The 54,456-nt window shown below is 73.6% G+C and carries 53 protein-coding genes, 1 pseudogene and 1 riboswitch; of the genes and pseudogenes, 29 read left to right on the plus strand and 25 right to left on the minus strand.

Translation table 11 applies throughout. From position 1 onward, the window contains the following. Positions 1-129 (minus strand): annotated as a pseudogene (locus tag ACFQ8C_RS15545) (NADP-dependent oxidoreductase); the annotation flags it as partial. A gap of 25 nt (positions 130-154) precedes the next feature. Continuing rightward, positions 155-1,477, minus strand: coding sequence for a helix-turn-helix domain-containing protein (locus tag ACFQ8C_RS15550; RefSeq protein ID WP_383456968.1), 1,323 nt, complete (start codon positions 1,475-1,477; stop codon positions 155-157). Between the two features lie 120 nt (positions 1,478-1,597). On the opposite strand from ACFQ8C_RS15550, the gene ACFQ8C_RS15555 reads away from it, so the two are divergent. After that, the gene (locus tag ACFQ8C_RS15555; RefSeq protein ID WP_383456971.1) at positions 1,598-3,169 is read left to right on the plus strand and encodes a DUF6350 family protein; all 1,572 of its coding nucleotides are present in this window, start codon (positions 1,598-1,600) and stop codon (positions 3,167-3,169) included. Between the two features lie 17 nt (positions 3,170-3,186). On the opposite strand, the gene ACFQ8C_RS15560 is transcribed toward ACFQ8C_RS15555, so the two are convergent. Beyond that, positions 3,187-4,059, minus strand: a complete 873-nt coding sequence (locus ACFQ8C_RS15560; RefSeq protein WP_383456974.1) for a hypothetical protein — start codon at positions 4,057-4,059, stop codon at positions 3,187-3,189. Between the two features lie 218 nt (positions 4,060-4,277). Here ACFQ8C_RS15560 and purN point away from each other — a divergent pair, with 218 nt between their 5' ends. The 3 genes from purN to ACFQ8C_RS15575 all read left to right on the plus strand — a co-directional run bounded on the left by purN (position 4,278) and on the right by ACFQ8C_RS15575 (position 7,986). Then, positions 4,278-4,907, plus strand: a complete 630-nt coding sequence (purN, locus tag ACFQ8C_RS15565; protein ID WP_383456977.1) for a phosphoribosylglycinamide formyltransferase — start codon at positions 4,278-4,280, stop codon at positions 4,905-4,907. Continuing rightward, positions 4,888-6,447 (plus strand): bifunctional phosphoribosylaminoimidazolecarboxamide formyltransferase/IMP cyclohydrolase, encoded by a 1,560-nt coding sequence (purH, locus tag ACFQ8C_RS15570; RefSeq protein ID WP_383456979.1) that lies wholly within the window; start codon positions 4,888-4,890, stop codon positions 6,445-6,447. Before purN ends, purH begins: the two co-directional genes overlap by 20 nt. 99 nt (positions 6,448-6,546) lie before the next feature. Continuing rightward, positions 6,547-7,986: a DUF2079 domain-containing protein gene (locus ACFQ8C_RS15575; protein ID WP_383456982.1), complete on the plus strand. Its 1,440-nt coding sequence runs from the start codon at positions 6,547-6,549 to the stop codon at positions 7,984-7,986. A gap of 69 nt (positions 7,987-8,055) precedes the next feature. On the opposite strand, the gene ACFQ8C_RS15580 is transcribed toward ACFQ8C_RS15575, so the two are convergent. Further along, complete coding sequence (locus ACFQ8C_RS15580) at positions 8,056-8,688, minus strand: hypothetical protein (protein WP_383456985.1); 633 nt, start codon at positions 8,686-8,688, stop codon at positions 8,056-8,058. 295 nt (positions 8,689-8,983) lie between these two features. On the opposite strand from ACFQ8C_RS15580, the gene ACFQ8C_RS15585 reads away from it, so the two are divergent. The 4 genes from ACFQ8C_RS15585 (at position 8,984) to ACFQ8C_RS15600 (ending at position 12,802) form a co-directional block, all read left to right on the plus strand. Continuing rightward, entirely contained in the window at positions 8,984-9,844 is an 861-nt protein-coding gene (locus tag ACFQ8C_RS15585; protein WP_383456988.1) for a bifunctional methylenetetrahydrofolate dehydrogenase/methenyltetrahydrofolate cyclohydrolase, read from the plus strand. A 1-nt stretch (position 9,845) separates the two neighbouring features. Continuing rightward, the gene (locus ACFQ8C_RS15590) at positions 9,846-10,331 is read left to right on the plus strand and encodes a DUF3017 domain-containing protein (protein WP_383456990.1); all 486 of its coding nucleotides are present in this window, start codon (positions 9,846-9,848) and stop codon (positions 10,329-10,331) included. A 236-nt stretch (positions 10,332-10,567) separates the two neighbouring features. Next, positions 10,568-11,641 (plus strand): DUF2690 domain-containing protein, encoded by a 1,074-nt coding sequence (locus tag ACFQ8C_RS15595; protein WP_383456993.1) that lies wholly within the window; start codon positions 10,568-10,570, stop codon positions 11,639-11,641. A gap of 171 nt (positions 11,642-11,812) precedes the next feature. Continuing rightward, positions 11,813-12,802, plus strand: coding sequence for a malate dehydrogenase (locus ACFQ8C_RS15600; protein WP_383456996.1), 990 nt, complete (start codon positions 11,813-11,815; stop codon positions 12,800-12,802). 64 nt (positions 12,803-12,866) lie between these two features. Here the strand turns inward: ACFQ8C_RS15600 and ACFQ8C_RS15605 are convergent, their stop codons facing one another. After that, complete coding sequence (locus tag ACFQ8C_RS15605) at positions 12,867-13,373, minus strand: carboxymuconolactone decarboxylase family protein (protein WP_383456998.1); 507 nt, start codon at positions 13,371-13,373, stop codon at positions 12,867-12,869. A gap of 46 nt (positions 13,374-13,419) precedes the next feature. Between ACFQ8C_RS15605 and ACFQ8C_RS15610 the strand changes: the two genes are divergently transcribed. From ACFQ8C_RS15610 to ACFQ8C_RS15620, 3 genes are all read left to right on the plus strand, one after another. Next, the gene (locus ACFQ8C_RS15610; RefSeq protein WP_383457001.1) at positions 13,420-15,057 is read left to right on the plus strand and encodes a PLP-dependent aminotransferase family protein; all 1,638 of its coding nucleotides are present in this window, start codon (positions 13,420-13,422) and stop codon (positions 15,055-15,057) included. 35 nt (positions 15,058-15,092) lie between these two features. Then, the gene (gene sigJ / locus ACFQ8C_RS15615; RefSeq protein ID WP_383457004.1) at positions 15,093-16,070 is read left to right on the plus strand and encodes an RNA polymerase sigma factor SigJ; all 978 of its coding nucleotides are present in this window, start codon (positions 15,093-15,095) and stop codon (positions 16,068-16,070) included. A gap of 87 nt (positions 16,071-16,157) precedes the next feature. After that, on the plus strand, positions 16,158-16,916 hold the full coding sequence (locus tag ACFQ8C_RS15620; protein ID WP_383457006.1) for an SDR family oxidoreductase: 759 nt from the start codon (positions 16,158-16,160) through the stop codon (positions 16,914-16,916). Between the two features lie 3 nt (positions 16,917-16,919). On the opposite strand, the gene ACFQ8C_RS15625 is transcribed toward ACFQ8C_RS15620, so the two are convergent. Next, entirely contained in the window at positions 16,920-17,792 is an 873-nt protein-coding gene (locus tag ACFQ8C_RS15625; RefSeq protein WP_383457095.1) for a hypothetical protein, read from the minus strand. A gap of 151 nt (positions 17,793-17,943) precedes the next feature. Here ACFQ8C_RS15625 and ACFQ8C_RS15630 point away from each other — a divergent pair, with 151 nt between their 5' ends. Next, positions 17,944-18,246: a hypothetical protein gene (locus ACFQ8C_RS15630; protein ID WP_383457009.1), complete on the plus strand. Its 303-nt coding sequence runs from the start codon at positions 17,944-17,946 to the stop codon at positions 18,244-18,246. An 18-nt stretch (positions 18,247-18,264) separates the two neighbouring features. Next, entirely contained in the window at positions 18,265-19,446 is a 1,182-nt protein-coding gene (locus ACFQ8C_RS15635; protein ID WP_383457012.1) for a glutathionylspermidine synthase family protein, read from the plus strand. A gap of 18 nt (positions 19,447-19,464) precedes the next feature. Here ACFQ8C_RS15635 and ACFQ8C_RS15640 read toward each other — a convergent pair whose 3' ends face one another. Both ACFQ8C_RS15640 and rocD read right to left on the minus strand, forming a co-directional pair. Then, complete coding sequence (locus tag ACFQ8C_RS15640) at positions 19,465-20,160, minus strand: polysaccharide deacetylase family protein (RefSeq protein WP_383457015.1); 696 nt, start codon at positions 20,158-20,160, stop codon at positions 19,465-19,467. 104 nt (positions 20,161-20,264) lie between these two features. Then, on the minus strand, positions 20,265-21,470 hold the full coding sequence (gene rocD / locus ACFQ8C_RS15645; protein ID WP_383457018.1) for an ornithine--oxo-acid transaminase: 1,206 nt from the start codon (positions 21,468-21,470) through the stop codon (positions 20,265-20,267). 105 nt (positions 21,471-21,575) lie between these two features. Then, positions 21,576-21,666, plus strand: a riboswitch (ZMP/ZTP riboswitch). Positions 21,667-21,729: 63 nt separating this feature from the next. Between rocD and glyA the strand changes: the two genes are divergently transcribed. Next, the gene (gene glyA / locus ACFQ8C_RS15650) at positions 21,730-23,007 is read left to right on the plus strand and encodes a serine hydroxymethyltransferase (RefSeq protein WP_383457022.1); all 1,278 of its coding nucleotides are present in this window, start codon (positions 21,730-21,732) and stop codon (positions 23,005-23,007) included. A gap of 15 nt (positions 23,008-23,022) precedes the next feature. On the opposite strand, the gene ACFQ8C_RS15655 is transcribed toward glyA, so the two are convergent. Both ACFQ8C_RS15655 and ACFQ8C_RS15660 read right to left on the minus strand, forming a co-directional pair. Continuing rightward, a complete protein-coding gene (locus tag ACFQ8C_RS15655) occupies positions 23,023-23,835 on the minus strand; it encodes a hypothetical protein (RefSeq protein ID WP_383457023.1) in 813 nt (270 codons plus the stop codon). Then, the gene (locus ACFQ8C_RS15660; protein WP_383457026.1) at positions 23,828-24,430 is read right to left on the minus strand and encodes an RNA polymerase sigma factor; all 603 of its coding nucleotides are present in this window, start codon (positions 24,428-24,430) and stop codon (positions 23,828-23,830) included. Before ACFQ8C_RS15660 ends, ACFQ8C_RS15655 begins: the two co-directional genes overlap by 8 nt. A gap of 56 nt (positions 24,431-24,486) precedes the next feature. On the opposite strand from ACFQ8C_RS15660, the gene trpS reads away from it, so the two are divergent. Further along, a complete protein-coding gene (gene trpS, locus ACFQ8C_RS15665; protein ID WP_383457029.1) occupies positions 24,487-25,503 on the plus strand; it encodes a tryptophan--tRNA ligase in 1,017 nt (338 codons plus the stop codon). 138 nt (positions 25,504-25,641) lie between these two features. Continuing rightward, positions 25,642-26,223: a 2'-5' RNA ligase family protein gene (locus ACFQ8C_RS15670; protein ID WP_383457030.1), complete on the plus strand. Its 582-nt coding sequence runs from the start codon at positions 25,642-25,644 to the stop codon at positions 26,221-26,223. 55 nt (positions 26,224-26,278) lie between these two features. Here the strand turns inward: ACFQ8C_RS15670 and ACFQ8C_RS15675 are convergent, their stop codons facing one another. After that, the gene (locus tag ACFQ8C_RS15675; RefSeq protein ID WP_383457033.1) at positions 26,279-27,025 is read right to left on the minus strand and encodes a decaprenylphospho-beta-D-erythro-pentofuranosid-2-ulose 2-reductase; all 747 of its coding nucleotides are present in this window, start codon (positions 27,023-27,025) and stop codon (positions 26,279-26,281) included. A 14-nt stretch (positions 27,026-27,039) separates the two neighbouring features. Continuing rightward, complete coding sequence (locus tag ACFQ8C_RS15680; RefSeq protein ID WP_383457035.1) at positions 27,040-28,320, minus strand: FAD-binding protein; 1,281 nt, start codon at positions 28,318-28,320, stop codon at positions 27,040-27,042. 105 nt (positions 28,321-28,425) lie between these two features. On the opposite strand from ACFQ8C_RS15680, the gene ACFQ8C_RS15685 reads away from it, so the two are divergent. Continuing rightward, positions 28,426-29,361 (plus strand): YihY/virulence factor BrkB family protein, encoded by a 936-nt coding sequence (locus ACFQ8C_RS15685; protein WP_383457037.1) that lies wholly within the window; start codon positions 28,426-28,428, stop codon positions 29,359-29,361. On the opposite strand, the gene ACFQ8C_RS15690 is transcribed toward ACFQ8C_RS15685, so the two are convergent. Beyond that, positions 29,270-30,604 carry a D-alanyl-D-alanine carboxypeptidase family protein gene (locus ACFQ8C_RS15690; RefSeq protein WP_383457039.1) on the minus strand — a complete coding sequence of 445 codons (1,335 nt, stop codon included), beginning with the start codon at positions 30,602-30,604 and terminating at the stop codon, positions 29,270-29,272. The two genes, ACFQ8C_RS15685 and ACFQ8C_RS15690, sit on opposite strands and share 92 nt — an antisense overlap. Positions 30,605-30,713: 109 nt before the next feature. Here ACFQ8C_RS15690 and ACFQ8C_RS15695 point away from each other — a divergent pair, with 109 nt between their 5' ends. The 3 genes from ACFQ8C_RS15695 (at position 30,714) to ACFQ8C_RS15705 (ending at position 34,139) form a co-directional block, all read left to right on the plus strand. Next, positions 30,714-30,959 carry an SCO4848 family membrane protein gene (locus ACFQ8C_RS15695; RefSeq protein ID WP_383457041.1) on the plus strand — a complete coding sequence of 82 codons (246 nt, stop codon included), beginning with the start codon at positions 30,714-30,716 and terminating at the stop codon, positions 30,957-30,959. Positions 30,960-30,981: 22 nt separating this feature from the next. After that, complete coding sequence (locus ACFQ8C_RS15700; RefSeq protein ID WP_383457098.1) at positions 30,982-32,391, plus strand: metallophosphoesterase; 1,410 nt, start codon at positions 30,982-30,984, stop codon at positions 32,389-32,391. 194 nt (positions 32,392-32,585) lie between these two features. Then, entirely contained in the window at positions 32,586-34,139 is a 1,554-nt protein-coding gene (locus tag ACFQ8C_RS15705) for an ABC transporter substrate-binding protein (RefSeq protein WP_383457042.1), read from the plus strand. Here the strand turns inward: ACFQ8C_RS15705 and ACFQ8C_RS15710 are convergent. The 3 genes from ACFQ8C_RS15710 to ACFQ8C_RS15720 are packed head-to-tail and all read right to left on the minus strand — an operon-like array spanning position 34,136 to position 35,870. Then, positions 34,136-34,933 (minus strand): TetR/AcrR family transcriptional regulator, encoded by a 798-nt coding sequence (locus ACFQ8C_RS15710; protein ID WP_383457045.1) that lies wholly within the window; start codon positions 34,931-34,933, stop codon positions 34,136-34,138. The two genes, ACFQ8C_RS15705 and ACFQ8C_RS15710, sit on opposite strands and share 4 nt — an antisense overlap. A gap of 10 nt (positions 34,934-34,943) precedes the next feature. Continuing rightward, positions 34,944-35,414, minus strand: coding sequence for a thiol-disulfide oxidoreductase DCC family protein (locus ACFQ8C_RS15715; protein ID WP_383457102.1), 471 nt, complete (start codon positions 35,412-35,414; stop codon positions 34,944-34,946). Between the two features lie 21 nt (positions 35,415-35,435). Continuing rightward, entirely contained in the window at positions 35,436-35,870 is a 435-nt protein-coding gene (locus ACFQ8C_RS15720; protein WP_383457048.1) for a hypothetical protein, read from the minus strand. Positions 35,871-35,995: 125 nt separating this feature from the next. Between ACFQ8C_RS15720 and ACFQ8C_RS15725 the strand changes: the two genes are divergently transcribed. Next, positions 35,996-36,778 (plus strand): alpha/beta fold hydrolase, encoded by a 783-nt coding sequence (locus ACFQ8C_RS15725; RefSeq protein ID WP_383457051.1) that lies wholly within the window; start codon positions 35,996-35,998, stop codon positions 36,776-36,778. 173 nt (positions 36,779-36,951) lie between these two features. Here the strand turns inward: ACFQ8C_RS15725 and ACFQ8C_RS15730 are convergent, their stop codons facing one another. Beyond that, on the minus strand, positions 36,952-38,163 hold the full coding sequence (locus ACFQ8C_RS15730) for an MFS transporter (protein ID WP_383457054.1): 1,212 nt from the start codon (positions 38,161-38,163) through the stop codon (positions 36,952-36,954). 88 nt (positions 38,164-38,251) lie between these two features. On the opposite strand from ACFQ8C_RS15730, the gene ACFQ8C_RS15735 reads away from it, so the two are divergent. After that, on the plus strand, positions 38,252-38,809 hold the full coding sequence (locus ACFQ8C_RS15735; RefSeq protein ID WP_383457057.1) for a MarR family winged helix-turn-helix transcriptional regulator: 558 nt from the start codon (positions 38,252-38,254) through the stop codon (positions 38,807-38,809). Positions 38,810-38,872: 63 nt separating this feature from the next. Here the strand turns inward: ACFQ8C_RS15735 and ACFQ8C_RS15740 are convergent, their stop codons facing one another. The 5 genes from ACFQ8C_RS15740 to ACFQ8C_RS15760 form a co-directional block, all read right to left on the minus strand. Next, complete coding sequence (locus ACFQ8C_RS15740) at positions 38,873-39,631, minus strand: succinate dehydrogenase iron-sulfur subunit (RefSeq protein WP_383457061.1); 759 nt, start codon at positions 39,629-39,631, stop codon at positions 38,873-38,875. Then, positions 39,631-41,385, minus strand: coding sequence for a succinate dehydrogenase flavoprotein subunit (gene sdhA / locus ACFQ8C_RS15745; RefSeq protein WP_383457063.1), 1,755 nt, complete (start codon positions 41,383-41,385; stop codon positions 39,631-39,633). Before sdhA ends, ACFQ8C_RS15740 begins: the two co-directional genes overlap by 1 nt. Before the next feature lie 24 nt (positions 41,386-41,409). After that, positions 41,410-41,883: a succinate dehydrogenase hydrophobic membrane anchor subunit gene (locus ACFQ8C_RS15750; protein ID WP_351099620.1), complete on the minus strand. Its 474-nt coding sequence runs from the start codon at positions 41,881-41,883 to the stop codon at positions 41,410-41,412. Between the two features lie 8 nt (positions 41,884-41,891). Next, the gene (gene sdhC / locus ACFQ8C_RS15755; protein ID WP_015035721.1) at positions 41,892-42,272 is read right to left on the minus strand and encodes a succinate dehydrogenase, cytochrome b556 subunit; all 381 of its coding nucleotides are present in this window, start codon (positions 42,270-42,272) and stop codon (positions 41,892-41,894) included. Between the two features lie 194 nt (positions 42,273-42,466). Continuing rightward, positions 42,467-43,081 (minus strand): 2-oxo-4-hydroxy-4-carboxy-5-ureidoimidazoline decarboxylase, encoded by a 615-nt coding sequence (locus ACFQ8C_RS15760; RefSeq protein WP_383457066.1) that lies wholly within the window; start codon positions 43,079-43,081, stop codon positions 42,467-42,469. Positions 43,082-43,242: 161 nt separating this feature from the next. On the opposite strand from ACFQ8C_RS15760, the gene ACFQ8C_RS15765 reads away from it, so the two are divergent. Together ACFQ8C_RS15765 and ACFQ8C_RS15770 are read left to right on the plus strand one after the other, a co-directional pair. Beyond that, positions 43,243-44,877, plus strand: a complete 1,635-nt coding sequence (locus tag ACFQ8C_RS15765) for a glycoside hydrolase family 20 protein (RefSeq protein WP_383457069.1) — start codon at positions 43,243-43,245, stop codon at positions 44,875-44,877. A 143-nt stretch (positions 44,878-45,020) separates the two neighbouring features. After that, positions 45,021-45,551, plus strand: coding sequence for a hypothetical protein (locus tag ACFQ8C_RS15770; RefSeq protein WP_383457072.1), 531 nt, complete (start codon positions 45,021-45,023; stop codon positions 45,549-45,551). A 3-nt stretch (positions 45,552-45,554) separates the two neighbouring features. Here ACFQ8C_RS15770 and ACFQ8C_RS15775 read toward each other — a convergent pair whose 3' ends face one another. Then, positions 45,555-46,295 carry a Clp protease N-terminal domain-containing protein gene (locus tag ACFQ8C_RS15775; RefSeq protein ID WP_383457074.1) on the minus strand — a complete coding sequence of 247 codons (741 nt, stop codon included), beginning with the start codon at positions 46,293-46,295 and terminating at the stop codon, positions 45,555-45,557. 432 nt (positions 46,296-46,727) lie between these two features. Here ACFQ8C_RS15775 and ACFQ8C_RS15780 point away from each other — a divergent pair, with 432 nt between their 5' ends. After that, the gene (locus tag ACFQ8C_RS15780; protein ID WP_383457076.1) at positions 46,728-47,450 is read left to right on the plus strand and encodes an RNA polymerase sigma factor; all 723 of its coding nucleotides are present in this window, start codon (positions 46,728-46,730) and stop codon (positions 47,448-47,450) included. Further along, entirely contained in the window at positions 47,450-48,532 is a 1,083-nt protein-coding gene (locus tag ACFQ8C_RS15785; RefSeq protein WP_383457079.1) for a hypothetical protein, read from the plus strand. The genes ACFQ8C_RS15780 and ACFQ8C_RS15785 overlap by 1 nt, the downstream gene beginning before the upstream one ends. Before the next feature lie 156 nt (positions 48,533-48,688). Here the strand turns inward: ACFQ8C_RS15785 and ACFQ8C_RS15790 are convergent, their stop codons facing one another. After that, positions 48,689-49,567, minus strand: a complete 879-nt coding sequence (locus ACFQ8C_RS15790; RefSeq protein WP_383457082.1) for a L,D-transpeptidase family protein — start codon at positions 49,565-49,567, stop codon at positions 48,689-48,691. A 202-nt stretch (positions 49,568-49,769) separates the two neighbouring features. On the opposite strand from ACFQ8C_RS15790, the gene ACFQ8C_RS15795 reads away from it, so the two are divergent. From ACFQ8C_RS15795 to ACFQ8C_RS15805, 3 genes are all read left to right on the plus strand, one after another. Continuing rightward, on the plus strand, positions 49,770-51,350 hold the full coding sequence (locus tag ACFQ8C_RS15795) for a methylmalonyl-CoA mutase (RefSeq protein ID WP_383457085.1): 1,581 nt from the start codon (positions 49,770-49,772) through the stop codon (positions 51,348-51,350). Between the two features lie 82 nt (positions 51,351-51,432). Next, positions 51,433-52,089, plus strand: coding sequence for a leucine efflux protein LeuE (gene leuE, locus ACFQ8C_RS15800; RefSeq protein ID WP_383457088.1), 657 nt, complete (start codon positions 51,433-51,435; stop codon positions 52,087-52,089). Positions 52,090-52,126: 37 nt separating this feature from the next. Then, on the plus strand, positions 52,127-52,948 hold the full coding sequence (locus ACFQ8C_RS15805) for a MerR family transcriptional regulator (protein ID WP_383457090.1): 822 nt from the start codon (positions 52,127-52,129) through the stop codon (positions 52,946-52,948). A 49-nt stretch (positions 52,949-52,997) separates the two neighbouring features. Here ACFQ8C_RS15805 and ACFQ8C_RS15810 read toward each other — a convergent pair whose 3' ends face one another. Beyond that, positions 52,998-54,323, minus strand: coding sequence for a polysialyltransferase family glycosyltransferase (locus ACFQ8C_RS15810; RefSeq protein ID WP_383457093.1), 1,326 nt, complete (start codon positions 54,321-54,323; stop codon positions 52,998-53,000). Between the last annotated feature and the right edge of the window lie 133 nt (positions 54,324-54,456).

Below are 54,456 nucleotides of genomic sequence, written 5' to 3' on the forward strand. Positions count from 1 at the left end.
GGCGAGGAGCGCGGGGTCGTTCGACCCGTTGGCCACGTGCACACCCAGGCGCTCCGCGTTGACGTGGTCGGCGACCGTCGCCACGCGATCGGGGTCGCCCACGATCGCGACCAGATCGGGCCCGCTCGCGTGCCGACGGCCGGCCGCGCCCCCGCTACTCGACGCGGGGGATCAGCCGCTCGGGCCCCGGGTTCGGCTTGGAGCGCAGCTTGTCGCGCAGCTTCACGTCCTCCTCGCCGAGCTTCTGCGGACCGCCGCGCACCGGCACCCCGTTCACGGTCTGGCCGGGCGCGATGTCCGGGATGTAGCGGGTCGGCGCCGTCGCGGCCGTCAGGGCCGTGACGACGATCAGCACCGCCGACACCCCGACCACCGCCCGGGTCATCCGCCGGGCCCGCCGCTCGCTGCCGCCCCGGACCGTGCGGGCCCCCGGCAGCGTCGCCGCCGGAGCCTCCTCGACCAGCGTCGCGAGCCGTCGCTGGAGCGCCTCGGGCTCGGCCAGCTCCGGCACCTTCCTGCCGATCTCCTCGTGCGCGTACAGCAGCCGGTTGGCGGCGGCGGGCGTGCTCGCCTCCGTCTCGGCGGCCGTCTCGGGCAGATCGAGCCCGAGCCCGTCGTAGAGCAGGACGGTGCGGCGGTACGGCGCCGGCAGATCGAGCAGCGCGCCGAGCAGCGCCCGCCGCCCGGCCTCGGCCGGCGGGGCGTCGGGATGTTTGTGGGCGCGGCGCAGCCGGTGCCAGGGCGAGAGGGCGTACTCGTACGCCGCCGCCCGCACCCAGCCGACCGGGTCGGCGTCCGTGGCCACCTCGGGCCAGTGCTCCCAGGCGTGGCGGAAGGCGTGCTCGACGGCCTCCAGGGAGAGCTGCCGGCGCCCGGTCAGCAGGTACGCCTGGTGGACGAGGCCGGTGGCCGCGTGCCCGTAGAGCGCGTCGAAGGCCTCCTCGGGCGTGAGCCCGGACGGCTGGGGCACGCGCTCCGGTGCCGGTGGCGATTCGGGTGCCGGGCCCGGTTCCGTTCCCGGCCCCGGGTCCGGTTTCCGGCGCTGCTCGGGCCGGGCGGGGGCTTTCGGGGGCTTGGCGGCCCGCTTGGCGGCGGCCTTGGGCCGCACGTTGGCCGTGGGGGCGGGCGTCGGCACACCGGCACCGGCACCGGCACCGGTAACGGCACCAGCACCAGCACCTGTATCGGCACCGGCATGCGTACCCGCACGCATGTCCGTATCCGTGTCCACGGCCTCCGCCTGGGCGGGGGGCACGGTGGTGAGCAGCCTCGTGTAGGCCTCGCGCTTGCGGCCGCGCGGGGACGAACGGCCGGTCTCCCACGCCTTGACCGTGGCCTTCGTGACGCCCATCGCCTCGGCGAGCTGCTCCTCGCTCAGGGAGAGCGCCTCGCGCAGTCGGCGCCGCTCCTTCGGCGTCGGCAGCGCGGTGGCGGTGGAGGGGGGCGCGATGTCGCCGCCCCGGCTCGTCTGGCTCATCGGTGTCGACCTCCCGCAGAGCACCTCTGGGCGGAAAAGTACATAAACGTATCTTGAGCGACACAACGGATGTTTGCCTGTTACGCCGCGAAAGCGCGTGTCGTTGGCAGCATGGCCCCCGTGACCCACCTGACCGAGCACTCCCTGGTCCAGGGCGGGCGTTCCGCCGCGTTCGCCACCGCCTGTGTCCGCGGCGGCGTCGCCGCCGGACTCGGCGTCGGCGCGCTCGCGGTCCTGGTGATCGTCGCCTGGATCAGCTCGCCGTTCCCCGACAGCGGCGCCGGCGGCGCCCTCCACCTCGCCGCCGGGCTCTGGCTGCTCGCCCACGGCGTGGACCTCATCCGCACCGACACCCTCGGCGGACTCCCCGCGCCGCTGGGGATCGTGCCGCTGCTGCCGTCCGTGCTGCCCGTCTGGCTGGTCTTCAGGACCGCCCGGTCCACCCTCGACCCCGCCGACGAGGACCGGCCGAGGCCCTCGCCGGCCGGTGTGCTCGGCGCGGTCTCCGGGGGGTATCTGCTGGTCGCGGCCGTGGTCGTGGTCTACAGCGAGAGCGGCCCGCTTCCCGCGGACCTCGTCACCGCCGGACTGTGGCTGCCCGGCGTGGTCCTCGGCGCGGCCGGCGCCGGCGTCTGGACCGCGCTGGGGCGGCCCCTGCCGGTCCGGGAGGAGGCCGCCGCCGCGCTGCGCGGGGCGGGGGCCGGTCTGGTGGCCCTGCTCGCGGGCGGCGCGGTGCTGGCCGGGACCGCGCTGGTCTGGCGCGCGGACGAGGCGAGGGCCTCGTACGAGGGAATCGCGGGGGAGTGGTCCGGTCGGGTGACGCTGGCGCTGCTCGTCCTCGCTCTGCTGCCGAACGCGGCCGTCTGGGCCGCCGCGTACGGGCTCGGTCCCGGCTTCGCCCTCGGCACGGGAGCGCTCGCGACCCCGCTGGGGCTCGTCGGCGATCCCGCCGTCCCGCCCTTCCCGCTCCTCGCGGCGCTGCCGCCGGAGGGGCGGGGTGGCTGGCCGCAGTGGGCCGCGGCGGCCGTTCCGCTGGTCGCGGCGGTGGTCCTCGGCCGCTCGGTGGGCCGCTCGACCGGCACCGGTCAGGTCCGGGAGACGGTGCTCGCGGCGCTGGGCGCGGCCTGGGCGTCCGGGGCGGCGGTCGCCGTCCTGGCGGGAGCGGCCGGCGGTCCGCTGGGCTCGGGCCGGCTGCTCGCCTTCGGCCCGGTGTGGTGGCAGGCGGGCGCGGCGGCGGTGCTGTGGGGCATGGCCGTCGGCCTGCCGACGGCGCTGGCGGTACGGGCCTGGGGCCGCCGGGTGCCCCGTCTGAAGGAGCCGAAGGAGCCGAAGGAGCCGAAGGAGTCGAGGGAGTCCAAGGCGCCGAAGCCGCCGAAGGCGGCCGGGGCGTCCTGGCCGGCCTGGACGCCCTGGACGTCGAGGGCCTCCACGGCGGCCGACGCGCCCAAGGCGTCGGAGCCGGCCCCGTCGGTCGCCGTGCCCGCCCCGGGAGGCCCGGCCCCGGGCCCCCTGGAGCGCGACTTCGACTTCTCCCTGGACGACGACGAGGGCTATGTGCCGTACGACTACTTCCCCGCCGCCTGGGAGACGCCCGCGTCGCCACCCCCACCCCCGCCACCTCCGGCCCCGGCCCCGGCCCCGGCCCCGCACACGGAACCGCCCCGGCCGTCAGGGACGACCGGGGCGGAGTGAACGGGGGACCGGCGCGCCTACTCGCGCACCCCGAACCCGTCCCGCAGCGGCTTGGGCAGCAGGTCGTTGCAGGCCACCGCGCCCGCGTGCGTGAGGGCGTCGTCCCGGCACTCGTAGAAGTCCTTGTAGACCAGCTGCATCGTGAAGCCGAAGCCCACGATCAGCAGGGCCACGGACGAGGCGACGAGCCCGCTGATCGCCGCCGTACGCATCGACCGCAGCGGGTTCGGGGCGCCGGGCGCCGAGGCCGCCTGGCCCGCGGGCCGTACCGACGCCTGGCCCGAGGCCTGCCCCGGCGTCTGCCCGGATGCCTGCCCCGACGCCTGCCCCGGCTCCTGTCCCGGCTCCTGTCCCGAGGGCTGGGACGCGCCCTGTGATTCCGGCGACACCGCCGCCGCCTCCGTCGCCGTCTTCGGCTTGGCGCGCAGCGAGCTGATCGCCCAGTACAGCGACAGCGCGCCGAGCAGCAGCGCCAGCTCCGGGATGTCGAAGATCGCGAAGAAGAAGGCCCACATGCCGCCGAGGATCGCGTACCGCGCGCGCCGCTGTGCCGGGTCCGTGGGGTCCCAGCGCAGCCCCGGCCGCTCGGGTCCGGAGCCGCCCTGACCGCCCTGGCGCTCGGGTCCGCGCTCCGGTCCGCGCCCGAAGCCGTCCGAGGAACGGCCCGGCTGGCGCGGGCTCCAGCGCCCGTCGGCCGAGCCCGTCACGGGCGACGACGATGCTGAGTCCTCGCCGTCCGCGTCGCCGGAACCGCCCGAAGCACCCGATCCGTCCGGGCCCCCCGAGCCGTCCGATCCGTCCGGCCGACGCGGCTGCCACGGCTGGTCGGGCGTGCCCTCGGGCGGCGGGGCGAACGGGTTGTTGTCGTTCGTGGACTGGCGATCCGGCATCTGCTGGACGTCTTCCCTCTGTCGTCGTGACCGCGTCGCACCGGGTGGCGTGACCGGCGTCGGACCCTGACGCTACCCCGCTGCTCCGCCCCCGTCCCGTGGGGGCCGTCCGGTGTGCCGGTATCGTTGCTGACGGTCGCGCCATTCGTAGGGTTCCCCGTATCGACGGGCACGATTCGTTCGTAGGACCGCACAATAACCACGGAAAGAGTGACCCAGTGGCTGCCGCCCGCCTTGTCGTTCTTGTCTCCGGGTCGGGTACCAACCTCCAGGCCCTCCTCGACGGCATCGCCGCCGACCCCGAGGGCTACGGCGCGGAGATCGTCGCCGTCGGCGCCGACCGCGAGGCCATCGCCGGCCTGGAGCGGGCCGAACGCGCCGGGTTGCCCACCTTCGTCTGCCGGGTGAAGGACCACGCGACCCGCGAGGAGTGGGACCGCGCGCTGGCCGAGGCCACCGCCGCGTACGAGCCGGACCTCGTCGTCTCGGCCGGGTTCATGAAGATCCTCGGCAAGGAGTTCCTCGCCCGCTTCGGCGGCCGGGTCGTCAACACCCACCCGGCGCTCCTCCCCAGTTTTCCCGGTGCCCACGGGGTGCGTGACGCGCTCGCCCACGGCGTGAAGGTCACCGGGTGCACCGTCCACTTCGTCGACGACGGCGTCGACACCGGCCCGATCATCGCCCAGGGCGTGGTCGAGGTGCGGGAGGCGGACGATGAAGCCGCTCTGCACGAGCGCATCAAGGAAGTCGAGCGCTCGCTGCTCGTCGACGTCGTGGGGCGTCTCGCCCGGCACGGCTACCGCATTGAGGGACGAAAGGTTCAGATCGGTGAACACGGACACCGTTAAGCCCATCCGCCGCGCGCTGGTCAGCGTCTACGACAAGACCGGTCTGGAGGAGCTGGCCCGCGGTCTGCACGAGGCCGGTGTCGAGCTCGTCTCCACCGGCTCCACCGCCGGGAAGATCGCCGCCGCCGGCGTCCCGGTCACCAAGGTCGAGGAGCTGACCGGCTTCCCCGAGTGCCTGGACGGCCGCGTCAAGACCCTGCACCCGCGCGTGCACGCCGGCATCCTCGCCGACCTGCGCCTGGAGTCGCACCGCGAGCAGCTCGCCGAGCTCGGCGTGGAGCCCTTCGACCTGGTCGTCGTGAACCTCTACCCGTTCCGCGAGACCGTCGCCTCCGGCGCCACCCCGGACGAGTGCGTCGAGCAGATCGACATCGGCGGCCCGTCGATGGTCCGCGCCGCCGCCAAGAACCACCCGTCGGTCGCCATCGTCACCAGCCCCGAGCGGTACGCGGACGTCCTCGCCGCCGTCCAGGCCGGCGGCTTCGACCTGACCGCCCGCAAGCGCCTCGCCGGCGAGGCCTTCCGGCACACCGCCGCGTACGACGTGGCCGTGGCCTCCTGGTTCGCCGACGACTACGCCGCCGCCGACGACAGCGGCTTCCCCGACTTCCTGGGCGCCACCTACGCGCGCAAGAACGTGCTGCGCTACGGCGAGAACCCGCACCAGGGCGCCGCGCTCTACGTCGACGGCACCGGCGGCCTCGCCGAGGCCGAGCAGCTGCACGGCAAGGAGATGTCGTACAACAACTACACGGACACCGACGCCGCGCGCCGGGCCGCGTACGACCACACCGAGCCCTGCGTCGCGATCATCAAGCACGCCAACCCGTGCGGCATCGCGATCGGCGCCGACGTCGCCGAGGCCCACCGCAAGGCCCACGCCTGCGACCCGCTCTCCGCCTTCGGCGGCGTCATCGCCGTCAACCGCCCGGTCTCCGTGGAGATGGCCGAGCAGGTCGCCGAGATCTTCACCGAGGTCATCGTCGCCCCGGCGTACGAGGACGGCGCCGTCGAGGTCCTCGCCAAGAAGAAGAACATCCGCGTGCTGCGCGCCGAGGGCGCCCCCAGCAACCCGGTCGAGGTGAAGCCCGTCGACGGCGGCGCCCTGCTCCAGGTCACCGACCGCCTCCAGGCCGAGGGCGACGACCCGGCGAACTGGACCCTCGCCACCGGCGAGGCCCTGTCGGCCGAGGAGCTCGCCGAGCTCTCCTTCGCCTGGAAGGCCTGCCGCGCGGTCAAGTCCAACGCGATCCTGCTCGCCAAGGACGGTGCCTCGGTCGGCGTCGGCATGGGCCAGGTCAACCGCGTCGACTCCGCCAAGCTCGCCGTCGAGCGGGCCGGCGAGGAGCGCGCCCGCGGCTCCTACGCGGCCTCCGACGCCTTCTTCCCCTTCCCCGACGGCCTGGAGATCCTCACCGCGGCCGGCGTGAAGGCGGTCGTCCAGCCCGGCGGCTCGATGCGCGACGAGCTCGTCGTCGAGGCCGCGAAGAAGGCCGGCGTGACGATGTACCTCACCGGCACCCGCCACTTCTTCCACTGACGGGGCGCGGACTCCGGGGCCCTCCTCGTCAGGGGGTCCCGGAGTCCGACTCTGGTCTAATGGTCAGGCCCCGGGCCGGCCGGCAGTAGTGGAGACGTGGTGTTGGACGTACTGAACAAGCCCGCTGCGGACCCCGCCGACGAGCGGCCCGCGGACGGCCAGGACGCGGCACCCGTCCCGTACCTCCCGTACGCGGCGATCGCGGTCGTCCTCACCGCCGCGTACTTCCTCTACTCCTGGGTGCAGTACGACCACTTCCGCACCCCCTCCTGGGACCTCGGCATCTTCGGGCAGGCCGTCCGCTCCTACGCCGAGTTCAAGGTCCCCGTCGTCGACATCAAGGGGCCCGGCTTCCCGATACTCGGCGACCACTTCAGCCCGGTGACGGCACTCCTCGCCCCCCTCTACTGGATCTGGCCCTCGCCGGTCTCGCTGCTCTTCGCGCAGGCCGCGCTCTTCGCCGGCTCCGCCGTCGTCGTCGGCCGCACCGCCCAGCAGATCCTCGGCAGCCGCGCCACCGGCATCGCCCTCACCGTCGCCTACGGACTCTCCTGGGGCCTCCAGGAGGCGGTGAAGTCCGACTTCCACGAGATCGCCTTCGCCGTCCCGCTGCTCGCGCTCACCTGCCGGGCCCTGCTCCTCGGCCGCTGGACCGCCGCCGTCGCCTGGTCGGTGCCGCTCGTCCTCGTCAAGGAGGACATGGGCCTGACCGTCGCCATGGTCGGCGTCGTCCTCGTCCTCAAGGGGCAGAAGAGGCTCGGCGCGGCCCTCGCCGGCTTCGGCGTCGCCGCCTTCGCGCTCACCGTGCTCGTCCTCATCCCGGGAGCCAGCAAGCTCGGCCAGTACGACTACTGGGCCAAGATCGAGAAGACCGGCAGCGGCGCCGAGACCTCCCTCGTCCAGGTCGTCACCGACGCCCTGACCTCCGGCGAGCGCTGGGAGATGGTCCTCTACCTCCTCGCGATCACCGGCTTCCTCGCGCTGCGCTCCCCGCTGGCGCTGCTCGTCCTGCCCACCCTCGGCTGGCGCTTCGTCTCCCAGGACGCCAACCACTGGGGCATGCACTGGCACTACAGCGCCGTCCTGATGCCGGTCGTCTTCCTGGCCCTGGTCGACGCCGTCCGCGCGGTGCGCACCTCGCCGCGTCCCTGGCTCGCCGCGTACGGCAAGGTCGCCGTCGCCGCCGCCACGGCCGTCGCGCTCACCCTCGCCGCGAACCTCCCGCTGCGCGAACTGCTGAAGTCGGAGACGTACGCCACCGACGCCCGGGCCGAGCAGGCCCGCGCGGCCGTCGCGGCGGTTCCCGAGGGCGCCTCCGTCGAGGCCGACGTCCCGCTCCTCGCGCACCTCACCGCCGACCACCGGGTCTACTGGGTCGGCACCGCGAAGGGCGCCACCCCCGACTACCTGGCGCTCGACCTGCGCGGCTGGTCCGGACAGACCTCGGACCCGACGGCGACGGCTTCGCAGTTGCACCCGGAGGCGGCGTACGAGATCGTCCACCGCTCGGACGGCTTCGCGGTGCTGAAGAGGAAGTAGCGGCGGCACGCCGAAGGGCCCGGCTCCTCCTGGAGCCGGGCCCTTCGGCGTGCCGTGCGGGCGCGCGGATCAGTAGCGCGGGCGGGAGAACCAGGCCGAGCCGCTGGCCACCGCGGGGGCGACCGTGATGATGACGCCGAAGACCACCCAGATCAGCGGGAAGATCATCGCCGAGGCGAGACCCGTGTCGATCGCGAAGAAGAGGTAGAACGCGCCGAAGAGCGTGCCGAGCGCGCCGTACACGATGGTCGTGATCCGGACGCCCTGGCCGCCGCTGCCGAACTTCACGCCGAGGGTGATCGACAGCGTGGCGAGGCCCAGGAAGACCAGGCCGATGACGATCAGGACGCCGGCGGCGGCCGAGGCCATCGACTCGAACGGGTTGTCCTCGCCGTACGTGGAGGACAGGTCCGAGGCGTCGCTGGCGACGGCCCCGAGGTACAGCCAGAACAGACCGCCGATGATCTGCACGGCCGAGATCAGGTACAGGAAGACGCGCGCCGTGGTCAGCAGGCCCGGCATCGACTGCGGCACCATGCCCGGGCCGCCCGGGTAGGCGCCGTACGGCGGGACCGGCGGGGCGGCCGGGTAGCCGTAGCCGCCCTGCTGCGGGACGCCCTGGGGGGCCTGCGGATAGCCGTAGCCCGGCTGCTGGCCCTGCGGCGGCTGGCCGTAGGGGTTGTTCGGTTCGCCGAAGCTCATCGGGGCTTTCCTCCGTGAATGTTCTCGTGCGGGGACGACGCGGCCCGCGCGGAGGAACTTTCACGGCATGTGAGCGGACTCCCCCCGGCACTTTCCGCGGCACTGCGCTGGTCATCGTCGCCGTAGCTCCGAGGTGTTGTCCAGTCGATACGCACCGGAGTTGTGCAAGTGCAACCCTTCGTTCCGGCGTCCGCGGCCTCCGCCGGAACCCCTGGAGTCGGTGGGGCGAGAGGGAGGGGAGAGGGAAGGGGGAGCGATTGGAACTCGGCGGGGGTCATCCGGGAGGATGTCCCCCATGAGCGCCCAGATTCTCGATGGCAAGGCCACCGCGGCCGCGATCAAGTCCGAACTCGCCGTCCGCGTGGCGGCCCTCAAGGAGAAGGGCGTCACGCCCGGTCTCGGCACCGTCCTGGTCGGGGACGACCCGGCCAGCCAGAAGTACGTGGCCGGCAAGCACCGCGACTGCGCGCAGGTCGGCCTCGCCTCCATCCAGCGCGAACTTCCCGCGTCCGCCACCCAGGAGGAGATCGAGGCGGTCGTCCGGGAGCTCAACGAGGACCCGGCGTGCACCGGTTACATCGTCCAGCTGCCGCTGCCGAAGGGCATCGACGAGAACCGGATCCTGGAGCTGATGGACCCGGCGAAGGACGCCGACGGCCTGCACCCGACCAACCTCGGCCGGCTCGTGCTCAACGAGCCCGCCCCGCTGCCCTGCACGCCGAACGGCATCGTCACCCTGCTCCGCGCCCACGGCGTGGAGATCAACGGCGCCGAGGTCGTGGTCGTCGGCCGCGGCGTCACCATCGGCCGCCCGATGCCGCTGATCCTGACCCGCCGTTCCGAGAACGCCACCGTGACCCAGTGCCACACCGGCACCCGGGACCTCTCGGCGCACCTGCGCAACGCCGACATCATCGTGGCCGCCGCCGGCGTGCCGCACCTGATCAAGCCGGAGGACGTGAAGCAGGGCGCGGCCGTCCTCGACGTCGGCGTCTCGCGCAACGCCGAGGGCAAGATCCTGGGCGACGTCCACCCGGACGTCGCCGAGGTGGCCGGCTGGATCTCCCCGAACCCCGGCGGCGTGGGCCCGATGACCCGCGCGCAGCTGCTCGTGAACGTCGTCGAGGCCGCGGAGCGCGCGGCCGCGGCGCTCTGAGATGACCTCGGGGAGCCCGGCTTCCCCCGGGACCCCGGACGGTCCGCGGGAGCTGCCGCGCGGCCGGGTGTCGAAGGTCCGCCGGGTGCGGGGCTCGCGCCGGCCGCCGACCGTCACCACCGACACGGCCCGGCCCGAGGGCGGCGGCCGGGCGGCGGGCGGCGACGCTCCGGCGCCGGCCCGTCAGTGGCCGCTGCTCTTCGTGCTCGGGACGGCGGCCTTCGGGCTGCTCGTGGTGGGGACGGATCCCTTCCCGCAGTCCTTCCGGGTCGGGACGATGCTGGTGGGGGCCGCGCTGCTGCTCGGCGCGGCGTTCCGCCGGCTGCTGCCCTCGGTGGGCATGCTCGCGGTCCGCTCGCGCTTCACCGACATGATCACGTACGGGGTGATGGGCTCGCTGATCGTGCTGCTCGCGCTCATGGTGCAGCCGAAGCCCTGGCTCAGGATCCCGTTCCTGGAGGACGTCCTCCATCTGACGGTGACCTGACCCGCCGAAGGCGGCTTCCCGGGATCCCGCTCGTACGACGGCGCCCGCCCTCTCCCCCGTGGGAGGGCGGGCGTCGTCCGTGGTCAAGGGTCATGTACGCGCCAATGAAAGGGCAAGTTCGGGCCGTCCGCTGTGGCACGGAGGTGACCATTCCGGTACATCCGCACGCTCCGGCCGGGGTCCCGCTCACCGCCCGGAGCTGCCATCCTTCGAGGAACTGCGACGAGGGGGTGCACATGTCGGCGTGGAAGGCGCTGTCCGGCGAACTCGACCCGGACGTGCGGGCGTTCACGGAACGGCTGCGGCTGGTCATCGACCGCAGCGGACTCGGCGTCGCCGCCGTCGCCGAGCGCACCGGACACCGGCCGGCCGACTGGGACGGGTACGTGAACGCCCGCGGGCCCGTGCCGAGGAGCGCGGTCGTCGCGCTCTCCGACATCACCGGCGCCGACCTCGGCCCCCTCACCGCCCAGTGGGAGCACGCCGACCGCGCCTGGAAGCGGCTCCTGCGCGAGCGGGCGGTACCGGACCAGGCGGTACCGGACCAGGAGGCGGTGCGGGACCAGGCGGTCTCCGACCGGGCGGTACCGGGCCGGGCGGCGGAGGAGGGCGTACGGGAGCGGGGCCCGGCCCCGGAGGGCGTACCCGCCGACCGGACCATGCGCATCCGGGCCGTGCCGCCACCGCCGTCCCCCGGCCCCGGTCCTGCCTCGGGCTCCGGTCCCGGCTCCGGCCCCGGTCCCGGTCCCGCCTCGGGCCCCGCCCCTGCCCCCGCCCCCTCGCCGGGGCGGCGGACGCGCGGGCCCCGCCGGGTCTCGCCGCTGCTCTACGCCGCCGGGATCGTCGGCGCCGCGCTCGTCGTCACCGCCGCCGTCCTGCTGGTCGACCTCGGCGGGACCGACGGGGCGCCGGCCGCCGCGCCGCCCGCGCGGGCCACCACCACCGCCCCGTCACCCACCCCCAGCCTCCCCGAGGGCGTTCGGTGCGCCGGTGCCGACTGCGGCGGGCTCGACCCGGAGGAGATGGGCTGCGGCGGGCCGCTCGCCACCACCGTCGCCCGCACCCGCGTCGGCGCCGCCCTCGTCGAGGTCCGGCACAGCGAGGTCTGCGGGGCGGCCTGGGCCCGGATCAGCGGGGGTGCCCCCGGGGACGAGGTCAGCGTCCAGTCGGGCACCGCCGTCCGCGCCGCGAACGTCCTGGCGGACGGTTCCGGCGGCGCGTACACCACGATGATCCCGGTCGCCTCCGGGAGTGCCGCGCGCGCCTGCGCGAGCCTCTCCGGCGGCGAGGACGGCTGCACGGGAGGGTGAAACGGGGCGCGAGGTGAGCCGCACCACAAGGGGGTGGGGGTGCGAGGGCGCCAGGGTCCGATAGCCTGACCGCCGGATATCTCTTCACATCGAGACATCGATCGATCAGGGGAGCGATATCCAGCCTCAGGGGCAGGGAACCCCACCGCCAGCTGTCTTACGGAGATCGCCATGACCCGCACTCCCGTGAATGTCACCGTGACCGGCGCGGCCGGCCAGATCGGCTACGCGCTGCTCTTCCGCATCGCCTCCGGCCACCTGCTCGGCGCGGACGTGCCGGTCAAGCTGCGCCTCCTCGAGATCCCGCAGGGCGTGAAGGCCGCCGAGGGCACCGCCATGGAGCTCGACGACTGCGCGTTCCCGCTCCTCAAGGGCATCGACATCTTCGACGACCCGAACAAGGGCTTCGAGGGTGCCAACATCGGCCTGCTCGTCGGCGCCCGCCCGCGCGGCCCGGGCATGGAGCGCGGCGACCTGCTCGCCGCCAACGGCGGCATCTTCAAGCCGCAGGGCGAGGCCATCGCCGCCCACGCCGCGGACGACGTCAAGATCCTCGTCGTCGGCAACCCGGCCAACACCAACGCCCTCATCGCCCAGTCCGCCGCCAAGGGCGTCCCGGCCGAGCGCTTCACCGCGATGACCCGTCTGGACCACAACCGCGCGCTGACGCAGCTGGCCCAGAAGACCGGCTCCTCGGTCACGGACATCAAGCGCCTCACCATCTGGGGCAACCACTCCGCGACCCAGTACCCGGACATCTTCCAGGCGCAGATCGCCGGCAAGAACGCCGCCGAGGTCGTGAACGACGAGGCGTGGCTGGCCGACACCTTCATCCCGACCGTCGCCAAGCGCGGCGCCGCGATCATCGACGCCCGTGGCGCGTCCTCCGCGGCCTCCGCCGCGAACGCCGCCATCGACCACGTGTACACCTGGGTCAACGGCACCGCCGAGGGCGACTGGACCTCCATGGGCGTCCCGTCCGACGGTTCCTACGGCGTCCCGGAGGGCCTGATCTCCTCCTTCCCCGTCACCTGCAAGGACGGCAAGTACGAGATCGTCCAGGGCCTGGAGATCAACGAGTTCTCCCGCACCCGCATCGACGCCTCCGTCAAGGAGCTGTCGGAGGAGCGCGACGCGGTCCGCGAGCTCGGCCTCATCTGAGCCCGACCCGCGCCTGAACGCACAGGAGCCCCCCGGTCCTCGGACCGGGGGGCTCCGCCCGTTCTCAGTGGGAGCGCGGGGTGTAGTGGCCCGGGACCATGCGGGTGGTGACGGCGATCCGGTTCCAGGAGTTGATGACGACGATCGCGCCGATCACCTTGGCGAGCTCCTCCTCGTCGAAGTGGGCCGCGGCCGCCGTGTACACCTCGTCGGGGACGAAGCCGTCGGTGAGGACGGTGACCGCCTCGGTGAGGGCGATCGCGGCCAGCTCGCGCTCGGTGTAGAAGTGCTTCGACTCCTCCCAGGCGGAGAGCTGGACGACCCGCTCGACGGACTCGCCCTCGGCGAGGGCGTCCTTGGTGTGCATGTCGAGGCAGAAGGCGCAGTGGTTGAGCTGCGAGGCGCGGATCTTGATCAGGTGGTACAGGGCCGGGTCCACGCCCTTGGCGGCCTCCTGCTCCAGGCGGGCCATCGCCCGGTAGAACTCGGGCGCCCGCTCGAAGAACGGCATGCGCGGCGTGTGCTCGTGGGCGAGGGCCTGGGCGGGGGAGTGCGCTGTGGTGGTGGTCATGAAGCCACCGTACGCAGCGGATGGCGTGCCGCTATGGTCCATTCCCATGAGGAACGACTGGGCCACTTTCGGCGCCGACCTCCATCTGGACCTGCGCGGCACCCGGCTCAGGGCCGGCCTCATGGACGCCCTGCGCGAGGCGGTACGGGGCGGGCGCCTCGCCCCGGGCACCCGGCTGCCGTCCTCGCGCCAGCTCGCGGCGGACCTCGGGGTGGCCCGGAACACGGTCGCCGACGCGTACGTCGAACTGGTGGCCGAAGGGTGGCTCACCGCACGCCAGGGTTCCGGCACCCGGGTGGCCCGCCGCGCGGATCCCCGGCCGGCGGCCCCGGAGGCCGGTGCGGACGAGAGCGCCACGCCCCCGACCGCGGGTCCGGCGCGGGACGGGACGGTGCGGGGCGGACCGGTGCCGGGCGGCCCGACGCCGAGTGGACCGGTGTCGCGTGGACCGCTGCCGGGTGGACTGCTGCCGAGTGGACCGGTGTCGGGTGGGCCCACGCCGGGCGGGACGGCGTGGCGGCCGGGCGGCGGGGCGGCCGGGCGGGTCGCGTGGCGGCGGGCCGGCGCACCCGCGTACGACCTCCGGACCGGCTCCCCGGACCTCGCCTCCTTCCCGCGCGCCGCGTGGCTGAAGGCGTACCGGCGGGCACTGACCACCGCGCCCAACGAGGCCTTCGGCTACGGGGATCCGCGCGGCCGGGACGAGCTGCGGACGGTCCTCGCCGAGTACCTGGCCCGCGCCAGGGGCGTGTACGCCCGGCCCGAACGGATCGTGATCTGCTCGGGGTTCGCGCACGGCCTGATGCTGATAGGCCGCGCCCTGCGCGGGCGCGGGGCGAAGGCCGTGGGCGTGGAGTCGTACGGGCTCGGCCCGCACGTCGCGCTGCTGCGGGACGCCGGGCTCGCCACCCCGCCGCTGCCCTTCGACGAACGCGGCACCCGCGTCGAGGAGTTGCCGTCCCTCGCCCCGGACGCGGTGCTGCTGACGGCCGCCCACCAGTTCCCGCTCGGCGGGGCGCTGCCGCCGGACCGCCGGACCGCGGTCGTCGACTGGGCTCGGGCGACCGGCGGGTTCGTCCTGGAGGACGACTACGACGGGGAGTTCCGCTACGACCGGCAGCCCGTCGGCGCGCTCCAGGGCCTCGACCCGGAGCGGGTCGTCTACCTCGGCACCGCGAGCAAGTCCCTCGCGCCGGGGCTGCGGCTCGCCTGGATGGTGCTCCCGGAGGGCCTGGTGGACGAGGTCGTCGCCGCCAAGGGGGCGGTGGTGGACTGGATGTGCGGCACCCCCGACCAGCTCGCCTTCGCGGAGTTCCTGGCCACGGGGGCGCACGACCGGCACGTCCGCGCCATGCGGCTGCGCTACCGGCACCGCCGCGACCAGCTCGTCGCCGCGCTCGCCGCCCGCGCCCCCGGGATCCGGGTCGGCGGCATCGCGGCGGGCCTCCACGCGGTCCTCTCCCTCCCGCCCGGCACCGAGGGCGCCGCGCTCCGCTCCGCCGCCTGGCACGGCCTGGCGGTCCAGGGTCTCGGCCAGTTCCGCCACCCGGAGGCCCTCCGCACCCTGGAGGGTCTGGTGGTCGGCTACGGCACCCCGCCCGACAGCGCCTGGCAGGGCGCCCTCCACTCCCTCTGCGGCGTCCTGGAGGGCCTCGACGGCGACCGGGACCCGGAGGACGGCTGACGGCCCGGGCCGGGGGGTCTGGCAGGGTGGGGGGCGTGACGACGCACCCCACCCCGGACGAGCGGCCCCGGCCCGACGCGGAGGCCGCCGCACGGGAGTTCACCGCGCACCGGCCGCGGCTCTTCGGGCTCGCCTACCGGATGCTCGGGTCCGCGGAGGAGGCCGAGGACACCGTCCAGGACGCCTATCTGCGGTGGGACGGTGCCGACCGGTCCGCCCTCGTCCGGCCCGGCGCCTGGCTGACCAGGGTCGTCACCAACCTCTGCCTCACCCGGCTCACCTCCGCCCGCGCCACCCGCGAGCGGTACACCGGGACCTGGCTGCCGGAGCCGTTGCTCACCGCGGGCGGCGGTCTCCTCGGCGCGCCCGGCACGGGGCCGCTGGAGGCCGCCGAGCGGAGCGACGACGTCTCCATGGCCCTGCTCCTGCTCCTGGAGCGGCTCACCCCGGCCGAGCGGGCCGTGTACGTGCTCCGCGAGGCCTTCGGCTATCCGCACCGGGAGATCGCCGGTCTGCTCGACCTCGGCGAGGCCAACTGCCGCCAGCTGTACGGCCGGGCCGCCCGGCGGGTGACCGGGCCCGGCGACGACGGCGCCGCCCGCTTCGAGCCGCCCGCGCCCGGGCGGCACCGGGAGTTCGTCGAGTCCTTCGTCGCCGCCTCCCGCGAGGGCGACCTCGCCGCCCTGGAGAAGGTCCTCGCGGCGGACGTCGTCTGGTGGAGCGACGGCGGCGGCAAGGTGCGGTCCGCCCTCCGCCCCATCCGCGGCCGCGACCACGTCCTCCGCTTCCTCGTGGGCGTCTCCCGGCGTACGGAGGAGGGTGCCCGGCTGACCGTCGCCGAGGTCAACGGCGCGCCCGGGATCGTGCTGCACGTGGGCGCCCGGCTCATCGGCGTCGCCGCCGTGGAGACCCGCGCCGGCGGCCGCATCACCGATGTGCGCATGGTGATGAACCCGGACAAGCTCGGCTATGCGACCCGGCAGTTCGCCGCGCATCCGGAAGCCGGCGGCTGAGGCTGTCACATCCGCGCGGTCCCGCCGGTCACGTACGGGTGAGGGGCGCTCCACGAGGGGCGCCCACGGCGGGAAGGATCCCCGGAGATGACGACGGCGACGAAGACGATCCTGGTGACGGGAGCCACCGGCACCCTCGGCAGGCCGCTGTGCGCCCGGCTCGCCGCCGACGGGCACGAGGTGCGCGGGCTGAGCCGCCGCTCGCCGCGGTACCCGGTGGACCTGCGGCGGGGGACCGGCCTCGACGAGGCCCTGGCGGGCGTCGACACCGTGGTCCACTGTGCCTCCAGCCCGCGCGGCGGCGACGAGGAGGCGGCCCGGGTGCTGATCGCGGCGGCCCGCCGCGCCGGGGTCCGGCACCTGGTCTACATCTCGATCGTCGGCGTCGACCGGGTGCCGCTCGGCTACTACCGCGCCAAGTACGCGGTGGAGCGGCTGGTCGAGGAGTCCGGGCTCGGCTGGACGGTGCTGCGGGCCACCCAGTTCCACGACCTGGTGGCGCGGGTCCTGGCGGCCGCGGCGAAGGTCCCGCTGGTGCTGCCGCTGCCCGCCGGCGTCTCGGACCAGCCGGTGGAGGTGACCGAGGTCGCCGAGCGGCTGGCCGAGCTCGCCGCCGGCGCCCCCGGGGGCCGTGTCCCCGACATGGGCGGCCCCGAGGTCCGCACCTTCGACGAGCTGGCCCGCGCCTACCTCGCCGCCACCGGCCGCGCCCGGCGCCTGCTGCCCCTCCCGCTGGCCGGCGCGGCCTACCGCGCCTTCCGCGCCGGAGGCCACCTGGCCCCCGGGAACGCCACCGGCCGGATCACCTTCGAGCAGTACCTGAGGGCGCGCGGCGCGTCGGCCTGAGGGTCACTCCGAGGCGGCCGTCTCCTTCCCGGGCCCGGAGGGCGGCGGGTCCTGCTCCGGCCCGGCCGCGGGCCCGGGCGCCTCGCCGAAGCGGGCCAGGGCCAGGGAGGCGGTGACGGCCAGGGCGAAGCCGGTGAGGGCCAGCCAGCCGAAGCCCTCGCGGGTCCGGTCGCCCAGCCAGAGGAGGCCGGCCGCCGCCGGGCCGAGCGTCTCGCCCAGGACCATGCCGGCCGTCGCCGTCGTCACCGAGCCCCGCTGGAAGGCGGAGGTGAGGAGGAGGAACGCCGCGCCGCCGCCGAGCAGCAGCGCCCACAGGGCCGGGTCCGCCGGGTCCACCCCGTCCAGGAGCCGCACCGCCACCTCCACCACGCCGAAGCCGATGCCCGCGCCGAGGCCGAGGACCAGGGCTCGGGACCGGTCCGGGAGGTGTCCGGCCGCCGCGCCGAGCAGCAGGACGCCGGCCGCGATCCCCAGCAGGACCCACGGCAGCGCCTCGGGCCCGTCCCGGTGGCCCTCCCGGCCGGCGGCGAGCGCCAGCATCGCGAGCCCGGCGCAGACCGCGGCCACCGCGCCCCACTCGGCCCGGCTCAGCCGCACCGCCAGCATCCGGGAGGCGAGCGCGGCCGTGACGGCGAGGCTCGCGGCGAGCGCGGCGCCGACCGCGTACAGGGGGAGCGTCCGCAGGGCCACGACCTCCAGCGCGAAGCCGAGGCCGTCGAGGGCGAGCCCGACGGCGTACCGCCACTGCCGCACCGCCCGCCACAGGAGTCCGACGTCGACGCCGCTGCCCGTGCCGGGCTCGGCCGCGCGGGCGGCGGCGGCCTGGAAGACGGTGGCCGCGCCGAAGCAGAGGGCCGATCCGAGCGCGCAAACCATACCGAAGAGCACATAGGGACTCTAGGTGCCGAGGCCGGAAAGCGGCGGCCTACACTGTGCGGTCGCGAGGCCCGCGGTCATACGAACGGCCGCGCGGACGTGTCACGCGCACACGAGGGTGCGCGGTCACGCGAAGGGGAGGGCGAGGGACATGCGGAGGCTCAGGTCGAGCACGGTGGTGCTCGGCGGTATGGGCGTGCTCGCGGCGACGATCACCGCCTGCGGCGCCGAACCCGACCGCCGGTGCGCGGACCCGGTCACGCTGGAGGAGCTGCCGGGCTACCGGTGCGACACCGGCGCCCCCGACGACGACGACAACGGCACCACCGTCCGCGGCGCCTACTACTACGGCGGCTACGTCCGCGAGGCGCGCGTGGCCGGCGGCAGCTTCGACCGGAAGGCCGTCGAGACCGGCGGCTTCGGCTGCTCGTCCTCCGGGTCGAGCGGCGGCTGAGGCGGGCGGACCGGCACCATGGAACGGCACACCATCGAGCCCCGTCCGGGCTGGCAGGAGATCGTCGAGGAGCAGGGGCTCGTCTATCCGCTGACCCGTTACCCGGACGGTTCGCTCCGCCCGTACTGGGACGAGAGCGCGTACTACTCCTTCACGCTGCCCGAGGTCGAGGCGCTGGAGGAGGTCGTCGAGGAGCTGCACGCCATGTGCCTCGCGGCGGCCGCGCACATCGTCGAGCGGGATCGTTTCGCCGACCTCGGGATCACCGACCCCAAGGTCGCGGAGCGGGTCGCCGAGTCCTGGCGCCGGCGTGCCGAACTCCCCTCCCTCTACGCCCGCTTCGACCTCGTCTACGACGGCACCGGCCCGGCGAAGATGCTGGAGTACAACGCCGACACCCCGACCTCCCTGGTGGAGGCCGCGAGCCCGCAGTGGTTCTGGATGGAGGAGCGCTTCCCCGGCGCCGACCAGTGGAACTCGCTCCACGAACGGCTCGTCGACGCCTGGAAGCGGCAGGCGCCGCTGCTGCCGGCCGGGCCCGTCCACTTCGCCCACTCCGAGACCGACGAGCTCGGCGAGGACCTGATGACGGTCGCGTACCTGCGCGAGACCGCCGAGCAGGCCGGACTCGCCACCGAGGCGCTCTCCGTGGAGCGGATCGGCTGGGACCGGCTCTCCCGCCGCTTCGTCGACGAGAAGCTGCGGTTCATCCGCAGCTGCTTCAAGCTCTACCCGTGGGAGTGGCTGGCCACCGACCCGTTCGGGAAGCACGTCCTCGCCACCCTCGACAACGGCGGCGGCACCGGCACCACCTGCTGGATCGAGCCCGCCTGGAAGATGCTGCTCTCCAACAAGGCGCTCCTCGCGATCCTCTGGGAGCTCTACCCGGGCCACCCCAACCTGCTGCCGGCCTATCTCGACGGGCCGCGCGAGCTCGCCACGACCACCGGCTGGGCGGCCAAGCCGCTGCTCGGCCGGGAGGGCGCGGGCGTCACCCTGCACGAGCCCGGCAGCGAGCCCGCCGTCCGCGACGAGGCCTGCTGCTACCAGGGCCTCGCCCCGCTCCCCGACTTCGACGGCAACCGCACGCTGCTCGGCGCCTGGGTCGTCGAGGACGAGGCCGCGGGGCTCGGCATCCGGGAGTCGGCGGGCCCCGTCACCGACGAGTACGCCCGCTTCCTCCCGCACGTCATCCTCTGAACCCCCTGGCTCCGGCGCCTACTCCGGTACGTACTCCCGCAGCGGCGCCGGCGTCAGGCCGGCCGCCTCGGCCAGGGCCAGGGCCCGCTCCAGGTCCTCCTCCAGCGTCTCGTTGAAGTGCAGCAGGATGATGTCGCCGGCCTTCAGCTCCGGGGTCGGCGGCGTCCACCCGCCCCAGGTGGTGAGGTCGTGCGTCCACGTCACCACGGCCTTCGCCCCGCAGGCGCGGGCGGCGGTCCGGGTCGTCTCGTCGAACACCCCGTACGGCGGGCGCAGCAGCCGCGGTCCGTCGCCGAACTCCGCCAGGTGCGCGTCCCGGGCCCCGCAGACCTCGGCCTTCTGGCCGGCCGCGTCGAGCGTGGTGAGGTCCGGATGGCCGACCGTGTGGTTCTCGATCCGCACCCGGCCGTGGTCGAGCAGCCGGTGGAAGTAGCCGGAGTCGTACGAGTACGCCCCCGGGAGCAGGAAGAGCGAGGCCGGCACCCGGCGGTCGAGCAGCAGCTCCGCGGCGGCGGGGTCGTGGAACCAGCCGTCGTCGATGGTGACGAAGACGACCGGGTCCGTGGTCTCGACCCGCGAGACCACGGGCGCGGGCTCGGGCCAGGCCCCCCGGGGGGCGGCCTGCGCGGGTCCGCCGGCGGCCCCGAGCAGGGCGAGCGGCAGGAGGACGGCGAGCGCGCCACGCACGGCGTGACGCAGACGGAGTCTCGGCATGGCCGCATCATTGGCCTAGACCAACTGTGGTGTCAATGACCCGAGTCGCCCGGGGCGGCGGCCCTCCCGCCGCCCCGGAACCGGAGCCCGCCCGTCCTGTCCCGTCAGTCCGAGAGCACCGCCCGCAGCTGCTCCAGACCCCAGTCCAGGTCCTCCTTCGAGATCACCAGCGGCGGCGCGATCCGGATCGTCGAACCATGGGTGTCCTTCACCAGCACCCCCCGCTCCATCAGCCGCTCCGAGATCCTCCGGCCCGTGCCGCGCTCCGGCGCGATGTCCACGCCCGCCCACAGGCCGCGGCCCCGTACCGCCTCCACCGCTCCGCCGCCCACCAGCAGCCCCAGCTCCCCGTGCAGGTGCTCGCCGAGCTCCGCCGCCCGCTGCTGGTACTCCCCGGTCCGCAGCATCGCGATCACCTCCAGGGCCACCGCGCAGGCCAGCGGGTTCCCGCCGAAGGTCGAACCGTGCTCGCCCGGCCGGAAGACGCCGAGCACGTCCGCGTCCGCCACCACCGCCGACACCGGCACCACACCGCCGCCGAGCGCCTTGCCCAGGATGTACACGTCCGGGACGACGCCCTCGTGCTCGCAGGCGAAGGTCCGGCCCGTCCGGCCCAGGCCCGACTGGATCTCGTCCGCCATGAACAGCACGTTCCGCCGGGCCGTCAGCTCCCGCACCCCGCGCAGATAGCCGGCCGGCGGGACCAGCACGCCCGCCTCGCCCTGGATCGGTTCGAGCAGCACCGCCACCGTGTTCTCGGTGACCGCCGCCTCAAGGGCCGTCAGATCGCCGTAGGGCACGATCTCGAAGCCCGGCGTGTACGGCCCGAAGTGGTCCCGGGCCTCGTGGTCCGTGGAGAACGACACGATCGTCGTCGTCCGCCCGTGGAAGTTGTTCCCCGCCACCACGATCTTCGCGTGCCCGTCCGGCACGCCCTTCACCTCGTACCCCCACTTCCGGGCCGTCTTCACGGCCGTCTCGACCGCCTCCGCCCCGGTGTTCATCGGCAGCACGGTCTCCTTGCCGCACAGCTCGGCCAGTCGGGTGCAGAACTCGGCGAACCGGTCGTGGTGGAAGGCCCGCGAGGTGAGCGTCACCCGCTCCAACTGGGCCTTCGCCGCGTCGATCAGCCGGCGGTTGCCGTGCCCGAAGTTCAGCGCCGAGTAGCCGGCGAGCATGTCGAGGAAGCGGCGCCCCTCGACATCGGTCATCCAGGCCCCCTCGGCGGAGGCGACGACGACGGGCAGCGGGTGGTAGTTGTGGGCGCTGTGCGCGTCCGAGGCAGCGATCTCGTCTTGCGTTCTCGACACGGGATCTCCGATCGTCCTGCGGCCGGGGCTGGGTGTGCCCCCTTCTTATCGTCGCTCGCATCCCGGACGGGGAAACCTCGGAAACGGCGCGCCAGCTACTCTGTGAACACGCGCGGCGACTGGCGTACGGGGAACCGACCCCGGGGGAGCCGCGCGCGCCCCATCACACGAGGTGCCGCTCGCCTGGGCATCACGGGACCGCTCCGCGTCCCGTGCGGCACCCGCCCCGGGACGTTCCGACGTACTCCCGGAGGAACACGTGACCCCGCACCCGCGGACCGCAGGCCACCCCGCGCTCGCCGCCGCCGACCCCGAACTCGCCGCCCTCGTCGGCGCCGAGGAACGGCTCCAGGCCGACACGCTCCGCCTCATCCCCAGCGAGAACTACGTCTCCGCCGCCGTCCTCGAAGCCTCCGGCACCGTCCTCCAGAACAAGTACAGCGAGGGCTACCCCGGCCGCCGCTACTACGAGGGCCAGCAGGTCGTCGACCAGGTCGAGACCCTCGCCGTCGAGCGCGCCAAGGCCCTCTTCGGCGTCGACCACGCCAACGTCCAGCCGTACTCCGGCTCCCCGGCCAACCTCGCCGTCTACCTCGCCTTCGCGAAGCCCGGCGACACCGTCATGGGCATGGCGCTCCCCATGGGCGGCCACCTCACCCACGGCTGGGGCGTCTCCGCCACCGGCTCCTGGTTCCGCGGCGTCCAGTACGGCGTCCGCCAGGACACGGGCCTCATCGACTACGACCAGGTCCGCGAGACCGCCCTCGCCGAACGCCCCAAGGTGATCTTCTGCGGTGGCACCGCCCTGCCCCGGACCATCGACTTCGCCGCCTTCGGCGAGATCGCCCGCGAGGCCGGCGCCGTCCTCGTCGCCGACATCGCCCACATCGCCGGCCTGATCGCCGGCGGCGCCCACCCCTCCCCGGTGGGTCACGTGGACGTGATCTCCACGACCACCCACAAGACCCTCCGCGGCCCGCGCGGCGCCATGCTGATGTCCACCGGGGAGCACGCCAAGGCCCTCGACAAGGCCGTCTTCCCCGGCCTCCAGGGCGGTCCGCACAACCAGACCACCGCCGCCATCGCCGTCGCCCTCCACGAGGCCTCCCGGCCCTCCTTCCGCGACTACGCCCACGCCGTCGTCGCCAACGCCAAGGCCCTCGCCGACGCCCTCCTCGCCCGCGGCTTCGACCTGGTCTCCGGCGGCACCGACAACCACCTGATCCTGATGGACCTCACGCCGAAGCGGGTCCCCGGCAAGACCGCCGCCAAGGCCCTCGACCGGGCCGGCATCGTCGTCAACCACAACACCGTCCCCTACGACCCCCGGAAGCCCTTCGACCCCTCCGGCGTCCGCATCGGCACCCCCTCCCTCACCTCGCGCGGCCTCGCCCCCGCGCACATGGACCAGGTCGCCGACTGGATCGACCGCGCCGTCACCGCCGCCGCGGCGGAGGACGAGGACACCCTCGCCGAGATCCGCGCCGAGGTCGCCGAACTGATGGCCGCCCACCCGGCCCCGGGCCTGCCCGCCTGAGCCACCGACGACCGGCTACCGGACGGAGCCCGCGACCCGCAGCGCCTCCGTCCGGTCCGGTATGCCCTCCAGCCGGAGCGTCAGCCCCGCCGACGGACGGACCCACAGCAGCGTCGGCCCCGCCGGCCGCACCTCCTGCCGCCACCGGCCGTCGACCGAGGAGAGCGGGAAGGTCAGCCGGTGCGGCTCGGCGAACCAGTACGCCGCCGTCCCGTCGGGGAGCGTCACCGGCTCCGGCTGCACCCGTATCTCCTTCACGAAGCCCGGGTCCAGCGCGCCCGGGAACCCGTCCAGCCGCACCACCACCCCCTCCGCCGTCCGCCAGCAGACGCCGACCACCGCCGTCGGCGCCCGCCCCGCCACCGACGTGACCGCCCCGGTCACCCCCTCCGGCAGCGGCGGCGCGAACCCCGCCCGCCGGGCCGCCTCCGCCACCGGCACCGGATCCGGACACCCCGGGACCTTCGCCGGAGCCACCGGAGGCGCCCCCGGCGCGTACTCCACCGCGACCCCGCCGAACCCCAGCCACTCCACCACCGCCGCCCGCACCGGCGGCGTCAGCACCGCCACCACGAGCACCCCGGACAGCGCCGCCAGCAGCGCCCGCCACCACCGCGGCGGCCACGCCCACCACACTCGCTCCGGTTCCGCCTCCGCTTCCGCCTCCACGACGGCCACCGGCACCGGCACGTGCTCGGCGAGGAGCCGGGCCAGCACCCGCTCGGCCATCGACTCCCCGTCCACGTCCGGCACCCGCAGCGACCGCCCGAGCTCCCTCAGCTCCTCCGGCAGCCCACCGGAACCCACCGGCCCCTCGTCCTCACGCACACTCCCCACCTCCCCTCGTCTCCCGCGCCCCCAGCGCCGGCCCGAGCTTCTTCAGCGCCCGGCTCAGCCGCGACTTCACCGTCCCCCGGGGCCACCCCAGCGCCTCGGCCGTCTCCGCCTCGTCCAGCTCCAGCAGATAGCGGTGCACCACCACCCGCCGGTGCTCCTCCGCCAGTCCGTCCAGCGCCTCCCACAGCCGCCGGCGCCGCTCGCCGTCCACCACCGCCACCGCCGGGTCCGCCGACTCCGGTATCAGCGGCTCGCCCGCCAGCAGCTGCGCCTCCCGCCCCGCCACCGCCCGCTGCCGGCCCGCCGCACGCAGTGTGTTCCTGGTCTCATTGGCCACGATGCTCAGCAGCCACGGCCGGAAGGACGCGCCCTCCCGGAAACTCCCCAGCGAGCGGTACGCCTTGAAGAACGCCGCCTGCACCACGTCCTCGGCCTCCGCACCCGCCCCGCACGCCACCGCCGCCCGCAGCGCGATCGCCGTGTGCGCGCGGACCAGCTCCGCGTACGCCTCCGGCTCTCCGGCGCGCACCCGGGCGATCACGGCGCTCTCGTCGACGACGGCCGAGCCCCCCTCCCGTGTCCTCACACTCTTGGTACACCGGCAGTCGGGGATCGGTTCCCACACCTGAGAGAATGATGTGCATGGCCTCTGATGCTCGCCCCCGTGCGCTCTCCGGAATCCAGCCCACCGCGGGTTCGTTCCACCTCGGCAACTACCTCGGTGCGATCAGGCAGTACGTCGCGCTGCAGGAGACCCACGACGCCTTCTACATGGTCGTCGACCTGCACGCCATCACGGTCCCGCAGGACCCGGCCGAGCTCAGGGCCAACACCCGGCTCGCCGCCGCGCAGCTCCTCGCCGCCGGCCTCGACCCGGAGCGCTGCACCCTCTTCATCCAGAGCCACGTCCCCGAGCACGCGCAGCTCGGCTGGGTCATGAACTGCCTCACCGGCTTCGGCGAGGCCTCCCGCATGACCCAGTTCAAGGACAAGTCCGCCAAGCAGGGCGCCGACCGCGCCACGGTCGGCCTCTTCACCTACCCGATCCTCCAGGTCGCGGACATCCTCCTCTACCAGGCCACCCACGTGCCGGTCGGCGAGGACCAGCGCCAGCACATCGAGCTCACCCGCGACCTCGCGGAGCGCTTCAACGGCCGCTTCGGCGACACGTTCACGGTCCCGGCGCCGTACATCGTCAAGGAGACCGGGAAGATCTACGACCTCCAGGACCCGACGATCAAGATGAGCAAGTCGGCGTCCACGCCGAAGGGCCTCATCAACCTCCTCGACGACCCGAAGGTCACCGCCAAGAAGGTCAAGAGCGCCGTCACCGACACCGACACGGTGATCCGCTTCGACCCGGAGAACAAGGCCGGCGTCTCCAACCTCCTCACGATCATGTCCACCCTCACGGGGACGGGCATCGCGGAGCTGGAGAAGAGCTACGAGGGCAAGATGTACGGCGCCCTCAAGACCGACCTCGCCGAGGTCATGGTGGACTTCGTCACCCCCTTCCGGAGCCGCACCCAGGAATACCTGGACGACCCGGAGACGCTGGACTCGATCCTGGCCAAGGGCGCGGAGAAGGCCCGCACGGTCGCCGCCGAGACCCTGGCGCAGACGTACGACAGGATCGGCTTCCTGCCCGCGAAGCACTGAGGAAGCGCCGGGGAGGCGCCGACACGGCGCCGACGCGGCACAGGGTCCGAGGACCCTGGCCATCAGGGTGGTGCAGGCCGCACACTGGCGGCTGCACCACCACACACCGACCCGAACAGGACGACGGAGGAGAACGACGTGGGGACCGTAACGCTCGGCGTTTCGATCGCGGTCCCGGAGCCTCACGGCAGCCTGCTCCAGGAGCGGCGCGCGGGCTTCGGCGACCCCGCCGCGCACGCCATCCCCACCCACGTCACCCTCGTCCCGCCGACCGAGGTCGACCAGGACCGGCTGCCGGAGATCGAGGCGCACCTCGCCGGCGTCGCCGCCGACTGGTCCCCCTTCGGGATCCGGCTGAGCGGCACCGGCACCTTCCGCCCGCTCTCCCCGGTGGTCTTCGTCACCCTCGCCGAGGGCATGGCCGGCTGCGACCGGCTCCAGGACCGCCTCCGCGAGGAGGCCGGGCCGCTGGTCCGCGAGCTCCAGTTCCCGTACCACCCGCACGTCACCGTCGCCCACGGCATCGCCGAGGAGGCGATGGACCGGGCCTACGAGGAACTGGCCGGCTACGAGGCCGCCTGGACCTGCTCCTCCTTCGCCCTGTACGAGCAGGGCGCGGACGGCGTGTGGCGGAAGCTGTACGACTACGAGTTCGGCAGCGGCCGCCCCGTCTCGGCCGTCCCCACGCAGGGCGGCTGCCCGGCCCGCTCCACCTCCTGAGCGGGACCCGGGAGCCCCGAGCGGGACCCGGGAGCCCGAGTGGGACCCGGGAGCCTCACACCGGCAGCCGCCGGTGCAGCGGCCGCGGCACGTGCCGCAGCGCCGAGGCCACGAGCCGCAGCGGGCCCGGCACCCACACCGTCTCCGAGCGGCGCCGCAGCCCCAGCTCGATCGCGCTCGCGACCGCCTCCGGGGTGGTCGACAGCGGCGCCTCCGGCCGCCCCGCCCCGCGCACGGAGCCCGGCCGCACCACCATCACGTGCACCCCCGTCCCGTGCAGCGCGTCCCCCAGCCCCTGCGCGAAGACGTCGAGCCCCGCCTTCGACGAGCCGTAGATGAAGTCGGAGCGCCGCCCCCGCTCGCCCGCCACCGACGACAGCACCACCAGCGAGCCGTGCCCCTGTGCCTGGAGCGCGCCCGCGCACACCAGGGCCGCCGAGACGGCCCCCGTGTAGTTGGTCTGCGCGACCCGCACCGCCGCGGCCGGATCGGACTCGTCGCGCGCCTGGTCGCCGAGGACCCCGAAGGCCAGCAGCACCAGATCGACGTCGCCCTCGGCGAAGACCCTCCCGAGCCGTTCCGCGTGCGCGTCCGTGTCCAGCGCGTCGAAGGGCACGACGCGCACCTCGGCCCCCAGCGCGCGCAGCGACCCGGCCGCCGCGGCCAGCTCGGGGGAGGGGCGGCCGGCCAGCCAGACCGTACGGGTGCGGCGGGCGATCAGCCGGCGCGCGGTGGCGAGCCCGAGGGCGGACGTGCCGCCGAGCAGCAGCAGGGACTGCGGGGCACCGAAGGCGTCCTTCACGACATCACTCCTCTTCACTTCCCGACGCCGAGGCGGCGGGAGAGGTCCGAGCGGAACACGGACCGGGGATCGAGGTCGGCCCGCAGCCCGCGGAAGGCGTCGAGCCGCGGATACATCACGGGGAGCAGCGAAGGCCGCAGCCGGGCGTCCTCGGCCAGGCAGACCCGTCCGCCGGCCGCCGCCACCCGCTCGTCGAGGAGGTCGAGGAACCGTCCCAGCCCCGGCGTCCCCGAGGGCACGTCGACGGCCAGGCACCAGCCGCGCACCGCGAACGACAGGGGGCCGGCCCCGTCCGCGTACACCCGCTCCACGCGCGCGTGCCGGGCGGCCCGCGCGGGCGAGCGCCGGTCGGCGAGGAGCGCGAGCAGCCCTCGCAGCGCCTCCTCCCGCCCTTCCGGGACGGCGCACCGGTACCGGACGAAGGCGCCTGCCCCCGAGCCGTACGACCCCGTCACGCGCGCGCGTGAGGGGCGCGCTCCCGCCCCCGGCAGCGGCCCCAGCCCCGGCAGCGGCCGCAGCCCGCCCGGGGTCCGTACGCCGCTCAGGAGGGACGGCGGGGCGAGCGGTGCGCGGCGGGCCCGGTGGCCCCGGGGAAGACCGGCGTACGGGACGGGGGCGGCGGTCGTGAGGACGGCGCGGCCCCGCCCGGCCAGCTCGAACCGGGCCCGCGCGTACGGCTCCCGGGGCGCGCCGGAACCGGTCCAGTGCGCCAGCAGCGCGTCGGCGTCGCGGAAACGGGCGGTCCGCTCCCGCAGGAACGCCGTCTCGACGGGCCGCAGCGCCAGCGTCACGGAGAGGACGACCCCGGTGAGGCCGAGTCCGCCGACGGTCGCGTCGAAGAGCGGGTCGCCGCGGCGGACCGTCCGGGACTCCCCGTCGGCGCCGAGGAGTTCGAGCGCCTCGACCCCGTTCCCGTACCCCGAGGCGACCGCCCCGCCGGCGGTCCAGTCGCCCGCGCCCGTCCTCGGGTGGAGTCCGTACGGCAGCAAGGCCCGGGCGAGCGCGCCCAGTTCCGTCCCGGCCTCGCAGACCACGATCCCCGCCGCCGCGTCGAGGCCGCGGATCCGGTCGAGCGCGGTCAGGTCCAGCACGGTCCCGCCCGCGTTCTGGGCCGCGTCGCCGCAGGACCGGCCGCGACCGCGGGCGACGGCGCCGCGCGGCCCCCGGCCCAGGACCGCCGCGGCGGCCTCGGCGGCCGAGCGCGGCCGGACGAGCAGCGCGAGCGACGGCGCGGTGCGCCCGGCGCCCGTGAGGGGCACGAAGTCGTCGTCCGGGACGAGGGGTTCGACAGCCATGAGAGTGACGGTATCGCCGCCTATGTCGCTTATGCCGGTATTGCTGTCCCTGTCGCGCGGTGTCGGTCCCCGCGCCCCGCGCGCGACCGGGGGATGCTCGGTCCCATGGACTGGCTGACCAAGCTCCCCGTCATCGGCCCCTGGGCCGTCCGGCTCATGAGGACCCACGCCTGGCGCTCCTACGAGCGGCTCGACGAGGTGCACTGGACCCGGCTCGCGGCCGCCATCACCTTCCTCTCCTTCCTCGCCCTCTTCCCGCTGATCACGGTCGCCGCCGCGATCGGCGCCGCGCTGCTCACCGACGACCAGCTCGACCGGATCGAGGAGAAGCTCTCCGACCAGGTCCCCGGCATCTCCGACCAGCTCGACATCGGCGGCCTCGTCGCCAACGCCGGCACCGTCGGCCTCGTCGCCGGCGCCCTGCTGCTCCTCACCGGCATCAGCTGGATCGGCGCGATGCGGGACTGCCTCAGGGCGGTCTGGCGCCTCGACGACACGGACGAGGGCAACCCCGTGGTCCGCAAGGGCAAGGACGCGATCGTCCTCTGCGGCCTCGGCGGCGTCGCCCTCTGCTCGCTCGCCGCCTCCTGGCTCGGCTCCACGGCCGTCGGCTGGAGCGCCGACCGGCTGGGCATCTCCGGCGGCGGCGCGGGCGGCGTGGTGCTGCAGACCGCCGCCGTCCTCGTGGCGATGGCCGCCGACTTCCTGATCCTGCTCTACGTCCTCAAACTGCTGCCCGGCGTCGATCCGCCGCGCCGCCGGCTCGTGGTCGCCGCCCTCATCGGCGCGGCCGGCTTCGAACTCCTCAAACTGCTGCTCGGCGGCTACATGCGGGAGGTCGCGGCGAAGTCGATGTACGGGGCCTTCGGCGTGCCGGTGGCCCTGCTCCTCTGGATCAACTTCACCGCGAAGCTCCTGCTGTTCTGCTCGGCCTGGACGGCCGTCGACGCTAAGGATTCACCTCGGGATCCGGATCGGCCGTCCGGGAAGGAGCAAGGGAACGGGAACGGGACCGCCCCGTCGCCGGCCAGCGCCGATTGACCAGGAAGACCGCGGCCGCGAGCAGCACCAGCACCCCGCCCGCGATGGCGAGCGCGATCCCGACCCCGCCCGAACCCTGCTCGGCGGTGGCCGCGACGGCGGGACCCCCCGACTGCGGGTGCTCCTTGCCCGGCGCGGCCGCCGCCCCCGACTCCGTCCCTCCCGAAGGCCGCGCCACCGGCACCGCGTTCCTCGGCGCCACCAGCTCACCCACCGGCGTCACCTTCCCGGAGGCCGCGAACCCCCAGTCGAGCAGCCGCGCGGCCTCCTTGTAGACCGCGTGCTGCTCCTTCGACGAGGGGTTCATCACCGTCACCAGCAGCACCCGGCCGTTCCGCTCGGCGACCCCCGTGAAGGTGGCGCCCGCGTGCGTGGTGTTGCCGTTCTTCACCCCGGCGATGCCCTGGTACGGGGCGATGCCGAAGTCGCCGGTCAGCAGCCGGTTGGTGTTCTGGATCTCGAAGGTCTCGCGCTTCTTGCCCGGCTTCGCCTCGCCCGGGAAGGCCGCCCGCGGGGTCGCCGCGTACTCCCGGAAATCCGCCTTCTGCATGCCGTTGCGGGCGATCAGCGTCAGGTCGTACGCGGACGAGACCTGCCCCGGGGCGTCGTAGCCGTCGGGCGACTTCACATGGGTGTCGAGCGCCTGGAGCTCGGCCGCGTGCGCGTTCATCTCGGCGACGGTCTTGCCGAGCCCCTGGTTCATCTGCGTCAGCACGTGCACGGCGTCGTTCCCGGACCGCAGGAAGACCCCCAGCCACAGGTCCCGGACCGTGTAGCTCTGCTTCTCCTTTATCCCGACGAGGCTCGACCCCTCGCCGATCCCGGCCAGGTCCTGGCCGGTCACCAGATGCACCTGCTCCCGGTTCGGGAACTTCGGCAGCAGGGTGTCCGCGAAGAGCATCTTCAGCGTGGAGGCCGGCGCCAGCCGCCAGTGCGCGTTGTGCGAGGCGAGCACCGCGCCGCTCTCCGCGTCCGCGACGATCCACGACCGCGCCGACAGCTCCTTCGGCAGCACCGGCGCCCCGGTCCCCAGCTTCACCTGCGTCCCCGGCAGCCCCAGCAGCGTCCCGCCCACCGACGACATGTTCGCCGGCGGCTTCGGCTGCGGCGTGGCGGTGGCCGTGGCGGTCGCGGTGCCCCCGGGCTTCACCGGCTCATCCGCGTGAGCGGGCCCCACACCGATCGTGAGCGGAAGCAACAGGGCGGCGGCGACCGCACCAGCGGTCCTGTTCGAAGCAGACACGATCGAGAACGTACATGCCCGACCCACCGATCCGAACCCCGCGGCCCCCTTCACCCCCACCCGTCCACCCGGACGCGGGGTCACCGGGGCGCATGGTGATACTGAGCCCATGAAGCTCAGCCGTCGCGTCTCCTGGTTCCTGCTCGCGTTCGGGGGGTGGAGCTGGTTCATCTGGATCACTTTCGTCAAGAATCTCTGGAACGACGGGAGCGGTCTCGCCTTCGACGACGCCGGAGACCCGACGGCCTACTTCTGGGTCCATCTGCTGCTCGCCGTGACGTCCTTTGTCCTGGGGACGGTGATCGGCGTGATCGGGTTGCGCGGGGTGCGCGCCTCCCGTCGCTCCACCGACTGAAACAAGTGAGGTTCCGGGCGTGATCGCCTTCCTGCCGTTCCTGGTCGTGGTACTCGCGCTGCTCGTCCTGGTGCACTGGTACGTGTGGCGCCGGCTGGTCCGGGACGTCGCCGCGCCCGGTGGCCGGGCGCGGCGGCTCGGCACGGCGGCGGTGATCGTGCTGCCCGTGCTCTCGGTCGCGGCGCTCGCCTCGGGGCGGGCGGGGGCGCCGTTCCCGGTGCAGCAGGCGGTGGCCTGGCCCGGGTTCCTGTGGCTCGCGGTGCTGCTGTACCTCGTGCTCGCGCTGGTCGTGGGCGAGGCGGTGCGGCCGGTGCTGTCGCGGTGGCTCGCGCGGCGCGCGGCCGGCGCCCGGACCGCCGCGGCCGTGCCCGTACCGGCGCCGGCGCCCGTTCCCGTACCGGAGCGGACGGGGGAGCCCACCCCCAAGCCCGAGACCAAGCCCGAGAGCAAGTCCGAGACCGGGCCCGACGCCGAGACCAAGCCCGAGAGCAAGCCCGAGACCGGGCCCGCCGCCGAGACCAAGCCCGAGGCCAAGAGCGAGCCCGAGCCCGAGCCCAAGACGGAGGGCGAGACGGGGGCCGGCACCGCGGTGCCCGCGTCCGAGGTCTCGCGGCGGCTGTTCGTCTCCCGCGTGGTCGGCGGGGCCGCCGCGGCCGTCGCCGTGGGGACGGTGGCGAACGGGGCGTACGGGGTGCTGCGGGGGCCCAGGGTGAAGCGGGTGACCGTGCCGCTGGCGAAGCTGCCGCGCGCCGCGCACGGGTACCGGATCGCGGTCGTCTCCGACATCCACCTCGGGCCGATCCTCGGGCGGGCGCACTCGCAGCGGATCGTCGACACGATCAACGCCACCCAGCCGGACCTCATCGCCGTCGTCGGCGACCTCGTCGACGGCACCGTGGAGAACCTCGGGCCGGCCGCCGAGCCGCTCGCGGGGCTGCGCGCCCGGCACGGTTCCTTCTTCGTCACCGGCAACCACGAGTACTTCTCCGGTGCCGACGCCTGGGTCGACCACGTCCGCGAGCTGGGCATGCGGCCGCTGCGCAACGAGCGGCTGGAGATCGCCGCGGGCTTCGACCTCGCCGGGGTGGACGACGTGGCCGGCGAGGCCGAGGGGCAGGGGCCGGACTTCGCCCGGGCGCTCGGGGACCGCGACCGGTCGCGCGCGGCCGTCCTCCTCGCCCACCAGCCGGTCGTCATCGACGACGCCGTCGCCCACGGCGTCGACCTCCAGCTCTCCGGCCACACCCACGGCGGCCAGCTCTGGCCCGGCAACTTCCTCGCCGAGCTCGCCAACCCGACCGTGGCCGGTCTGGAGCGGTACGGCGACACCCAGCTGTACGTGTCCCGCGGCGCGGGCGCGTGGGGGCCTCCGGTCAGGGTCGGCGTGCCCTCCGACATCACCGTGGTCCAACTCGCCTCGAAACAGGCTTAATCGGAGAGTGTCACTCCATGCGCCGGGGTCGATACGTGCTGCTCATCGACTTAAATTCGCATTTCCCGGACATATGCATGCCGTGTGAAGATTTCCTCTTCCCCATGTGAAACCGGTGTGATTGGGTGGCGCAAACGCGACGATTCGGGGGCCGTCGCTCTTGGGGTTTTTGCACGAAAAAAGGAAGCACGGCAATGCGGTCGACGGTCCGTCTCCGGATCCTCATCACTTGTGGAGTACTGGTGGCCGCGGGGGTGGGGGGCTGGCAACTCCTGCCCTCCGACGAGGGCCGCACCGACCCCGTCCCCGTGGGCACCACCGACGAGGTCACCTCGCTCGACCCGGCCGGCGCGTACGACGCGGGCTCCTGGGCGCTCTACAGCAACGTCTACCAGTCGCTGCTGACCTTCAAGTCGGGCTTCACCGCGCCGACCCCGGACGCCGCCGAGAGCTGCAAGTTCGTGGGCGACAAGCTCACCACGTACCAGTGCACGCTCCGTGACGACCTCAGCTTCTCCAGCGGGCGCAAGGTGACGGCCGAGGACGTCAAGTACTCCTTCGACCGGATGCTGAAGATCAAGGCGGAGGTCGGTCCGGCCCCGCTCTTCCCGACGCTGAAGAACGTCACGGCCGACGGCCGCACGGTCACCTTCAACCTCAGCGGCCGGGACGCCACCTTCCCGCTGAAGCTGGCCACCGGCGCCGGCTCGATCGTCGACCGCGACCGCTACCAGGCGGACACCCTCCGCCAGGACCACGCCGTCGACGGCACCGGCCCGTACCTCCTCAAGGAGTACAAGCCCGGCGAGAGCGCCCTCCTGGAGCCCAACCCGAAGTACCGGGGGGCGCTGGCGCAGACGGGCCGTCCGGTCATCGTGAAGTACTTCAAGCAGTCCGAGGACCTGGCGAACGCCTGGAAGTCCGGCGCCGTCCAGGTGACGCACCGCCAGCTCCCGCCGTCCTTCGTGGAGAGCCTCGACACCAACGGCGGCACCCGGCTCACCGAGGCGGAGAGCGCCGAGATCCGCAACATCAACTTCAACACCCGGCCCGGCTCGACGATGGGCAACAAGGCCGTGCGCCAGGCGATCGCGGCGGTCCTCGACCGCCCGGCCATCACCACCGGCGCCTACAAGGGCACGGTCGAGCCGCTCTACTCGCTGATCCCGCAGGGCTTCGTCGGCCACAGCACGGCCTTCTACGACCGCTACCCGGCGCCGGACCAGGCGAAGGCGGAGAAGATCCTGGAGGACGCCGGCGTGCAGACGCCGGTCACGTTCACCTTCGGCTACCGCCAGGACGCCACGTACAAGGCGGAGACCGCCGAGATCAAGAAGCAGCTGGAGAAGACCGGCCTCTTCAAGGTCAAGGTGGTGGAGGCCGACTGGCAGGCCTTCCAGAAGGGCTACACCAGCGGCGCCTACGACGCCTACACCGTCGGCTGGCTCCCCGACTTCCCCGACTCGGACAGCTTCACCGCCCCGCTCGTCGGCACCGGGAACGCCCTGGCCACCGGGTACTCCAGCAAGGTCGTCGACAAGCTGATCACCGACACCCAGCAGTACAGCGACCGCTCCCGGGCCACCCGTGACTTCAAGGTGATCCAGGACGAGGTCTCCAAGGACGTGCCGCTGATCCCGCTCTGGCAGAAGAAGGACTACGTCCTCGCCACCGAGGCCGTCGGCGGCTCGCAGAACCTCTCCGACGGCACCGGCATCTGGCGCCTGTGGGAACTCTCCTGGATCTAGTCGGCCGCGGGCTCCGGTGAGTCCTTCTTCGGGGCGGTCCTGCGGGGCCGCCCCGACGCCGCCATCCCGGCCGCCGTCGGCATGAAGTCGGCGAGCAGCTCGTGGGTCTCCTTCACCAGCGGGCGCAGGATCCGGAAGCGGGAGAGCGAGATCGCCCGCGCGGTCACCGGCGACAGGCGCTCCACCAGGCGCCGGCTGTTGGCGGCGCCCTCGGAGCGGTCGTACACCCAGAAGAGGACGAGCCCCATCTGCTGGAGCCACAGCAGCTGGGGCAGCGCCTCGGACAACTCGGGGTCGACCTTGACCGAGGCGCCGGAGATGACCCTCCGGTGCACCTCGATCGCCGCCTCGCGCGGCCCCTCCGACTCGGGGGAGAACGGCGAGAGCGGGCTGTCCGGGTCGGCGGCGTTCTTGAAGAACTGCGCCGCGAACTCGTGGTACGGCTCGGCGATGTCGAGCCAGGCGAGCAGGACGCCCCTGATGCGGGCGACCAGTTCCTTCTCGCCGCCCTCCAGGACCGACTCGACGGCCGCCTGGTGCTCCTGGGCGATCCGGTCGTAGAAGCCCTGGACCAGGTGCTCCTTGGACGCGAAGTAGTAGTAGGCGTTCCCGACCGAGACCCCGGCCTCCTGGGCGATCGCCCGCATGGTGGTCTTGTCGTACCCCCGCTCCCGGAAGAGCCGCAGCGCGGTCTCCAGGATGAGCGTCCGGGTCTGCTCGCTCTTCGGGGCCTTCGGTGCCTTCGGGGCGTCCGGGGCGTCCGGGGCCTTCTTCTCTTCCTTCGCGTCCTTCACGGAGCCGAGCCTAGCCGGGCGGACGCGGCACCTCGCAGTGCCCGTCCCCGCAGGGCCCCTCCCCGGCCGTCCCGTCCCCGGCGGCGGGGTCCCTGAGCGCCTCGCGCCACCTCGCCGCGGCGAGGACGGCGGCGCGGGCGAGGGGCTGTCCGGCGGGGGTGGCGAGCCAGTGGGCCCTGGGCCGGTGTTCGGCCAGCGCCCAGAGGCAGACGATCCAGGCGGCCGAGGCGGTGTAGACCTGGCCCCGGTCCCCGACCACGGTGATGTCCCGCAGGGTGGCGGCGTGGTCGAGGTCCGGGAAGAGCTCCCCGGCCCGCTGCGAGCCCGCCGGGACGAAGTCGAGCGGTACGAGCTGCCGCTGGCGCAGCAGCCAGTGCCTGACGTGCACGCAGAGCGGGCAGCCGGCGTCGTACAGCACGGTCAGGCGTCCGACGGGGGTGCCCGGGCGGGCGGTGGCGGTCGTGCCGGTGGCGGTCGTCATGGCGGTGGTCGTCACGACGGGTCAGGCCTGCGGGGCGGGCGGGGCCCAAGGGCCGTTCTTGGGGACGGTGGTCCAGCCCTGCGGGGCGACCGGCGGGACCTGCTCGCGCTCCATGGCGCCGCGGCGGCGGATCTTGTTGAGGACGTAGACGTTGCCGAGGTGCATCACGCCGAGGACGAGCAGGACGACGCCGAGCTTGACGGAGAGGGCCTCGAAGAGCTCCCGGGCGTCGGCGACGGTCTCGTCCTGGCGCAGGTAGAGGGCGACGAAGCCGAAGTTGACGAGGTAGAAGCCGACCACCAGGAGGTGGTTGACGGCGTCCGCGAGCTTCTCGTTCCCGTGCAGCACGTCGGCGAGGAAGATCCTTCCGTTGCGGCTGAGGGTGCGGGCGACCCAGATGGTCAGGGCCACGCTGATCAGCAGGTAGGCGATGTACGCGACGACGGTGAGGTCCATGCCCCACGCTCCCTTGAACGTGTTCAAATGCTGGCGGGCATGACTGTAGACCTCTTCTTGAACGTGTTCAAGCCGGCGGGGGAAAGGTGTGGTCGGAGAGGCCGGGGGCGGCTAGAGTCGCGCCGATGACGCTCTCTCACGACACGGCCGGCACCGGCCCCCAGACCGTCGTCCTGCTGCACTCCGGGGTCTGTGACCGCCGGATGTGGGACGGCCAGTTCCAGGCCCTCGCCGACGCGGGGCACCGGATCGTCCGCTGCGACCTCCGGGGTTTCGGCGAGACCCCCGTCGACGCGGCGCACCTCCACGCGGACGACGTGCGCGACCTCCTCGACGACCTCGGCGCCGAGCGGGCGGTCCTCGTCGGCTCCTCCTTCGGCGGCGAGGTCGCCCTGGAGTTCGCCGTCCGCCACCCCGGCCGCACGACGGCGCTCGCGCTGCTCTGCGCGGCCGCGCCGGTCGAGCACGAGGCCGGCCCCGGACTCCGCGCCTTCCTCGACCGGGAGGACCACCTGCTGGAGGCCGGCGACCTCGACGCCGCGACCGCCCTCAACGTCGACCTGTGGTGCGGCCCCGAAGCCGGCCCCGGGGCCCGCGCCCTCGTCCACGCCATGCAGCGCCGCGCCTTCGAACTCCAGCTGGCCGCACCGGAGGAGTTCGACGCCCGGCCCTCGGGCGTGACGGAGGACGACCTCCGGGGCGTCGCCGTACCCGCCCTCGTCGTCACGGGCGCCCACGACGTCCCCGACTTCCGCGTCATCGGCGAGAGGACCGCCGCCCTCCTCCCGGCCGCCCGCCACGTCGAACTCGCCTGGGCCGGCCACCTCCCGTCCCTGGAACGCCCCGAGGAGACCCTCCGCCTCCTTGAGGACTTCCTCGCGGAGGTCGCCGGCACCGAGGCGTCCTGACGGGCGCCTGACGCCGGGCGGCGGCCAGGGCGCCCGGCCCCGCAGGGGCATCGAGGGTACGGCGGTACGCGCCGAGGGCGCGGCGGCCCGCGTCGGCAGCGCCCCTCAGCCCACCTCGCCCTCAGTCCACCTCGCCCTGAGCCCCCCTCGCCCCCCAGCCCCCCGGCGCAGCCTCAGCGCAGCCTCCGCACCGCCGGCACCAGGGCCGTCGCCAGGCAGCAGCCGCCGACCAGGAGGGCCGCCGCGACCAGCGGGGCGCCCGGGCCCCAGGCGTCGGCGGCGAGCGGGGCGAGGGCGTAGCCGACCGGCATCGCGGCGAGCGAGAGGAGCCAGTCGTACGAGACGACCCGGGCCAGCACCTGTTCCGGGACCTCGCGCTGGACGACCGTGTCCCAGACGGGGTTCAGGAAGCCGAGTCCGGCCTGTGCGAGCCCGTACGCCCCGATGGTCAGCGCGGCGGGCGCGTCCGCCGCGAGCAGCAGCAGCGGCAGCGCGTAGGTCGCCAGGGCGAGGTTGGCGGTGAGGACGGGGCGGGTGGGCTTCAGCCGGTCGGCGAGGAGCGAGCCGGCGAGCAGTCCCACCGCGCCGATCTGGAGCAGCAGCACCCAGGCGCCGGCGCCGCCGAGCCGGTCGAGGGCGATCGCGGGGCCGAGGGTCATCAGGACGGCGGCGGCGCCGTTCCAGGCGCTGTGCGCGACCAGGCTGGTCCAGTACCAGTCGCGGGACCTGACCTCCCGCCAGCCTTCGCGCAGGTCGTCGACGAAGGAGCGGCGCGGGACCGGCACCCGGTCGATCCGCAGGACCGCCAGGAGCGCGGCGCTGACCGCGAAGGAGGCCGCGTCGAGGACGAAGGCCCAGCCGGGGCCGACGGTGAGGACGAGCGCGCCGGCGAGCGCGGGCCCGCCCACGCGGGTGGCGCTGTGGGCGATCCCCATGGCGGCGTTGGCCCGCTGGAGCGACTCCGGGGCGACGGTGCCGCGGACGAGCGGCGCGCCGGTCGGCATGGCGAAGGCGCCGGCCGCCCCTCCCGCGGCCGAGGCGGCGGCGATCAGCCACAGCGCGGGGCTGCCGCCGAGGAGCTGGGCCCCGACGAGGAGTTGGGCGGCGCACCGGACGAGGTCGGTGGCGAGGGCGATGGTCCGGGCGTCGAACCGGTCGGCGAGCACCCCGCCGACCGGCAGGAGGAGCAGCTTCGGCACCATCGCGCACGCGAGCACGAGCGCGAGCGCGCCGGTGGAGCCGGTCGCCTCCAGGACGGCGAGGGCGAGCGCGGCGGGGACGACGGCGTCGCCGGTGAGGGAGAGCACCCGCCCGGTGAAGAGCAGCCGGAAGGGGCGGGTGCGGAGGGGGTGGCGGACGGGCGGTGGGGCGGTCGTGGCAGCCATGGGCGCGACTATATTTCGGCACCGAATAATTCGGCAACGAAATATCAGATGCCGAAGCGAACCCCGCCCCCGGACGTACGATCAGCCCATGGACCACCCGGACCCCGCAGCGCCCCAGGCCCGCCCCCAGGGCCGGGCCGAGGACTGGACCGACGGGCACGTCGCCCGCTGGCAGCCCGTCCTGCCCGAGCTCGACCCCGTCGTCGAAGGCGCGGTCACCCGGATGAAGAAGCTCTCCGTACACCTGAGGAGGGTCCGCGAGCAGTCCCTCCTCGACTTCGACCTCGAACGCCACGAGTTCGACACCCTGCACAAGCTGGCCGGCCGCGGCGGCTCCGCCGCCCCCTCCGAGCTCGCCCAGGACCTCGACCTGGCCCCCGCCTCCGTCACCGGCCGCCTCGACGCGCTGGAGAAGCGCGGACTCGTCCGGCGCACCCCTTCCACCACCGACCGGCGCCGGGTCGTCGTCGAGCTCACCGAGTCCGGCCGCACCACCTGGCTCGGCGCCATGGACGTGCTCGGACACGAGGAGGAGCGGCTCCTCGGCGTCCTCAGCCCCGCCGAGCGCACCACCCTCAACGACCTCCTCCGCCGCGTCATGCTCCTCGCGGAGGCCGACCCGACCGTGCCCCACTGGCACGGCTGAGCACACGCGGAAGGCCCCGCCTCCCGAGGGGGAGACGGGGCCTTCCGCGGCACTCCGGAGAGGTCAGAAGCGACGCGTGATCAGCGCGCGCTTCACTTCCTGGATCGCCTTGGTGATCTCGATGCCACGGGGGCAGGCGTCCGTGCAGTTGAACGTGGTGCGGCAGCGCCACACGCCGTCCTTGTCGTTCAGGATCTCCAGGCGCTGCTCACCGGCCTCGTCGCGCGAGTCGAAGATGAAGCGGTGCGCGTTGACGATCGCGGCCGGACCGAAGTACTGGCCGTCGTTCCAGAAGACCGGGCAGGACGACGTGCACGCGGCGCACAGGATGCACTTGGTGGTGTCGTCGAAGCGCTCGCGGTCCTCGGCGGACTGCCGGCGCTCGCGGGTCGGCTCGTTCCCCTTGGTGACGAGGAACGGCATGACGTCGCGGTACGCCTGGAAGAAGGGCTCCATGTCGACCACGAGGTCCTTCAGCACCGTGAGGCCCTTGATGGCCTCGACGGTGATCGGCTTCTCGGGGTTGAGGTCCTTGATCAGCGTCTTGCAGGCGAGCCTGTTCTTGCCGTTGATCCGCATGGCGTCGGAACCGCAGATGCCGTGCGCGCAGGAGCGACGGAAGGTGAGGGTGCCGTCGACGTCCCACTTGATCTTGTGGAGACCGTCGAGCACACGCTCCTTCGGGTCGATCTCGACCTGGAAGTCCTCCCAGACCACCGCGTCCGAGACCTCGGGGTTGAAGCGGCGGATCCGGAAGGTGACCGTGATGTACGGGGAGGCGGCGGACTCCGCCTCGACCTTGTCCAGAACGGGGGTGGCCATCAGTACTTACGCTCCATCGGCTGGTAGCGGGTCTGGACGACCGGCTTGTAGTCGAGACGCACGGTCTCGGAGCCGTCCTCGCCGACCTCGCGGTACGCCATCGTGTGGCGCATGAAGTTGACGTCGTCGCGGTTCGGGTAGTCCTCGCGGTAGTGACCGCCGCGGGACTCCTTGCGCGCCAGGGCCGAGACGGCCATGACCTCGGCCAGTTCGAGCAGGTTGCCCAGCTCGATGGCCTCCAGGAGGTCGGTGTTGAAGCGCTTGCCCTTGTCCTGGATGGACACGTTCCGGTAGCGCTCGCGCAGCTCGGCGATCTTGTCGACGGCCGTCTTGATGGTCTGCTCCGTGCGGAACACCATCACGTTGGCGTCCATCGTCTCCTGGAGCTCGCGGCGCAGGTCGGCGACCCGCTCGCTGCCCGTGGAGTTGCGCAGGTTCTCGATCTGCGCGACGACCAGGGACTCCGGGTTCTCCGGCAGCTCGACGTAGTCGTGCTTGTGGGAGTACTCGGCGGCGGCGATGCCCGCGCGGCGCCCGAAGACGTTGATGTCGAGCAGCGAGTTGGTGCCGAGGCGGTTGGCGCCGTGCACCGACACGCAGGCGACCTCGCCGGCCGCGTACAGGCCCGGGACGACGGTGGTGTTGTCCGACAGGACCTCACCCTCGACGTTGGTCGGGATGCCGCCCATGGCGTAGTGCGCGGTGGGCTGGATCGGGATCGGGTCCGTGTACGGCTCGATGCCGAGGTACGTACGGGCGAACTCGGTGATGTCCGGGAGCTTGGCGTCGAGCTGCTCCGGCGGGAGGTGCGTCAGGTCCAGGTAGACGTGGTCGCCCTCGGGACCGCAGCCGCGGCCCTCGCGGATCTCCGTGTAGATGGAGCGGGAGACGACGTCACGGGACGCGAGGTCCTTCATGACCGGCGCGTACTTCTCCATGAAGCGCTCGCCGTCCTTGTTGCGGAGGATGCCGCCCTCACCGCGGGCGCCCTCCGTCAGCAGGATGCCCATGCGCCAGATGCCCGTCGGGTGGAACTGGAAGAACTCCATGTCCTCCAGGGGCAGGCCGCGGCGGTAGCAGGCGGCCTGGCCGTCACCGGTCAGGGTGTGGGCGTTGGAGGTCACCTTGAAGAACTTGCCGGTGCCGCCGGAGGCGTAGATGACCGCCTTCGCCTGGAAGATGTGGATCTCGCCGGTGGCCAGCTCGTACGCGACGACGCCGGCGGACTTCTTGACGCCGTCGACCTCGGTGATCAGCTGGTCCAGGACGTAGAACTCGTTGAAGAACTCCACGCCCTCCTTGACGCAGTTCTGGTACAGCGTCTGGAGGATCATGTGGCCGGTGCGGTCCGCGGCGTAGCAGGACCGGCGGACCGGCGCCTCGCCGTGGTTGCGGGAGTGGCCGCCGAAGCGGCGCTGGTCGATGGTGCCGTCCGGGGTCCGGTTGAACGGCAGGCCCATCTTCTCCAGGTCGAGGACGGCGTCGATGGCCTCCTTCGCCAGGATCTCGGCGGCGTCCTGGTCGACCAGGTAGTCACCGCCCTTGACCGTGTCGAAGGTGTGCCACTCCCAGTTGTCCTCCTCCACGTTGGCCAGCGCGGCGGCCATGCCGCCCTGCGCGGCGCCCGTGTGGGAGCGGGTGGGGTAGAGCTTCGTCAGCACGGCGGTGCGGCTGCGCTTCGTCGCCTCGATGGCGGCGCGCATGCCGGCGCCGCCGGCGCCGACGATGACGGTGTCGTACTTGTGGATCTTCATTGGGTGGTTACCTCAGCCCCGTGCCTAGCGGATGTTCGGGTCGAAGGTGAAGATCACCAGCGTGCCCAGAAGGATGGTGAACACCGTGGCGGTGTACAGCAGGCCCTTGAGCCACAGGCGCGTGTTGGGGCGCTCCGCGTAGTCGTTGATGACGGTACGGAGGCCGTTGGCGCCGTGCAGCATGGCGAGCCACAGCATCAGCAGGTCCCAGACCTGCCAGAACGGGGACGCCCAGCGGCCGGCCACGAAGGCGAAGCCGATCTTGGAGACGCCGCCGTCCAGGAAGAGCTGGATCAGCAGGTGGCCGAGGACGAGGACCACGAGGACGACGCCCGAGAGGCGCATGAAGAGCCACGCGGCCATCTCGAAGTTGCCGCGGGTCGCGCGCGGGGTCTTGCCCGTGCGCTTGCGGGGGGCCTCGATGTAGGGGGCGGGGTTGTCCACGTCGTAGGCGGCGCCCTCGACGGGACCGATCGCGGAGGTGGTGTCAGCGGACATGTCTGGCGTCAGCTCCCGAACAGTTCACGTGCGGCGTGGCCGAGGACGGGGTACAGCGAACCCGCCATCAGCACGACCCAGATGCCCACGACGGTCCAGAGCATCTGCTTCTGGTAGCGAGGGCCCTTGGACCAGAAGTCCACGGCGATGACCCGGAGGCCGTTCAGCGCGTGGAAGAGGATGGCGGCGACCAGGCCGTACTCCAGAAGAGCGACGATCGGCGTCTTGTAGGTCGCGACGACCTCGTCGTACGCCTCGGGGGAGACGCGGACGAGAGCGGTGTCCAGCACGTGTACGAACAGGAAGAAGAAGATGAGGACGCCGGTGACTCGATGAGCCACCCAGGACCACATTCCTTCCCGGCCGCGGTACAGCGTTCCAGCCGGCACGGAAAAACCCTCCGGGAGCGGGGATCAGGGGCCCGGCCGGCTTCTCTGTCGGTCTGGCCCGGCCGGGTACGGTCCACCGGCCCCGGTCATCGTAGCGACGACTTGTCGGTTCGCTCGCGCGGGGTCCTTCAGTGTGATCAAACAGGCACGGACGGGCTATCGTCCGAGGCGGATTCGGCCCATTCCGGGGAGAATCACAGGTTCCCCCGGTGAAAGGTGAGCCCTCGGGCGAGCGTGAAGGCGAGTCGGGAGCGGGCCAGCCGGCGCAGTTCGTCGGCCGCGACGGCGCGCTCCTCCTCCGGTTCGTTGCCCAGACGTGACCGGATCGCGGCCAGGACGGCGTCCAGCCGCTCGCCCGGCCGCACCCCGTCCAGACTGATGACGAACGCATGGCCGAAACGGCTCTCGTACGCGGCGTGGGCGGCGCGCAGCGCGGTCCGGGCGGCCGGCGGCGCGTCCGGGTGCGGCGGCGCGGAGGACTCGGCGGCGAGCGCCTCGTCGAGATCGGAGCCGGCGAGGTCGTACCCCGCCTCCTCGGCGGCGGCCAGCAGCGCGTCCACCGTGGGGTAGGGCCGGTGGGCGGCGATCCGCTCGGCCCAGCGGCGGCTGTGGCAGCAGGAGAGCAGCAGCTCCACGGCCTCGGCCGGGGCGGCGGCGTTGAACGGCAGCAGGCCGTGCGGGGCGCCGGGGGACTTCTGGGCGGGTATGGCAGGCGCGTCCGCCGGTCCCGGCTTGCGGCAGGGGACGTGGGTGTCGCTGGTCAGCGTGGGCTCCGGGACGGCGGGACGAGTGGGGTGGACGTGACGCAACGTTATCGACGGGACGGGGGAAGTGTCCGACGAGTGCGCGAATTTCACCCGGAAGGGAGAGTTTAGGAACGTGTGATGGACGTGAAGGTTCCGTTCTGGTGGGTGGAGAGGCGGGGCCCGGCGATTGGCCGGTCCGTCCCGGGTGCGGGAGGATGCCAGTGATGCGGTACTCCCCACGAGGCCCCCTGCGGGGCCCGGCTCTCCTGGCGGCCGCGGTGGCCCTGACCACCGTGGCGGCCTGCTCGAACGGCTCCCCCTCCGGTACGGACACCCCCTCCCCGGCCCCCTCCGGTACGGGACCGGCGGCGACGACCTCGGCCGCGAAGCCCTCTCCGACGCCGACCCCGAGCCCCACGCCCACCCGGACGTACCCGCTCTCCACCGCCCCCCGCACCGTCCCCGCCGTCCGCTCCCACGAGCCGGCCCGCGGCCCCGGCTGGAAGCCGGCCGCGACCGCCGGGGTCGTCCTCGGCGCCGGCAGCGCGGGCCTCGCCGACGAGGGCCGGCTGCTCGCCGGGGAGCTCGGCCTGCGCTACCGCGGCGAGGCCGCGGCGGGACCGGGCGACGTCGAGCTGGCGCTCGGCGCGAAGGGCGCGGCCGAGTCGTACACGCTCACCGTGAAGGACGGCCGGGTCAGGATCGCGGGCCCCGACGAGGCCGGCGTCTTCTACGGCACCCGCACCCTCAAGCAGTCGGTGAAGGGCAGCGGCGCGATGCCCGAGGGCACGGTCGCCGACCGTCCGGCGAAGCCGCAGCGCGGGCTCAACGTCGACATCGCCCGCAAGTACTTCACCGCCGCCTGGCTGGAGGACCGGATCCGGGAGATGGGCGACCTCAAGCTGAACCAGCTGGGGCTGCACTTCTCCGACGACCAGGGCTTCCGGATCGCGTCGGACTCGCACCCCGAGGTCGTCTCGGAGCGGCATCTCACCAAGGCGGAGGTCCGCCGGATCCTCGCGCTCGCGGCGAGCCGGCACGTCACCGTCGTCCCCGAGATCGACTCGCCGGGGCACCTCGGCGCGGTCATCGCCGCCCACCCGGACCTCCAGTTGGTCAGCGCGAGCGGCCGCACCCCGCGCGGCGCGGTCGACATCTCCGACCCGGACGCGGCCCGGATCGTCGATGACCTGCTGCGCGAGTACACGGCCCTCTTCCCCGGCGCCTACTGGCACCTGGGCGCCGACGAGTACGTGGCGCTGATGGCGAAGGACCCCGAGGCCAGCTACCCGCAGCTGGCGCGGGCGGCGCGGGAGGCGTACGGGCCGTCCGGCCGCGTCCAGGACCTCGCGACCGACTGGCTCAACGACCGCGCCGCCACCGTCCGGCCGACCGGCAAGACTCTCAAGGCGTGGAACGACGGCTTCTTCGCCGGCGGCGTGGTGAGCGCGGCGAAGGACATCGAGGTCGAGTACTGGACGGGCAAGGAGTACGGGGCCAGGCCCCCGCTCCCGTACCTCCAGGCGGGCCGCAGGCTGGTCAACCTCAACGACGAGTACCTCTACTACGTGCTCGGCGAGCCCAACGACTTCGCCTACCCGACCGGCCGCCGCATCTACGAGCAGTGGACGCCGCTCGTCGTCCGCGGCACCACCCCGGTCCCGGCCCGGTACGACGCCCAGATCCTCGGCGGCCGGTTCGCCGTCTGGTGCGACCTCTCCGGCGCCCAGACCCAGGCCCAGGTGGCCGCGGGCATCCGGCTTCCCCTCGCGGCCCTCTCCCAGAAGGTGTGGGACCCCCGCGAACCCGAGCGGAGCTGGGCCGACTTCCGCGCGCTGGCGGCGAAGGTGCGCGGCTGAACCGAATCCTGTTCGTCCGCCGTCCGACCCCTATGCAGCACACCGGGGCCACTGGCATGCTTTCGGCCGCCGAGTGACGAGAAAGCGCCTGCCGGCGCAGAAGTGGACGTAGAGCGTCCGCATCGGGTGGCGAGGAGGCGTCCATGACGTCGAGTACGGGTCGGAGTCTGCTGGAACTGATCGACGGGGCCGACGAACGCGGCCTCGCCGCCGCCGGGCTCGCCTGTCTGGACCGGTGCCTGCCGCTGCTCGCGCCCGAGCGCGCCGAGGTGCTGCGGCCGGTGTGGGGCGCGGTCGCGCGCGGGGACGGCGCGATGTGGGCCGAGGCCGTCGCCAAGGCGCGGGTCGAGCTGGACGGCGCGGGCGGCGAGGCCGCCGACGACGGCGGCGTCGTCACCCTGGTGCGCGCGATGCTCGACGGGGTGCCCGCCGAGTGGGCCGAGGAACCCCTGCGTGCCTGGGCCGGGCGGTGCTCGACCGTGGCGCTCACCGTGCACCGCCTCCACGACGTCAACGAGGACGGCCCGCTGCACGCCGGGGAACTCCGGCGGCAGCTGGCCGTCCTGGACTCGGTCGCCCACGGCCCGACCGGACTGCGCCGGGCCCGTGAGCTCTCCGTCGAGGGCGGCCGGGTGCTGCGCGCGGTGGTCTCGCGCCGGGCCCGCACCGCCTGAGGCTCAGCCCTCGGAGGGCGCCTCGATCGTCGCGGAGGCGATCAGCTCGGCGAGTTGCCGCTCCGCCACCGCCTTCTCCAGGCCGAGGCCGCTGAGCACGCCCTCGCCGTCCTCGTGCTCCAGGAGCGCGAGGAGGATGTGCTCGGTGCCGACGTAGTTGTGCCCGAGCCGCAGCGCCTCGCGGAAGGTCAGTTCGAGGACCTTCTTCGCCGCCGCGTCGTACGGGATCAGCGGCGGCACCTCCTCGGCGGCCGGCGGCAGCGTCGGCGTGACGGCCTCGCGCAGCCGCTCGGCGGTGACGCCCTGCGAGGTGATCCACAGGGCGGCGAGCCCCTCGGGCTCGGCGAGCAGCCCGAGCGCGAGGTGGCCGGGGACGGTCTCCGCGTTCCGCGCGGCGATCGCCTCGTTCTGCGCGGCGACGACGACCGCGCGGGCGCGCGGGGTGAAGCGGGCGAACCCGGCGTTCGGGTCCATCTTCTCGGCGTCGGGGTCCTTGGGGACGAAACGCTTCTGGGCGGCCTGGCGGGTGACGCCCATGCTGCGGCCGATGTCGGTCCAGGAGGCGCCGGAGCGGCGGGCCTGGTCGACGAAGTGGCCGATGAGGTGGTCGGAGATCTCGCCGAGGTAGTCCGCCGCGATGACCGCGCCGGAGAGCTGGTCCAGCGTGTCCGGGTGGACCTTCTTGATCGCTTCGATGAGTTCGTCGAGACGGATGCTGATCTGCGGAACCGCGGGATGCGTCATGAGGCAACCCTAGGTTGACACCCCTTGAGTGTCAACCTTCGGTTGACATCCGTCCGAGGGGAACTCTTTCGGGTGATGTGTCGTATCGCACGAAGATGGGAGAAATCGGTCGCCGATGGCCGATGGGCATCCGGAAAAGGAAGACGACCGGGGCCGCCACCCCCCACAGGAGAGGCCCCGGTCGTCGACCACGGAGCCGCAGCACGGCTCCGTACTCCATACAGCGCCGGTGGTGCGCTTTCTGTCACACCACCTGTGCGGGGAGCGAAGGTTGCAAGTTGCACAAGGTGTCCGCCCCGCGTGGACGTGACACCGGGAATCCACGTAGCGTGCTGGAACGCGAAGCGGACCCGGCGGCGATGACCAGCCCCGACTCCGCGACCGACGTGCTGACGCGCGCGCAGAACGCGACCGACGGACAGGGTTTGGGGAGTGCTGGGGGACGACGCGGAGCTGACGGCCGCGGTGCTCGCTGCGCAGGACGGGGACGAGGACGCCTTCCGTACTGTGTACCGCGCCGTGCACCCCCGTCTGCTGGGCTACATGCGCACGCTGGTCGGAGAGGCCGACGCCGAGGACGTCACCTCGGAGTCCTGGCTCCAGATCGCCCGCGACCTCGACCGCTTCAGCGGCGACGCGGACCGCTTCCGCGGCTGGGCGGCCCGGATCGCCCGCAACCGCGCCCTCGACCACATCCGGATGCGCGGCCGCCGGCCCGCCTCCGGCGGCGACGAGACCGAGCTGACCGACAAGCCCGCCGACTCCGACACCGCGGGCGAGGCCCTGGAGGCGCTCTCCACCGGCGACACCATGCGCCTCATCGCCCGTCTCCCGCAGGACCAGGCCGAGGCCGTCGTCCTGCGCGTCGTCGTCGGGCTCGACGCCAAGTCGGCCGCCGAGGCCCTCGGCAAGCGCCCCGGCGCGGTCCGCACCGCCGCGCACCGCGGCCTGAAGAAGCTCGCCGAACTCCTCGGCGTCGACACCACCGCCGGAGCGGCCGGAGCCCCCGGCGCGCCGGGGGCCGAGCCGGGCGAGGGGCCCGCCGACGACGCGCAGGGCCTCGACGGAGTACCCCCCCAACGCGGGCGGAACCCGGGGTTCATAGCCCCCGGCGGTGTGACGCATTGGCGTCCGCGTACGCAGAAGGACATGTGATGGCCGACGAGCGGTACCAGTGGCTCGACCCGGAAGCCGCGGAGCGGCTGCTCCGGGGTGAGCCCGTCGACCCCGTCGACCCCGCCGCCCGCACCCCGGCCGCGGCCCTCGCCGACGCCCTCGACGCGGCCCGCGTCTCCGCCGCCCCCGCCCCCGGCGTACCGCTCGCCGGGGAGGAGGCCGCCGTCGCCGCCTTCCGCACCGCCACCGCCGCCCGCGCGGCCGCTTCCGCCGAGGCCGGCTCCTCCGTCTCCGCCGACCTCGGACGGGTCCGGCTCGCCGCAGTCCCCGCCGCGGGCCGCCACTGGGGACGCTCGCTGCGGTACGGGCTCGCCGCCGCGCTCGCCGCCGTCACCGTCGGCGGGGTCGCCGTCGCCGCCGGGACCGGAGTGCTCCCGCTGGTCGACAAGGAGCCCTCCCGCACGGTCACCGCCGCCGAGACCGCCACCCCGACCGACCCGAGCGAACCCTCCGCCGGGATCGAACGCCACCCGGACCCCTCCCGCAGCGCGGACCCGGGCCGGCCCGCCGGCACGCCCGAACCCGGCCGCGACGCCACGGCCCGGCCCGAGGACGGCACGCTCGCGAGCCCGCGGCCCGGCGTCACCCCCTCCGGCGAGTCCGGCCGCGGCGAGGACGACGCCACCGCCCCGGACCGGTCCACCGTCGAGGCCAAGGCCAAGGCGTGCCGCGAGTACCGCGCCGGCCGCCTCGACGAAGCAGGCCGCGACCGGCTCGCCGGCGCCCTGCGCGCCGGCGAGTCCCTGCGTGCCCACTGCGACGCCCTCCTCGGCTCCGCCACGGAGAAGGAGGACGACGGGGAGGGCAAGGACAAGGGCAAGGACGACGAGGAGAAGGACGCGGGCGAGGGGGACGACGAGAGCCGGGAGAACGTCCCGGACGTCGGCCACGGCACCGTCCCGACCCCCACCGACTCCGGCCGCAAGCGCGGCAGGGGCGGCGCGGACAAGCCCGACCCGAAGGACCGGCCCAAGGCCAAGCCGAAGGCGAAGACGCAGGTCACGGCAGGTGTGCGGGCCCTCGCGCTCTGCCCGGCGGGAGCTCCCGAACCGGGGGTGTGACACTTTCGGGCCCGGCGGCGCAGTACAGAGTGAGCCGACTGGTCATCGGCCGCGCAGAGAGCCGGGGTTCCCCCCGTACCTACGGCTCCGCGCACCCGGCGCGGGTGGGACACGTTCCCCCGGTCCCACCCGCGCCCCTTCTTCCCTCCCCCTCCGCTACCAGTGGACGACGACCTTGTCGCCGACCTTGACCTGGTCGAAGAGAGCCGAGAGCTTCGCCTTGTCCCGGACGTTCACGCAGCCGTGCGAGGCGCCGTTGTAGCCGCGGGCCGCGAAGTCCGCCGAGTAGTGCACCGCCTGGCCGCCGCTGAAGAACATCGCGTACGGCATGGGCGTGTGGTAGATCGTCGACGTCCACTCCTTCGCCTTCCAGCCCACCGCGAAGGTGCCCTCGCGGGTCGGCGTGTTCTCCGAGCCGAAGCGCACGTCCATCGACGAGACCACCTGGCCGTCGATCATCCAGGCGAGGGTCCGGCTCTCCTTGCTGATGCAGAGCACCCGGCCCTTCATGCAGCGCGCGTCCGGGGTGTCCAGCTTGTTGGTGGTGGACGGCTTCAGCTCGTCCGCCGTCGGCTTCTTCGTCATGCCGAGCAGCCGCTGCCAGGTCGTCTCGTCCACCGAGCCCGTCGCGGGCAGCCCCCGCTTCTTCTGGAAGCCGGAGACCCCCTTCGCCGTGATCGAGCCGTAGAAGCCGGTGGGCGCCCGGTCGAAGTAGTCCAGCTGTCGCAGCCGCGCCTGGAGCTCCCGCACCTGCTCGTTCTCGTCGCCGTCCTTCATGAGGACCTTCGCGGAGGACGTGGGGGCCGGTGACGAGGGCTTGGCGTCGGACCCGCCGGACGCGGAACCACTCGGCGCGGGGGCGGGCGCGGACGAGGAGGGGGACGTGGACGACGGCGCGGGCGCGCTCGTCACCGGCGCCTTCGACGTCCCGCCCCCGCCCCCGGGCCCGGCCGCCTGGGCCGTACAGCCCGTGGCGACGAGCGCGACGGCGGCGGCCGCGAGAACGGCTCTGCGTATGACGGACGAACGCTTCATGGTGGTCCCCCGGGAACTCGACTGTGCCCATAGGGATGCTTCCCGCGCGCCTGTGGTTGCGCGGCCGCGCGGGCAAGCGCCGATGTTGTGAGGAAGGTCCCAGCGTGCTGGCCTCCACCGGGCCGCGTACCCGCCGCTACAGTCCGTCGCGAGGGTCGGTACGCCGGAGAGCGGCAGCAGGTCAATAGGGAGGCACCAGCACATGGCACGCGAGACGGAGTCGGGACTGCCCATCGAGCCGGTCTACGGGGCGGACGCCCTGGAGGGCTGGGATCCGGCGGAGAAGCTGGGCGAACCGGGTGCGTACCCCTTCACGCGTGGCGTGTACCCGTCGATGTACACCGGACGGCCGTGGACGATGCGGCAGTACGCCGGCTTCGGCACCGCCGTGGAGTCCAACGCCCGGTACAAGCAGCTGATCGCCAACGGCACGATGGGTCTGTCGGTCGCCTTCGACCTGCCCACCCAGATGGGCCACGACTCCGACGCGGCGATCGCGAGCGGCGAGGTCGGCAAGGTCGGCGTCGCGATCGACTCGGTCGACGACATGCGGGTGCTCTTCGACGGCATCCCGCTCGACAAGGTGTCGACGTCGATGACGATCAACGCCCCCGCCTCCCTGCTGCTGCTGATGTACCAGCTGGTCGGCGAGGAGCAGGGCGTGCCCGCCGACAAGCTGACCGGCACGATCCAGAACGACGTGCTGAAGGAGTACATCGCCCGCGGCACGTACATCTTCCCGCCGAAGCCCTCGCTGCGGCTGATCGCCGACATCTTCAAGTACTGCAAGGCCGAGATCCCGAAGTGGAACACGATCTCGATCTCCGGGTACCACATGGCCGAGGCCGGTGCCTCGCCCGCGCAGGAGATCGCGTTCACCCTCGCCGACGGCATCGAGTACGTCCGCACCGCCGTCGCCGCCGGCATGGACGTCGACGACTTCGCCCCCCGGCTCTCCTTCTTCTTCGTGGCCCGCACGACGATCCTGGAGGAGGTGGCGAAGTTCCGCGCCGCCCGCCGGATCTGGGCGCGGGTGATGAAGGAGGAGTTCGGCGCGAAGAACCCCAAGTCGCTGATGCTCCGCTTCCACACCCAGACCGCCGGCGTGCAGCTGACGGCCCAGCAGCCCGAGGTCAACCTGGTGCGCGTCGCCGTCCAGGGTCTGGCGGCCGTCCTCGGCGGCACGCAGTCGCTGCACACCAACTCCTTCGACGAGGCCATCGCGCTGCCGACGGACAAGTCCGCCCGCCTGGCGCTGCGCACCCAGCAGGTCCTCGCGTACGAGACCGACGTCACCGCCACCGTGGACCCCTTCGCCGGTTCGTACGTCGTCGAGAAGATGACGGACGACGTGGAGGCCGCCGCGCTCGAACTGATGGTCAAGGTCGAGGAGCTGGGCGGCGCGGTCAACGCCATCGAGCGCGGCTTCCAGAAGAGCGAGATCGAGCGCTCGGCGTACCGGATCGCGCAGGAGACCGACTCCGGCGAGCGGGTCGTCGTCGGCGTCAACCGCTACACGATCGACGTCGAGGAGCCGTACGAGCCGCTGCGCGTCGACCCGGCCATCGAGGCCCAGCAGGCCGACCGCCTGGCCAGGCTGCGCGCCGAGCGCGACCAGCCGGCCGTCGACGCGGCGCTCGTCGCGCTGAAGAAGGCGGCCGAGGGCACGGACAACGTCCTCTACCCGATGAAGGAGGCGCTCAAGGCCCGCGCCACCGTCGGCGAGGTCTGCGACGCCCTGCGCGAGGTCTGGGGCACCTACGTGCCCAGCGACGTCTTCTAGGACCCGGCGGACCGACGGACCGGCGGCAGGCGTAGACGCAGCTCACAGCGGAGTGTCGTACCCATGTGCGACACTCCGCTCCATGCTGGGTGTCATCGATCTGCCGACCTATCTCGCCGGGCTCGTCCTCATCATTCTCCTCCCGGGGCCGAACTCGCTCTACGTGCTGTCCGTGGCCGCCCGCAAGGGCACCAGGACCGGGTACAAGGCCGCCGCCGGCGTCTTCACCGGCGACACCATCCTGATGACCCTGGCCGCCCTCGGCGCGGCCTCCCTCCTCCAGACCACCCCGGTGCTCTTCACGATCGTCAAGTACGCGGGCGCCGGCTACCTGGCCTGGATGGCGTACGGCATGCTCCGCGCCGCCCTCGACATGTGGCGCTCCCGCCGCGAGCCCACCGGGACCGCGACCGAGGCGGCCGAGAGCGGCCCCGCCGAGCACCCGTACCGCCGGGCGCTCGTCATCAGCATCTTCAACCCGAAGGCGATCCTCTTCCTGATCTCCTTCTTCGTGCAGTTCGTGGACCCGTCCTACGCCTACCCGGCGCTCTCCTTCCTGGTCCTCGGCACCCTGCTCCAGCTCGGCAGCTTCCTCTACCTCACCACCCTGATATTCGGCGGCACCCGTCTCGCCGCCGCCTTCCGCCGCCGGCGGCGCCTCTCCGCCGGCGCCACCTCCGCGGCCGGCGCCCTCTTCCTCGGCTTCGCCGTGAAGCTCTCCCTCAGCAGCGCCGCTTGACCCTGACACCGTGTGAGGCCGTTGCGTAGGGGGCGTCATGTTCACCATCGGAGACTTCGCCCGGCACGGGCAGGTGTCGGTCCGCATGCTGCGTCACTACGACGGCATCGGACTGCTGCGCCCCGCCCACGTCGACCCGCACAGCGGCTACCGCTTCTACACCGCGGACCAGCTCGCCCGGCTCAACCGCGTCATCGCGCTCAAGGACCTCGGCTTCACCCTCGAACAGGTGGGGGCCATCCTCGGGGACGAGATCGGCGCCGGGGAGCTGCGCGGGATGCTGAGGCTGCGCCAGGCCGAGCTGGAGACGGCCCTGGAGGAGGCGCGGGCCAGGCTCGCCCAGGTCGGTGCGAGGCTCCGAGCCATCGAGAGTGAGGGACGCATGTCCACCCAGGACGTCGTCGTCAAGAAGATCCCCGCCGTCCGGATCGCCGAGCTGAGCGCGGTCGCCGCCAGCTTCGGCCCGCACGACATCAGCCCCGTCATCGGGCCGCTCTACGACGAGCTGTGCGGCCGGCTGGAGGCCGCCGGGGTCACCGGGTTCGGCCCCGGGCTCGCGTACTACGAGGACGCGGGCCGGGGGGACGGCTCGGTGCTCGTGCACGCCGGGATGACCGTGTCCGAGGGGACGGCCGTGGAGGGCGTCCTGGTGCACGTGCTGCCCGGGATCGAGGAGGCGGCGACCATCGTGCACCGCGGCTCGATGGACGACATCCTGCCGACCGTGCAGAACCTCGCCCGGTGGATCGGGACGAACGGGTACGAGTCGAGCCACTACGCCCGCGAGCTCTACCTGGAGTGCCCGGAGGACCGCTCGGGCTGGGTGACCGAGATCCAGGAGGCCATCACCCGCCCGTGAGGACGGGGGCCCGGGACCCCCGCACGGGTCCCGGGCCGGTCGCGGGCGCCTACTTCCGTAGGGCCTTGCGCAGGCGCAGGGCCCGGCGGGCCAGGCGGCGGACCCGCGGGTGGCGGGGGACCGGGAGGCCGCCCGGAAGGTCCAGGACGGTGAGCCGGCGGCGGGTGAAGTGGTGCCGGGTGCGCTCGGCGCAGGGCCCGGAGAGGTGGCGTACCGCCGCCTCCCGCAGGTCCGCCCGTATGTTCGGCTGCATCGCGAAGCCGACGGCGGCGACCAGGTCGTCGAGGCGGGCGGCGTCCGTCACCGGCTCCTCGTCCTCCGGACCCGGCACCAGCGGCGGGACGACCGCGTCGACGACCGTCAGCGGGATCCGGTTGCTGTTCTGGAACGGGGTGAGCCGCTGGAGCAGCCGCCGGGTGCCGACCCGGGCGACCGGCAGGCCGTAGAAGGCGCGGGCGGTCATCAGCGCCGTCGAGAAGCAGCCGACGACCAGCGCGGGCCGCAGCTCGCGGTACAGGACCTCGGCGAGCACCGGGCGGGTCTCCACGGAGAGCGCGGCGCCGAGCCGGGCCGCCTCCTCGCCGAGCGAGCGGGTCCAGGAGTCGGGCGCGGTGGGGTGCGGCTTGAACACGAGCCGCCGGTGGCCCCGGGCGATCGCGCCGCGCACCATGCCCAGGTGCAGCTCCTCCTCCTCCGCGGCCGTCATCAGGCCGAGCGCGGCCAGGTACTGGCCGAGGAGCAGCGCGGGGCCCTCGCCGTCGGCGGCGGGCGCGTCGGTGCCGGCCAGCTCCTCGACGGCCCGGGTGAAGGCCTCGACCGGGACGGTCTCCGGTACCGCGCCGAACTCGCCGAGCAGCAGCGGCCGCAGGCCCGGCACCAGGTCGAGGTGGAGGAGACGGGCGGCGCGGCCGCCGATCAGCGGGTCGATCTTGTTGCGGGTCGGGCCGTAGCTCATCAGACCGTCCGCGTAGACGGTGATCGCCGCCTCCGGGAGCAGCTGGGCGATGGCGAGGGCCGGGGTGACCTGGATGGACTCCAGGACCAGCTCGACGCGGTCGTCGCCGAGCCCCCACAGCTTGTGGAGGTGGCGCTGGAGCATGGGCACGTCCTGGCCGCGCGGGGTCCAGCCGCCGGGGTGGAGCGGGGAGATGGTCTCGTTCCAGGACACCACCTCGTCGAAGCGGTCGCGGATCCGGTCGAAGCCCTCGGCCTCGGTGAAGGCCGGGGCGGTCTCCGGGACGGGCGCGTTGTCGGTGACGAGGAGGATCCGCCGGCCGGCGGTGCCGAAGCAGCCGCTGTCCAGGGCGGCGGCCAGGGTGACCACGCCGTACAGGGTGGACGCGGCGAAGATCTGGGTCGTACGGGCCGTGCTCACGCGGCCACCTCCGAGGGGGTCGGGCCGGTCGCGGGGCCCCGGCCGCCCGGCGGGGCCGGCGGCGGCGCGGGGCGCCGGCGGCGCAGCCGGCGCAGGACGGCGGCCCGGTCGCCGCCCATCGCGGTCAGCGCCC

The organism is Streptomyces sp. NPDC056503, assembly GCF_042794995.1.
Taxonomy (GTDB): domain Bacteria; phylum Actinomycetota; class Actinomycetes; order Streptomycetales; family Streptomycetaceae; genus Streptomyces.

Excerpts from the sequence above, each read along its gene's own strand:
- ACFQ8C_RS15550 (WP_383456968.1), bottom strand. The coding sequence starts at position 1,477 with ATGAGCCAGACGAGCCGGGGCGGCGACATCGCGCCCCCCTCCACCGCC.
- ACFQ8C_RS15560 (WP_383456974.1), bottom strand. The coding sequence starts at position 4,059 with ATGCCGGATCGCCAGTCCACGAACGACAACAACCCGTTCGCCCCGCCG.
- ACFQ8C_RS15580 (WP_383456985.1), bottom strand. The coding sequence starts at position 8,688 with ATGAGCTTCGGCGAACCGAACAACCCCTACGGCCAGCCGCCGCAGGGC.
- ACFQ8C_RS15585 (WP_383456988.1), top strand. The coding sequence starts at position 8,984 with ATGAGCGCCCAGATTCTCGATGGCAAGGCCACCGCGGCCGCGATCAAG.
- ACFQ8C_RS15590 (WP_383456990.1), top strand. The coding sequence starts at position 9,846 with ATGACCTCGGGGAGCCCGGCTTCCCCCGGGACCCCGGACGGTCCGCGG.
- ACFQ8C_RS15595 (WP_383456993.1), top strand. The coding sequence starts at position 10,568 with ATGTCGGCGTGGAAGGCGCTGTCCGGCGAACTCGACCCGGACGTGCGG.
- ACFQ8C_RS15600 (WP_383456996.1), top strand. The coding sequence starts at position 11,813 with ATGACCCGCACTCCCGTGAATGTCACCGTGACCGGCGCGGCCGGCCAG.
- ACFQ8C_RS15605 (WP_383456998.1), bottom strand. The coding sequence starts at position 13,373 with ATGACCACCACCACAGCGCACTCCCCCGCCCAGGCCCTCGCCCACGAG.
- ACFQ8C_RS15610 (WP_383457001.1), top strand. The coding sequence starts at position 13,420 with ATGAGGAACGACTGGGCCACTTTCGGCGCCGACCTCCATCTGGACCTG.
- ACFQ8C_RS15620 (WP_383457006.1), top strand. The coding sequence starts at position 16,158 with ATGACGACGGCGACGAAGACGATCCTGGTGACGGGAGCCACCGGCACC.
- ACFQ8C_RS15625 (WP_383457095.1), bottom strand. The coding sequence starts at position 17,792 with ATGGTTTGCGCGCTCGGATCGGCCCTCTGCTTCGGCGCGGCCACCGTC.
- ACFQ8C_RS15630 (WP_383457009.1), top strand. The coding sequence starts at position 17,944 with ATGCGGAGGCTCAGGTCGAGCACGGTGGTGCTCGGCGGTATGGGCGTG.
- ACFQ8C_RS15635 (WP_383457012.1), top strand. The coding sequence starts at position 18,265 with ATGGAACGGCACACCATCGAGCCCCGTCCGGGCTGGCAGGAGATCGTC.
- ACFQ8C_RS15640 (WP_383457015.1), bottom strand. The coding sequence starts at position 20,160 with ATGCCGAGACTCCGTCTGCGTCACGCCGTGCGTGGCGCGCTCGCCGTC.
- trpS (WP_383457029.1), top strand. The coding sequence starts at position 24,487 with ATGGCCTCTGATGCTCGCCCCCGTGCGCTCTCCGGAATCCAGCCCACC.
- ACFQ8C_RS15680 (WP_383457035.1), bottom strand. The coding sequence starts at position 28,320 with ATGGCTGTCGAACCCCTCGTCCCGGACGACGACTTCGTGCCCCTCACG.
- ACFQ8C_RS15685 (WP_383457037.1), top strand. The coding sequence starts at position 28,426 with ATGGACTGGCTGACCAAGCTCCCCGTCATCGGCCCCTGGGCCGTCCGG.
- ACFQ8C_RS15695 (WP_383457041.1), top strand. The coding sequence starts at position 30,714 with ATGAAGCTCAGCCGTCGCGTCTCCTGGTTCCTGCTCGCGTTCGGGGGG.
- ACFQ8C_RS15705 (WP_383457042.1), top strand. The coding sequence starts at position 32,586 with ATGCGGTCGACGGTCCGTCTCCGGATCCTCATCACTTGTGGAGTACTG.
- ACFQ8C_RS15715 (WP_383457102.1), bottom strand. The coding sequence starts at position 35,414 with ATGACGACCGCCACCGGCACGACCGCCACCGCCCGCCCGGGCACCCCC.
- ACFQ8C_RS15720 (WP_383457048.1), bottom strand. The coding sequence starts at position 35,870 with ATGGACCTCACCGTCGTCGCGTACATCGCCTACCTGCTGATCAGCGTG.
- ACFQ8C_RS15725 (WP_383457051.1), top strand. The coding sequence starts at position 35,996 with ATGACGCTCTCTCACGACACGGCCGGCACCGGCCCCCAGACCGTCGTC.
- ACFQ8C_RS15730 (WP_383457054.1), bottom strand. The coding sequence starts at position 38,163 with ATGGCTGCCACGACCGCCCCACCGCCCGTCCGCCACCCCCTCCGCACC.
- ACFQ8C_RS15735 (WP_383457057.1), top strand. The coding sequence starts at position 38,252 with ATGGACCACCCGGACCCCGCAGCGCCCCAGGCCCGCCCCCAGGGCCGG.
- ACFQ8C_RS15740 (WP_383457061.1), bottom strand. The coding sequence starts at position 39,631 with ATGGCCACCCCCGTTCTGGACAAGGTCGAGGCGGAGTCCGCCGCCTCC.
- sdhA (WP_383457063.1), bottom strand. The coding sequence starts at position 41,385 with ATGAAGATCCACAAGTACGACACCGTCATCGTCGGCGCCGGCGGCGCC.
- ACFQ8C_RS15750 (WP_351099620.1), bottom strand. The coding sequence starts at position 41,883 with ATGTCCGCTGACACCACCTCCGCGATCGGTCCCGTCGAGGGCGCCGCC.
- ACFQ8C_RS15765 (WP_383457069.1), top strand. The coding sequence starts at position 43,243 with ATGCGGTACTCCCCACGAGGCCCCCTGCGGGGCCCGGCTCTCCTGGCG.
- ACFQ8C_RS15770 (WP_383457072.1), top strand. The coding sequence starts at position 45,021 with ATGACGTCGAGTACGGGTCGGAGTCTGCTGGAACTGATCGACGGGGCC.
- ACFQ8C_RS15775 (WP_383457074.1), bottom strand. The coding sequence starts at position 46,295 with ATGACGCATCCCGCGGTTCCGCAGATCAGCATCCGTCTCGACGAACTC.
- ACFQ8C_RS15785 (WP_383457079.1), top strand. The coding sequence starts at position 47,450 with ATGGCCGACGAGCGGTACCAGTGGCTCGACCCGGAAGCCGCGGAGCGG.
- ACFQ8C_RS15790 (WP_383457082.1), bottom strand. The coding sequence starts at position 49,567 with ATGAAGCGTTCGTCCGTCATACGCAGAGCCGTTCTCGCGGCCGCCGCC.
- ACFQ8C_RS15795 (WP_383457085.1), top strand. The coding sequence starts at position 49,770 with ATGGCACGCGAGACGGAGTCGGGACTGCCCATCGAGCCGGTCTACGGG.
- leuE (WP_383457088.1), top strand. The coding sequence starts at position 51,433 with ATGCTGGGTGTCATCGATCTGCCGACCTATCTCGCCGGGCTCGTCCTC.
- ACFQ8C_RS15805 (WP_383457090.1), top strand. The coding sequence starts at position 52,127 with ATGTTCACCATCGGAGACTTCGCCCGGCACGGGCAGGTGTCGGTCCGC.